The organism is Coprococcus sp. TF11-13 (assembly GCF_003481085.1).
Taxonomy (GTDB): Bacteria; Bacillota; Clostridia; order Lachnospirales; family Lachnospiraceae; genus Coprococcus; species Coprococcus aceti.
The window spans coordinates 1-57,671 of record NZ_QUKK01000005.1 but is presented as its reverse complement, the minus strand read 5'-3'; the positions used below and the strand labels follow the sequence as shown (position 1 = coordinate 57,671).

The following is a 57,671-nucleotide window of genomic DNA, read 5'->3' as shown; positions in this document are numbered from 1 at the left end:
CATGATGGCGCATATGACGCCAGCTCAACAATCTCTCTGACCGTGTCAACACTCACCATCTCATCTGTAAACTTTCTCACACTTCTTCTGGTCTTGATACATTCTACTGCGTTCATACAATGTCCTCCTGGTGTAAAATCTTATAATAATCCCTGGATATATAATATCCCGCTCGTGAACTTGTCACCGACGTTATTCACGTAATTCCTGTATTCCTTATAGTCTATATAATACTTCTTTCCCCATGAAGATACAACAAGATATTCTCTTCCTTTTATGGTGCACACTCCTGTAACAGTCACATAATGTGAGTGGACATTCTCCCTGATGGAGCTCTTCAGCTCACCGTCCTTGTCCACATAAAGGCTGATACCCTTCTTGCCAAATGGATTGTATCTGTTAGGTCCTATGGCCAGTATGACCGGCTTATTCTTTCTTATGAGATGTCTTATATCTCTCAGCATCGATTCATCGGACTGCATCATCTTCCACTTTGCCTTGAGCCCTATGTCGTTCAGCATGAAATATCTGTTCATCGTATGCTTGAGTGCTATTCCCAGCATACCCTTGTGCATGAGAAGTATCACGTAGTGCACATAGAAAAATCTCACATACTCAAGATAGTCATGCTTGTTGTATAAGCCTTTTGGCTTGTTGATCTTTCGGATGGCATCGGTCATCATATTCGGATTCTGCTCAGCAAGATACATCGTGAGGTCTGCCATGGCTATAACACCACATCCGACCTTCTGCATCTTCTTTGACTTTGACCAGTTCTGATTGCCACCGTAGCTCACCAGATTCAGATTCTTTATCTTCACATAATCTCTATTAGTTAAATATACATCTTCCATTGTTAGTCCTTTCCAGCGCTGTGTGCGCCATATGCCTGAAGTCATATATTAGTCTGCTCGTCTTTGCTATAGATTATATCATGAATCGCAATCCACATCAAGCATTCTTAACTGTGTTAAGTAGTTTTAAAAACTACATTCGTTGTTTTTTGATTATTTTCACTTTACTTTTTGCCGGTGATTTGTTATAAGATTATATGAGTTGGATAAGTGATCGCGGCTGCATTTTTGCAGGTGAGGAAAGTCCGGGCTTCACAGGGCAGGATGCCGGATAACGTCCGGTGGAGGCGACTCCCAGGCCAGTGCAACAGAAATATACCGCCATATTCGTATGGTAAGGGTGGAAAGGCGAGGTAAGAGCTCACCGCTGCCATGGTAACATGACAGGCTCTGTAAACCCCATCCGAAGCAAGACCAAATATAGCTTCTGCAAAGGAGCTTGTGGAATGATACAGTTGCCCGCTGCATTCCAGGTAGGTTGCTTGAGTTTTATGGTAACATAAATCCTAGATAGATGATCACTCTCGACATAACCCGGCTTACAGTCCAACTCATTCCCTTTCATAGTATTTTTCTTATATTTTGAACAAAAAATACGGCACGGAGACATTTGATTTGCCTCTGTGCCGTATTTTTTATGCTACTGGTTATTCTTATTGGTTATTCTATATCCTTGTGTGAACCTTCATCATATCCTGAAGCATCCGCCACCTATAAATTCTCTGAGTATGGAATTGGCAGGTATGTATTCCGTGTCTATATCGTGGAACATATCTATCAGACGCAGAAGTCTCGCCGCATCCTGGTAATGCTCTGAAGTCTCATCTACCCCGAGCAGCAATGGTCTCGCCTCACGCCGTATGGCGGTATATTCGTACAACAGTCCCGAGTTAAACATCTCATCAGCCTCGCTCTCATATGGGAAGATATATTTCTCCTCTCCCCTTCTGACTGAGCTCCACATGGAAAGTGTCTTCTCCACATCGTTCCCTCTGGTCCTGCTGTCTCTGACTATTCTCCTGAGCAGTCTGCTGTCTATGGTTGAAACCTTTGCCGGCTCGCCGTCCTCACCTTCAACGTACAACTGATTAAGAGGACTTATGTATATCTTGTACTTGTCTTCATCCGCCAGGCCGTATGTCATCTTCGGGTTAAGCGAATGGATTCCTTCCATGATGATAACATCATTTTCACCTATTTTGAGAAGGTCCCCATGATATTCCCTCACTCCGGTCTTGAAGTTGAAAACCGGAAGCTCTATCTCTTCACCGTCCAACAGCCTTGTCATATCCCTATTAAGTGTTTCAAGATCCATGGCCTCCAGGCACTCGAAATCATAGTTGCCATTCTCATCCTTCGGATTGTCTTCACGGTTCACAAAATAGTTATCCGCAGCTATCGCATGTGGTCTGAGTCCCATGGCACGAAGCTGGATACTGAGTCTGTGGGAAAGTGTTGTCTTGCCCGCCGAGCTCGGCCCGGATATCAGTATTATCCTGCGCTTCTGTTCGGAGACTTTTCTGGCTATCTCATACATGCAGTTACTCTGCATAGCCTCGCATACCAGTATGAGCTCCAGTCCCTTTCCTGAATCGATCATCTCGTTCAGCCTGTCGACCGAATCGATACCGACTTTCCTCGCCCACTCCTTTGCAGTTGTCTTTAATGATGTTATACTTCTCTGCTCATCACCCATATAAATATCTACTCCATATCCTATATAAGTCTCAATGCCTCTTCCATGCATTCCTTTTCATGCGTGAGCTCACCGGCACGCCGTCTGGCATTGACCGTATCCGCATTCTTCAGTCCTTCAAGAACTTTTCCGGTCGAATCAAGCTTATCCCTCAGATACTCTCCGAGGATCTTGTCATGATTATGTATGAGGTAATATCCGTATTTATAATATACTTCATCCATGGCTGACTTATTACCAAAATCCTGTGCTGTCACATCCACGTTCAGTACAACGTAGTATTTGCCAGCATCTATCAGCATTTTTTCTTCTGTGATCTTCCAGCCATTCTCTGCGATGTACCTTCTCAAATGCTCTGTCTCCGACTGGGGCTGCAGCACGAGCTGACCGGCTGACTGTACCACATCCATGCCGGCTTCAAGTATATCCGTTATGAGGATTCCTCCCATGCCGGCTATTATGATGGAATCCACCTCACCCGGAGATATGGTTGCAAGTCCGTTTCCGAGTCTCAGATCAATACGGTCTGTCATATTCCACCTGGCTATATTATCCCTGGCTATAGCACACGGACCGGTTCTAACATCTGATGCTATGACCCGGTCCGATATGCCATTTGCCACAAGGTATATGGACACAAATGCATGGTCGCATCCAATATCACACACTCTGCCGCCGGGCTTTACCATGTCGGCAACAGTCTTCATACGAAGTGACAATTCTATATCTTTCATAATTATTATCCTCGCACCATCCATGCCAGATCGCGCGGTCCTCTCTGCTAGTTATACAGGAAATCCTTGAGCTTTCTGCTTCTGTTAGGATGTCTCAGCTTTCTGAGCGCCTTTGCCTCGATCTGTCTGATACGCTCTCTTGTGACATTGAACTCCTTGCCGACTTCCTCAAGGGTTCTTGGTCTTCCGTCATCCCATCCAAATCTGAGCTTTATAACTCTCTGCTCTCTCTCTGTAAGTGTGCTGACTACCTCGTCGAGCTGCTCGTGCAGCAGTGTCTGGTTTGTCGCCTCAACAGGTGTAGGGATACTCTCATCCTGTATGAAATCTCCAAGATGGCTGTCCTCCTCCTCACCGATAGGAGTCTCCAGTGATACAGGCTCCTGTGCGATCTTCATGATCTCCTGAACTCTCTCCTTTGGAAGTCCCATAACCTCTCCGACTTCCTCTGGAAGCGGCTCTCTGCCGAGCTTCTGAAGCAGATCTCTGCTCACTCTGGTAACCTTGTTGATGGTCTCAACCATATGAACCGGGATTCTTATGGTTCTCGCCTGATCTGCGATGGCCCTTGTGATGGCCTGTCTGATCCACCATGTCGCATATGTTGAGAACTTGTAACCCTTTCTGTAATCAAACTTCTCCACGGCCTTGAGCAGACCGAGGTTACCCTCCTGTATTAGATCGAGGAATAACATTCCACGTCCAACATATCTCTTGGCTATACTTACAACAAGTCTGAGGTTGGACTCAGCAAGCTTCTTCTTTGCCATCTCATCGCCTGCCTCCATTCTCTTGGCAAGCTCTATCTCCTCCTCCGCGCTGAGCAGAGGCACCTTTCCTATATCCTTCAGGTACATCTTGACAGGATCCTGTGTTGTGCTTGATATATCACCTGTATCTGTGAAATCTATCTTCTCAACATCCTCGCCCTCAGCGATCACGTCCTCGTCAAGTGTTGGCTCCTCCTCATCGTCATCTGTTATCTGAAGTATGTCCACACCGTTCTTTTCAAGGAAATTGAAGATCTTCTGCATGGTATCCAGATCAAGGGCAACCTCCTTGAGATCGTTAAAATGCTTGATGAGCTCTGTGTCCTCTATAACGTTCTTCTTGCTGTGAGCTATGTCAAGCAATTCCTGAAGCTTTGTGTTGAACTTTGCGTTGATCGCATCGTCCTCACTCACCTTGATCATATACTTGTCTTCATTTGAATTGATCGCATCCATTGTACTCATATCTTTCCTCCACATAATGTATTGTTTATTTCTTATAAAATAACTTTAAACTTTTCTATCTTTTTCCTGTCCTTGATGAGCTGCTGAACCTTCATCATGTCATTCTCGCTCTCAAGCTGCTTTTTTATGCTGGCAAGCTTTATCTTTTTCACGACCTCGGTTATGGCATTGCCAACCTCCTCCTCGGTCATGTCTATCGCCAGATCTGTCTGGAGCATGCCTGCCACCAGTCTCTGTTCCTCCACATCCTGGAATGTGTTCACCACCACAGCGGGCTCAACCTTGTGCTTCTCCCTGTACTGTGAGTACAGCTTGTCCGCTACGGTCCGGTATATTCCCGGCTCAAAGTCCGCCTCACTCACCACGCCGTCAAGTCTGGCAAACAGCTCCGGCCGGTTCACAAGCCATGTGAGCAGCAGCTTGGCGGTCTTATTATCCTTTGTCTCAGGTCTTCCCGGAGCTCCCGCGCTCTGGTCTCCCGGGAACTCTTCATAGCCCTGCTGTTCCTGGAGTCTGCGGGTCTCCCGCTCCACTATCTCCGGCTTTGCCGTGCCCGCAACACCGTAGGCATGTACCTTCGCGGCAAGGGCATCCTTGTCGATCACATATTTCCTCGCTATGGCATCGACATAATTATTTCTCTCCAGGTCGTCCTCAATATATGCCAGTTCCCTCGCTATCTGGTTCTGGAACTTGGTCAGCTCACCCGGATCGCTCTGGTCATATTCCTCAGAATATATCCTTGCAAGGAACATCATTCCGCTCTCAGCTTTCTTTATCCTCTCCTCAAATGCCTCGCTTCCAAGGTTCTGTATGAACTCATCGGGATCCTTGTACGGTCTCATATTGATGACCCTTGCGCCGACTCCGACCTCCCGGAGAATTGCTATGACCTTCTTCGTCGCCTCCACGCCTGCGCCGTCACTGTCGTACGCCAGATAAACCTCATCGGCATATCTCTTTATTATCCCAGCATGTCCAAATGTAAATGCCGTTCCAAGGGATGCCACGGCATTGTCAAATCCTGCCTGATGCATGGAGATGACATCCATATATCCCTCACAGCATATAAATCCTTTTCTCCTGCTCCGCCTTGCTATGTTCATGGCAAACAGCGTATGGCTCTTGTCGAACACCGCAGTATCACTGGTATTTATATATTTCGGTTTTCCATCGCCCATGACTCGTCCGCCAAATGCGATGACCTTGCCGTTTATATCCAGTATCGGGATCATGGCTCTGTTCCAGAACTTGTCCACACCGCCTTCCTTCTCGCTGATCTCAACAAGTCCCGAGCCCTTCATCTGATCATCTGTATATCCCTTGCTCTTCAGATACCTGTACAGATCATCCCTGTATATATCTGAATATCCAAGCGCAAATTTATTTATCGTCTCATCAGAGAGACCTCTTGTCTCGTGAAAATACTCATAAGCCTTCTCACCATGCTGGCTGTGCTTCAATATATAATGAAAATATGCAGCCGCAGTCTTGTTCATCTCCCTGAGCGTTATCTTATACTGCTCCCTCGACCTCTCCTGGGCATTCATGGACTTCTCAGGGAGCTGTACTCCAGCCCTCTCCGCAAGTCTCTCCACAGCCTCCGGGAAATTGAGGTTCTCATATTCCATGACAAATGTAAACACGTTGCCACCGACTCCGCAGCCGAAGCAGTGATACATCTGTTTTTCCCTGTTGACCTTAAATGACGGAGTCTTCTCATGATGGAACGGACAGCATGCCTCGTAATTCGCGCCCTTCTTCTTAAGGCTTGCGTAGCTTCCGATAACATCCACTATATCATTTCTTGACAAGACTTCATTTATCACGTCATCCGAATAATACAATTCGATTCCTCCTGTTTGTCAGGTATGCTCAGACCTTCCAGGACTTCGGTATATATATACTCTTAAATGTCTCTATCGCATAATTGTCTGTCATACCAGCTATGTAGTCGCACACGACTGTCTTGGGATCCTCTCCCATATATATCATCTCAACACATTCATTTGTCAGCCTGCTGGCGTCCTCAATGAAGTATTCATACAATATCCTCAGCATCTTGTCGGCCTTGAGCTCCTCGCTCTTGGCTATCGGGTTAGTGTAGAGATATCTGAACATGTATGTTCTCAGCTTCCCCAGAGCATCCCCGATCTCCGCCGACATACCGACATAATCCTTGTCCTGACTCGTATTTATCACATCATGTATGAGACAGTTCAGTCTGGTGCGGGTATTCTTCCCGAGAATGTCGGTGATATTGGTCGGAAGATCCTCCTCCTTCAATATGTTACCCCTTATCGCATCATCTATATCATGATTGACGTACGCTATCTTGTCCGCCAGTCTCACACACTGTCCCTCCAGCGTATGCGGAGTGCATGATGTCTTATGGTTTAGCATTCCGTCCCGGACCTCCCAGGTGAGATTAAGTCCCTCACCACGGTTCTCAAGACGTTCCACAACCCTTACGCTCTGAACATTGTGGCTGAAATTATTGCCCGCGCAGGCCGCAAGTGTCCGCTCACCGACATGTCCAAATGGCGTATGTCCCAGGTCATGTCCCAGCGCTATCGCCTCCGTCAGATCCTCGTTAAGCCTGAGTGATCTGGCTATCGTCCTTGCTATCTGCGACACCTCCAGAGTATGGGTCAGTCTGGTCCTGTAGTGATCATCACCCGGCGACAGAAATACCTGAGTCTTATGCTTAAGTCTCCTGAACGCCTTGCAGTGGAGTATCCTGTCCCTGTCTCTCTGGTAGACCGTTCTGAGGTCGCACTGCTCCTCCGGTCTGTCACGTCCTGTGGACTGATCACTGAACGCCGCATATCTGCTGAGCACTTCGTGCTCCCTTTTTTCCTGCTGTTCCCGTATCGTCATAGAATCTCTCCTATCACATGATCAATATTTCTTACCACACATTTTTATTATTCTCCGTTTTTTCTCAAAATCCTTTTTTATTTTTCAAATTTTCTGATGAAAGAATGACATGATAGTAAGTATAGTGATATACTTATCTAAGATTTTTGAGGTGAATGACATGTTTGATTTTGAAGAAGAACTTAAGAAGCTCCCCCATGTCCCAGGAGTATATCTCATGCACGATTCGGGGGATCATATTATATATGTAGGAAAAGCCATAGATCTGTACAACAGAGTACATCAGTATTTCCAGACCGGCTACAAGAAATCCCCGAAGATTCAGAAGATGGTATCCCATATTGCATGGTTTGAATATATTGTCTGCGGTTCAGAGATCGAGGCTCTCGTTCTAGAGTGCAACCTTATAAAGGAGCACAGACCGCATTACAACACCATGCTCACGGATGACAAGGGTTATCCCTATATCCGCATTACTGTAGAGGAGGATTACCCGCGCATACTGTACAGCCATCAGATGAAACGGGATCACTCCAAATATTTCGGCCCATACACCAATTCCAAAGCGGTGAAGGATATCATAGAGCTGCTGAAAAAGCTGTATCACATCAGGAGCTGCAACAAGGTTCTGCCAAGGGATATGGGCCTTGAAAGGCCCTGCCTGTATCACCAGATAAAGCAGTGCATGGCGCCCTGTCAGGGATATATCTCCAAGGAGGATTACAACAAAAATGTCCAGGATGCCATAAGCTTTCTGAACGGCAACCACGGTCATGTGATCAGGGATCTCGAAAAGCAGATGAAGGAGCTGTCCGAGGATATGGAATTTGAACAGGCCGCCGAGATCAGGGATCTGATAAAGAGCATCCATCACATTGAGTCCACCCAGAGAGTCGGTGACACAAGCGCAGACGACAGGGATGTGATCGCCATGGCCACCGATCTTGGAAATGAGTGTGTCATATCCATATTCTTCATAAGATCAGGCAAGATGATCGGCAGGGAACACTACCACATGAGCGGCGTAAATGCTGAGGCTTACAGCACGATCATGGAGTCTTTTCTCAAGCAATACTACGCTTCCACTCCATATCTGCCAAAGGAGATCATTATCGAGCAGCAGATCGAGGACTACAAGGTCATCGAGGAATATCTGAGCGCCCGCCGGGGAAGTCAGGTACACATCATTGTTCCCCAGAAGGGAGACAAGCAGAAGCTTCTCAAGCTGGCAAAGGACAATGCTTTTCTGGTCATGAACCAGGATGCCGACAAGCTCAAGCGTGAAAAGGAGCGCACTGAGGGTGCGGCAAATGAGCTGGCACAGCTTATCGGAGTTTCATCCGCAAGACGCCTTGAAGCATTTGATATATCGCATATAAGCGGCTATCACTCCGTGGCATCCATGGTGGTATTTGAAAACGGACGCGCCAAGAAGAATGACTACAGAAAGTTCAAGCTCAGGACCATAGACGGGCCGGATGACTACGCAAGCATGAGGGAGGTACTCACAAGAAGGTTCACAGACGAGCGGTTTAATATCTACCCTGATGTACTCATGATGGATGGCGGCCGGGGTCAGGTCAACATAGCTCTGGAGGTTCTTGACGAGCTTGGTCTCAACATCCCGGTATGCGGAATGGTAAAGGATGACCACCACAGAACCAGAGGACTCTATTACAACAACAAGGAGATAGATTTTCCTGCAAATACACAGGCCTTCAACATGATAACAAGACTTCAGGATGAGGCCCACAGATTTGCAATCGAGTACCACAGAAGTCTCAGAAGCAAATCCCAGATCCACTCAGTTCTGGACGATATTGAGGGCATCGGTCCGGCAAGGAGAAAGGCTCTTCTGGCATACTTCAAGGACATAGACAAGATCCGTGCCGCCAGCATTGCTGATCTCGAGATCCCGCAGGGAATGAACAAGACTGCAGCCACTGCGGTATATAACTTTTTCCACAACGATAAACAGAAGTAACGAGGATTTTATGATGGAATACAACTTTTTTGCACTTATATCACGAATGAAATATATTGACAGATGGGCACTCATGAGGAACAACCGCGAGGAGAATCTGTGTGAGCACTGCCTGGAGGTGAGCATGATAGCCCACGCACTGGCAACCATCGGCAATGTACGCTACGGCAAGACTCTGAACGCCGAGAGAGCTGCACTCATAGGTCTCTATCACGATGCATCGGAGATCATCACCGGCGACATGCCGACCCCAGTGAAATACTACAACGATGATATCAAGACAGCCTTCAAGGATGTGGAAGATATCGCATGCCACACACTGCTTGACAAGCTGCCGGACGATCTCAGACCAGCCTATGAACCGATATTCTTTAAGGATGCCGACGACGAGAATGATGTATATCTTTGGAAGCTCGTCAAAGCGGCTGACAAGCTGTCCGCCCTGATCAAATGCATGGAGGAGACAGGATCGGGAAATACCGAGTTCTCCAGTGCCATGGGTACGATCATGAATTCCGTGTCACAGATGGCTGAGACTTATCCTGAGGTAAACGACTTCGTGTGTGAGTTTTTACCGGCATACGGCAAGACCCTGGACGATCTTCAGCAGATATAATCTAAAGCAGATATAGAAAAAAGAGAAGCCGGAGCTTTTTGCCAGCCCCGGCTTCTCTTTTTTTGATCTTATTATTGTTTTAATTTTATTCCTGTTCAACATTTTGTTCAGCATTTTCAACTCTGTTGAATATCTCCATGAACTCCTGGCCTGTTATCGACTCCTTCTCTATCAGATACTGTGCGATGGCATCCAACGCATTCATGTGCTCTGAGAGAAGCTTCTTGGCCTCATCATATGCCTTCTTGAGCTGATTCCTAATCTCCTCATCGACCTTTGCAGCAGTCTTGTCTGAACACTGGAGCACTGCATTTCTGTCGAGATATTTTCCCTGAACAGTCTCAAGCTGCATGAGTCCGAACTTGTCTGACATTCCGTACATGGTTATCATCGCTCTCACTGTCTTGGTCGCCTGCTCTATATCATTTGCCGCGCCGGTGGTCACTGACTCGAATTTCAATTCCTCTGCAGCTCTTCCGCCGAGGGTCGTCACAATGTTCGCCTCAAGCTCAGCCTTGGTCTCCATATACTTCTCTTCCTCAGGCACCTGCCATACATATCCCAGAGAACCCATCGTTCTAGGAACTATTGTTATCCTCTGAACAGGCTCAGTGTGCTTCTGGAGAGCTACCAGAAGAGCATGTCCAACTTCATGATATGCAACGACCTTCTTCTCCTGGTCGCCGAGCAGCTTGCCCTTCTTCTCTTTTCCTGCAAATACAAGCTCCACCGCACCAATCAGATCAGCCTGTGAAACCATGCTCCTTCCGGATCTGACCGCAGTGAGCGCCGCCTCATTTATTATGTTGGCGAGATCTGCTCCAACCGCACCTGCTGTGGCAAGCGCAAGCTCACGGAGATCCACAGTCTCATCCATCTTGACATTTCTGGAGTGTACCTTCAGCGTGTCTATTCTACCCTGAAGATCCGGCTTCTCAACTATTACTCTTCTGTCAAATCTTCCCGGTCTCAGGAGTGCCTTGTCAAGTGTCTCCGGCCTATTGGTTGCAGCCAGTATCACTATTCCCTTGGATGTGTCAAATCCATCCATCTCGGCAAGAAGCTGGTTCAGTGTCTGTTCTCTCTCCGAATCACCGCCCCTCACGCTGTCTCTGCTCTGGCCTATGGCATCTATCTCGTCTATGAATATTATACAAGGAGCCATCTCAGATGCCTGTTTGAACAGGTCTCTGACTCTCGATGCTCCGACTCCCACGTACATCTCCACGAAGCTTGATCCCGACATGGAGAAAAATGGCACGTTTGCCTCTCCGGCAACAGCCTTTGCCAGAAGTGTCTTTCCGGTTCCCGGAGGGCCGACCAGCAGTGCTCCCTTTGGAAGCTTTGCACCTATAGCCATATACTTCTTAGGGTTGTGAAGGAAGTCGACCATCTCAGTCAGGGATTCCTTTGCCTCATCCTCTCCTGCAACATCTGCAAATGTGACTCCGGTCTTCTTCTCCATATATACCTTTGCGTTAGATTTGCCAAAGCCCATCATTCCGCTCCGCCTTGTCACGAGCGAAAGAAACAGATAGAATGCAGCTATCATTACCACATATGAAAGTATCGTTCCGACCATGGCTGAACCGCTCTCGTCTTTTCCCTCATATGTTGTGGCATACTTCTCATGGGCCGTCTTAAGTCGGTCTGCCAGCTTATCGTCGCTTATCCTCACAGTCACATAGGTGTTCTTGTCCAGAGTTCCATCAGACTCCTTTGAGGTAAATTTGATCTTCTTGGCATATATCTCTGCATTGTCCACCTCTCCCGAATCCAGCATCTCCACAAATCCGCTGTACGGGATCTCTTTTTTCGTTCCATTTGTGATCTTGTCGTATGCTCTCCAGCACAGCAGTGTCAATATCACCGAGATGACAAGCAGAACCATGACATTCCTGTTTTTGCCTTTGTTGCCATTATTCTTGTTGTCGTCATTCTTGTCGTTTTGTTCTTTGTTGTAATCGTTATTCAACACGTTTCTCCTTTTACTCTGATATGGATATCCCATTTATCCATCTATGACTTTACCGCCTAACAAATTATAAGTCAAGTAAACTGTTTGTATGAAATTGTCTTTATTGACATTACGGGGGCTCCGGGGGTACACTTTTTTACAAATTGACAAATATATTCTATATGGGAGGGCTGCAATGCCGGGATACATAATACACCTGTGCGAGGGCAGATACATCGCAGATAAACTTCATATTTCAAAGGAATCCCAGCCGGAGCTGCTGAATGATTTCCTGCTGGGCTGCGTTCTTCCAGATGCGGTTACGGACAAAGCCCTGACACATTTCAGACCGGAATGGCAGAACGATCTCATAACAAAATATCCGGACATCGATCACATATTGTCAGAATATCCAGTGGAAGCTATGACACCTGCCGACCTTGGCATACTTGCCCATCTCATGATGGACGCCGCCTATGTGGAGGAATTCTGGCCGCAATATTTTCAGTTTGAGGCAGGCGATAACACTCCCACCTGTGTGACACGCGACATAGACCATGTCCGAATGCACGAGCTCAGCATGCAGCCGGAGGGAAGGTGCATCCCATTCCGGGATTTCTTCTCAGAACAGTTTTTCTACGGTGATTACAATGTGACAAATCCATTGTTTATCAGGGATTTCTCACCGATCATACCGAAGGTTTCATCACCTGATATGACCATAAAAAAATGTCTATGTTTCTCACAGAGCAGACTGCGGAGTGATCTCGACTCATTCACCTCCATAGGCACCGATGTAGGCAATAATACAACGAATGTATTTCCATATAAAGCACTTAAGGACTTTATCATCTCTCAGGCGGACAGATTCCTCCGCCTCATAGATAACAAAAAAGCATCCACCAGATAAGCCTGTTTCCAGGCTCACCCGGTTGGATGCTTTTTATAGTTTTATTTCCGGCTTTCCCTTATCTAACTGTCAGTCACTATTTGACAACGATCTTCTTTACTGTTGAGTATGAACTCTTATATGTTGTCTTACCTGACTTGTTAAATGCACGCACCTTGAAGTAATATGTCTTGCCTTTCTTCAGGCCTTTCTTGGTGTATGAAGTAGTTCCTGCCTTTCTTATGGTTGCAACAGCCTTATACGTGCCACGCTTTGATGTTGACATGTATACGATGTAACCTGTTGCTCCCTTGGCTCTCTTCCATGCAATTTTCGCCTGCTTGACTCCGGCCTTCGCTGATACAACAGGTGTTGCAGGAAGTGTAAATCCTGATACATATGTTCCGGCATTCTCTACGATCGCCTTTCCATCCTTCTTGTATGCCACAACTCTGTACTTATACGTTGTTCCGGCACTGAGCTTTGAGCTTACAAATACGACCTTTGACTTGCTTGTGATGGTCTTGATCTTGACTGCTCTGTTGCCGCGGTATCTGTAAACTATGTATCCATCAGCGTTGTTTACCTTGCTCCATTTCATCGTTATTGATGCATTGCTTCTGGCACTGATCTTAAGATTCTTGACTGCCGATGGCGTTGTCATGATCCTTGCTGTAGCATCCTCACCAACGAGCTCCTTGCTGCCAACCTTCTTGTATGCAACTACCTTGAATGTGTAAGCTGTACTTCCAGTCAGACCGTTTACATTATAAGCTGTCTTTGATGTCGAACCAAGATATTTGTAATTGTCCTTTGCTACAAGTCTGTATACCTTGTAGCCTGTAGCTCCCTTAACTGTATTCCACTTGAGCGCTATCGACTTCTCTGCCCTGCTGCTGAATGAAATACCTGAAACCTTAGCTGGCTTTGTTGCTGCATTTATGACTGTCTTCTCGCTATACAGTGTCTTGCCTGACGACTTCACATATGCTGATACCGCAAACTTGTAATCAGTTCCCGCTGCCAGACCTGTGATATTTCTGCTTGTGCCCGTCACTGTTGCAACCTTCACATATGTCTTCTTACCTGTATCATATCTGTACACCTCATATCCCTGGGCATATGCACTGCTGCTCCATGATAGCTTCAGTGATGTTGTTGTCTCACCGCTTGCCGCAAGGTTCTTCACCTTTGCAGGAAGGATGTTGAATGTAACCTTCTTTGTTCCGTAGAAGTTGTTAAGTCCTGTGATCGTAACACTTGCAACACCCGGCTTCACGTTGTTGCTGTACTCAACCGTGTACTCCTTTGGATTTATCACTGTACTGCCGATCTTAACTGTAACCGCCGGCTTGATCGCTGATCCTGTGTAGGTCTTGTCTGCTATCGCTGATACGGTTGCCTTTGATATGTCAAATGCCTTGATCCTGAACTGCTTTGTAACGCTTCCCTTGTAGTCGCCCACGAACTTCACAGTGACTGAAGCCTTACTTGTTCTCGTCATGGTGATTCCGCTGTTGTTCTGGTATGTGATCGTGTAATCTCTGCCTTCCTTCAGCACATTTGTTCCCCATGTTATCGTGACATTATCAAACTTAAATGCTGTGCCCTTGTATATAACCTCGGACTCAATTCCGTTTATAACAGCCGTGTTGCTTATATCTGCCTTGCTTATCACAAAGCTCTTCTTTACAGAATCTGTGTAGTTGCCTGCACCTGTTATTGTTATGACTGCTGTTCCTACATGAACATTGTTCTCGTACTTCACAGTATAGTCCGTTCCCTGGCTGAGCTTCTGTCCATCCAGTTCAACTTCAATATCCTGTGTTATTGCATTACCTGTGAATACCTTTCCTGTAATACCCTTGATCTCAGCTCCAGCGATACTCTTCTTTGTAATTGCAAAGTATCTTGTCACTGAATCCTTGTAGTTGCCCTTACCGGTCACAACCACCTTTGCGCGTCCTGTCACATCTGTGTTCATATCGAAGCTGAGTATGTAGTCAACTCCCTCTGTCAGCTCCACATCACCATTCTTTACCTTTACAACAGGTATGAGCTGGTTTCCTGTGTACTCGATCGATGTGCTGCACTCAACTGTACAGTTCTTGATACTTCTTGCTGTTATCTCAAATGTACCTGTTGTCTCTCCGGTGTAGTTGCCCTTTCCTGTTATGCTTACCTCTGCGGTTCCGACCTCAGTGTTGTTACTGTAAGCCACTGTGTAATCCGCTGCTGATAACACAACACCGTTGACTGTCACTGTAACGGCTGGAGTTACCGGCTTTCCTGTGTATTCCGTATCCTCTGCCACAACTACTGCATTATCGATTGATGCCGCTGTTATGGCAAATGTTGCTGTCACACTTCCTGTGTAGTTAGACCGGCTTCCTGCTGTAGCTGTAACCGTTGCTGTTCCAACGTTTACATTTGAAGCATATCTCACTATGAAGCCCGCGATATCTTCATCGTCAAGCACAAATGCTCCGTCACTGCTGTTAATAGCTGTAACTGATGGAGTGAGTGTCTTTCCGGTGTATGTCATGCTGCTCTTTGAAAGCTCTGCTACATAACCTGTTACGTCTCTCTTGACGATCTCGAAAGTTGCCGTCTTAGAACTTACGTAGTCTCCATATCCTGTGATCGTCACTGTGGCAGTTCCAACATTATAGTTATTGATGTATGAAACCTTGTAATCAGTTCCCTGTACAAGCGTCTTGCCACCGTATGTAACATTTACCGCAGGTGTGATATTCTTCTTTGCAAACTCCTGATCAGGTATTGCACTGATCTTGGCTCCGCTTATATTTACAGGATCCTTTGTAATGGTAAATTCTCTCTCCACAGTTCCTGTGTAGCTTCTCTTACCTGTTACTATTGCCTTTGCCGGCTGTCCGCCTGCTGTAGGCTCAATATTATTGCTGTACTCGATCTCGTAGTCAACACCCTCTACAAGCACCAGATCTCCATATGTAATTGTGAGCTCCGGCTCTATCTTCTTGCCTGTGTAAATCTGACCCTCGATCTCGCTCACATGACAGTCTGCAAGATTTCTTCTTGTTATAGCAAAGTATCTGTTAACACTTCCTGTGTAGTTGCCAATACCTGTGATGGTAACACTTGCCTTGTCCGTCACGTTCTTATTTCCACTGTATGATACAGTGTAGTCTCTTCCTGCCACAAGTACATCGTCGCCGTATGTTACCTTAAGTCCGGCAAATGTTATTGCCTTTCCTGTGTAGGTTACGCTGTCTTTTATACCTGTTATATCTGCATCTGCAATATCAGCACCGCCAATAGCAAACAGCTTGCTGGCAGCTCCTGAATAATTGCCCTTTCCTGTTATCACCGCAACTGCTGCCGTTGTCACCTCGACATTGTTCTTGTAGCTTACGGTGTAATCCCTGCCTGCCACAAGCTCTCTCTGTCCGTCAACAACCGTGAGCTTTGGTGTAACCGCATTACCGGTATAATTCTGTCTGTCGATGTCCTTTATCTCTGCAAGAGATATGTCTCTGGCCGCGATATCGAATTTCTCAACCGCCGTTCCAGTGTAGTTGCCTATACCTGTGATGGTAACGCCTGCCTTATCTGTGTCTGTTGTGACATTCACATTGTCACTGTATGAAACTGTAAAGTCTCTGTCCTCCACAAGAGCTGTTCCGCCAAGTGAAACTGTAACTGCAGGTGTAAGTGGATCTCCTGTGTATCTTGCCGATGCCACCGTAATGTCTGCATCTGCAAGATTTCTGGCACTTATCTTAAATCTTGCTGTGGTGCTTCCATTGTAGTTACCCATACCTGTGATGGTGAGCACTGCACTGTCTGTCACGTTCACATTGTTGCTGTAGTCTGCTCTGTAGTCGCGTCCCTCAACAAGTGTCCTGCCTCCGAGTGTAACTGTGTGATCCGGAGTTACAGCTTCACCCGTATAAACTCCGTTTACAACCTTTACTGAAGCATTGTCGACTGAAGCACCTACTATTGCAAATGTCTTGCTGACACTTCCTGTGAAGCCTTCACCCTCAAGTGCCTTTATAGTAACCTTACCTGTTCCAACATTTGTATTTGACGAGTAGCTGATCTCAAGGTTGTCAAAATCAGTAACTGTCACTGTCTTTCCAGCTCTCTTCACTGTAAATGAATTGATCACCGGTTTTACTGCTGTTCCTGTATACATATACTCGGATGCATCAAGAGCTATCTGTCCATCACTTATATCGACGGGATTGATGTTAAACTTAGCCGATAAAGATCCGGTATTTGAATTGATACCTCTAACTGTTACGGTTGCCACACCCTCATCGATGTTGTCCACATATACGAGTGCGTAATCCTCGCCGTATACAAGTGTCTTTCCACCAAATGTAACTGTCACATCCGGTGTGAGCGGCTGGCCGAAGTTGTAAAGCTGATCACTGATCTTGCTTATCACAGCCTTGGATATATCCACAAGATTCTTAGATATCGTGAAGTTCACTGTTATGCTTCCTGTGTAGTTACCAGATCCTGTGATCTTGATCTCAGCCTTCGAGCTGGCCGTTGTCTCATTTATGTTGTTGCTGTACTCTGTCTTGTAATCTGTTCCAGACACGAGAGCCTGTGCTCCGTCTCTCACTGTGACCTCAGGTGTTACAGCCTTTCCTGTGTATACCTGTCCGCCAATCGCATCGACGCTACACTTGCTTATGTCCTTAGCTGTGATCTTGAATGTTCTGCTCAGCTCTCCGCTGTAATTGCCGATACCTGTTATCACAACCTCCGCACTGTCTGTCACGTTTACATTGTTCTTATACTCTACTGTGTAATCCTCATCCTCGGACAGTTTCTTTCCGCCCAGTGTCACAACGATCTCGCCAAATGTTATGGCCTTTCCTGTGTATTCTGTGCCGGCTGGTATACCTGATACCTCTGCATCCTCAAGAGTGAGACTCTTTATACTGAAGTTCTTCTCTACAGTTCCCTTGTAATTGCCCTTACCGGTTACGATAAGCTTGGCTGAATCTGAAACCTCTATGTTGTTCTCATATGTCACAGTGTAGTCCGTTCCCGCAACAAGCTGTACTCCATCGAGTGTCACCTTTGCATCCGGTCTGATCTCACTGCCGCTGTACATCTGATCCAGTATATCATTGATCTTCGCCTCATCGATCGCCTTTGGCTCAATGTCGAATGTTGCAGTCACAGTGCCCTGATAGTTTCCTGTTCCCTTGACGGTCACAGTCGCCTTTGACTTTGCTGTCGTAGCGTTTACATTGTTGCTGTAAGAAACAACATAATCAATGTCTGCATTTAATATCTCATCATCGAGAGTTACTGTCACAGCCGGTGTAAGTGGCTTTCCAGTGTAAACTGATGACTGGACATTCACATCTGCCTTGCTCAGATCCTTTGCAGTTATCGCAAAGTATGCGACAACTGTTCCCTTGTAGTTTCCTGTACCGGTCACTGTGAGGATGGCTGCTGTTCCAACATTTACATTGTTGCTGAACACCACATTAAAATCTGTTCCCGCAGTGAGTTTCTTGCCATCAAGTGTCACTGTGTATGCAGGCTTTACTGCACTTCCTGTGTACACATGGTCTTCCACATCAACTACAGCCTGTGCGATATCCACCTCTGTGATCTCAAACTTCTTTGTCACAGATCCTGTAAATCCGCTTCCCTTTGCTGCCTTTATAACCGCACCAGCAGTTCCGACATTTGTATTGTCCGTGTATGTCACATCAAATGCTGTCATAGATGTCACTGCCGTCGCCTTGCCATCCCTGCTTACTGTTATCATCTTAACTGCAGGTCTGATCTCTGATCCCGTGTACTCAAATGAGTCATTCTCAAGTACAACCTCAGCAGTTGTTATATCTACTGGCTTTATGGCAAATGTTGTGCTCACCGAGCCTGTGTTCTTGTTGATACCATTTGCCTGTATCGTCGCCGTACCTTCATTGATATTGTCGATGTATACAAGCTCGTAGTCCACATCCTGTGTCAATGTCTTGCCGCCATATGTAAGTGTAACCTCTGGTCTTATGGCATTTCCAAAGTTGTAATACTGGTCATCGACCTTGCTCATTACAGCCTTTGATATATCCACAACCTCCTGTGCGATGGTGAATACCGCACTGTTGCTGCCTCTGTAGTTGCCCTTACCTGTTATGGTGACCTCAGCACTGTCTGTCACATCTGTGTTGTTGCTGTAAGTAATGTCATAATCCTTTCCGGCCTCCAGTATCCTTGCGCCATCTCTGACTGTGATCTCAGGCTCAACCGCCTTACCTGTGTATATCTGTCCGCCAATCGGATCAATGCTGCATCTGCCGATATTCTTAGCTGTTATGGCAAATGCTGTTCTAACCTGTCCGCCGTAGTTTCCTGTGCCCTTTATGATCACATATGCAGGATTCTTCTCATCTGTAACGTTCAGGTTGTTCTCGTAGCTTACTGTGTAGTCCGTATCGTTCACAAGTGTCCTGCCGTTTACTACAACTGCTATATCTGCAAATTCAATGGCATCTCCTGTAAATACTACCGCATCCTGGATTCCACTTATCTCTGCATTATCTATGCTGTATGCCTTTATAGCAAATGTTCTGGTCACTGATCCCTTATAGCTTCCTCTACCTGAGATAATAGCGCTGGCCTTGTCTGTAACCGAATCGTTGTTCTCGTATGCCACTGTGTAATCAGTGCCCTCTGAGAGGACATTGTTGCCATTTACAATTCTCAGTTCAGGTTTTACTGCCTGACCGCCGTATGTCTGATCTGGTATCTCCGGTATGTCTAGCTTTGATATATCCATAGGAGTTATAGAGAACTCTCCCTGGACTGTTCCTGTGTAGTTGCCTGTTCCTGTCACTGTCACAACAGCCTTTGCTGTGTCAGATGTGACATTCACATTGTCGCTGTAGCTGAGCTTATAGTCAGTTCCCTGAACAAGAGTCTTTCCATCAAGGACTACACTGATTGTTGTCGTAACTGCGCTTCCTGTGTATTCAGCATCATCGGCCTTTACCTCAGCCTGTGATATCCTCTTAGGAGTTATGCTGAACTTCTGTGAGAGCTTTCCGGTGTAATTTCCGGTTCCCTCTATAGTAACCAGTGCATTGTCAGTAACATTCACATTGCCTGAAACTGTTACCTTGTAGTCAACGCCCTCTGCAAGAGTCTTTCCTCCGAGAACTACTCTGCATACAGGAGTGATTGCGCTTCCCGTATATACTGCACTGTCAACGCTGACCTCTGCCTGCTCTATTGAAGCTGCAACGATCCTGAAGGATGTGCTTGTGCTTCCTGTATAGCTCTGGCCTTCGCCTGCGGCGATCTTAACTGTAGCCGTACCGACATTTACATTGTCTGTACATGTGATATCAAATCCTGCGAGATCTGTGAGTACCTTCTTAACTCCATTTCTTATGACTGTTATCGATTCTACATCTGCTGTTACCGCATCTCCTGTGAAACCATATGAATCCTTCACAAGTGCGATCTCTGCAGTTGTTATATCTATAGGAAGGATCTTGAATGTCTTACTTACCTCGCCCTTATTCTGGTCGATTCCCTTCACTGTAGCTGTAGCCGTACCGGCCTCAATGTTATCAGTGTAGGTTACGCTGTAATCAACATTCTCTGTAAGCTTTCTTCCTCCAAGATTTACACTGAGTGCAGGTGTGAGCTCCTCACCGAAGTTGTAATACTGATCTGCGATATCACTTATCACCGCATTTGAAATGTCGAGCACTTCCTTTGCGATGGTGAACTCTGCTGTAAGCTGTCCGGTGTAGTTGCCCTTACCTTCTATAACTGCCTTGGCATTCTTGCCCACCTCGATATTGTCACTGTAAGATACCGTGTAGTCTCTTCCATTTTCGAGTACCTTTGATCCATCTCTTACTGTAACCTCAGGGGTGATCTCCCTGCCTGTATATGTCTGTCCTCCGATGGCATCGACCTTGCACTTCTCAAGACTTCTTGGGGTTATGCTGAAGGCTGTTCTTATCTGTCCACCGTAGTTGTCGTTACCCTTTATGATAACGTATGCCATGCTGTCCTCAGTGGTTGCATTGACATTGTTCTCATAACTTACTGTGTAATCTGTTCCATATACAAGTGTCTTTCCATTCATCACAACTGTTATGTCCTTAAAGGTTATGCTGTCACCTGTATATTCTGCGCTCTCAGGTATTCCTGTCACAACCGCCGGTGCTATGCTTGCTCCGCATATCTCAAACAGCTTTGTAACGGTTCCCTGATAGTTACCCTTACCTTTGACTACTGCTCTCGCCTCTGTAGTCTTGTCTGTATTGTTGCTGTATGTTACATCGTAATCTCTTCCCGCAACAAGAACTGTGTCTCCGTTTCTTACGACCACCACTGGCTCTATCGCCTTGCCGGTGTATTCCTGAGCATCAATGCTGTCAACATCGGCTGCTGTAAGAGTCTTTGCCGTGATGTCAAAGTAAACTGTGAGCTTTCCTGTGTAGTTGCCCATGGCCTTGATGATCGCTGATGCCTTCTTCTCAGCCGTTGTGACATCTATGTTGTCTGCGTATGTAACTGTGTAGTCCTCACCCTTGGTCAGAGTCTTGCCTCCAACCTCAAGAACTACATCAGGTGTCAGCGCAGATCCTATATATACCTGAGCCGGTATGCTGCACTTTCCGCCGTCTATGCTCTTTGCACTGATCTCAAATGTCTGGCTCAGTACGCCCTCATAGTTACCGCATCCGGTGATCTTTAACAGAGCGTCCTCTCCTGCCTCTACATTGTTTTCAGCCGATACCGTGTAATCCACGCCTGCTGTCAGCACCTTATCTCCCAGAGTTACCTTTACATCCGGTATAACCTCTGATCCGGTGTACTCAGCATCTGCCACGCTCACGACCGCACCGCTTATGCTCTTTCTTGTGATAGTAAATGTGGTTGATGCAGTTCCGGTGTAGTTCGTATCCTTTCCTGCACTTACAGTAACCTTTGCCGTCCCGGCATCTGTGTTGTCACTGTATTCCACAGCGAATGAAGAGAGATCTGTGATACTCTCTGTCACACCACCATTAGGAACGCTAAGTCTTGTCACTGCAGGTGTAATCGCCTCACCTGTGTAGGTGAATGATGTTCCCCTGAGAACTACTGACGCCTTTGATATATCTGCCGGCTTTATGACAAATGTCTTTGTAACTGACTTGTTGTAATCACCTGTACCTATGATCTTTACAGTTGCAGTTCCCGCATCAATATTATCGGTATAAGTCACTGTATAGTCGGTGTTAAGTGTGAGTGCCTTTCCTCCAAAGCTTACCTTGACTTCAGGGGTTATGGCCTGTCCGAACGTATATGTCTGATCCGGAATAGCCTCTATCTCAGCCTTTGATATATCTGTAAATACTCTTCCTATAACGAATTCCTTCGTTACCTTTCCTGTGTAGTTGCCCTTTCCTGTGATTATAGCCTTAGCCTTTGTTGTCTCTGTAGTCTCTTTTATATTCGACTCATATGTGACATCATAGTCAACGCCGCTCACAAGAAGAACATTACCATTTCTTATCGTTACTTCCGGCTCTATGGCCTTTCCTGTGTATATCTGGCTTTCAATCTCCTCGACATCACATTCCCTGAGATCCTTTGCCGTAATCACAAAGTGTACATCCTTGCTTCCGGTGTAATTGCCTGTACCTGTTACTGTAAAGTATGTACCATCCTCTGTTGTGACTGCCTTGTTGCCTGTGTATGTGATCCTGTAATCAGTTCCCTCTGTGAGGATCTCGCTTCCATCGGCAACTATAATACCTGCAAATGTCACATCAGCACCTGTGTAAGCCACAGACTCACTGTATCCGCTGATGGCGACTCCTGTAAGTGACTTAGGTACTATCGCAAATGTTGTTCTGAGGGTTCCTACATAGTTGCCCTTTCCTGTGATAACCACCTGTGCAGGTGCATCCTTTGTCGTAACATCTGTGTTTCCTGTGTATTCAGCCTCATAGTCAACACCGGCTTTCAGTGTTGTTCCATCAGCCATGCTTACTGTCACTGCCGGGGTGATAGGACTTCCGGTATATGTCTGATCACTGATCTTATACGCAACTGCACTTGAAATGTCTGCTGCAGCTATTCTAAAGGTCTTTGTGATAGTGTCTTTATAATTGCCGGTTCCCTTTACTATAACGTTTGCCGTGCCGACATTGACATTCTTCTCATAGGTAACTGTGTAATCCACACCATTTGTCAGAAGCTTGTCTCCAAGTGTTACTTCCACATCAGGAGTGAGCTCCTTACCTGTGTAGATCTGATCTGCGACTTCCACATCGGCATCAGTGATCGTTCTCTCTGTTATAGCAAACTCTGCACTGACGGTTCCCTTATAATTGCCACTTCCTGTAATCTTTACAGTACCCTTTCCTACGTTTGTGTTACTGCTGTAGCTCAGAATGTAATCCCTGCCCTCTGTCAGAACCACTGTACCAAGTGTTACCCTGACAGCTGGGGTAAGAGGTGTTCCCTGATATACCGCATCGTCTACCTCAACTGCTGCGCCTGACAGATCTGCCTCTGTTATGGCAAACTCACCTGTCACGCTGCCCTTGTAGTTGGTGTTGCTCTTTGCTGATACGCTGATGGACGCTGTTCCTACATTGACATTGCTGCCAAAGCTTATGTCGAAGCTGTCCATATCAGTTATCATCACATCTCCAAACTCTATGCCTGTAACCTCAGGCTTCTGGCTCTTTCCTGTGTACACAAAGCTTCCCTGATCTATAACCACACGGCCTGCTGATATGTCCGCAGGGTTGATGGCGAAGCTTACTCTCTTTGTCTTGGAGTAATACTTTGTTCCGGTTATGATCACATATGCTGTTCCAGCATTTATATTGTTCTCATATGTTAAGGTGTAATCTGTATTCTCTTTCAGTGTAATTCCGTTATACATAACAGTGACTGAAGGAGTTACAGCCTTGCCAAATGCATATGTCTGCGCCGGTATAGCCGACACTGTAGCGCCGTTTATATCCACAACGCTTCTTGTTATCGAGAAGTAGACTACAGCAGTTCCTGTATAGTTGCCAATACCGGTGATCTCTGCCTTCGCCTCATCCGTCTCGTCTATATTGTTGCTGTATGTAACTTCATAGTCTGTTCCGGCCTTCAGGGTGACGCTGCCATTCTTTATGGTGAGCACCGGCTCTATGGCCTTACCTGTCCATGTCTGTCCCTGGATCGGGCTGATTTCGCAGTTTGCTATATCTGCCTTTGTTATCTTGAAGGCTGCAGTCTTCTCACCGCTGTAATTGCCTGCTCCGATGAATCTGACAGTCGCTGTTCCGATCTCCTTATTATCAGTGTACTCAACAACGTAATCCTGATTCTCTACAAGTTTTGTATCTCCAAGTGTGAGCTCATATCCTGTGAGGACTATGCTCTCACCGGTATACTCTACACTCTCAGGTATTCCTGTTATGACTGCATCTGCAAAGTCTGCCTTTGTTATCTCAAACTCAGCCACACACTGACCTGTGTAATTTCCACGGCCTGTGATAGTTGCCTTTGCCTTTCTTGAGTCTGTTGTAACACTTACATTGTCGCTGTATGTGACGTCATAATCACTGCCCTCTGTCAGAACTATCTCTCCGTTCTTGACTGTAACCTTTGGACTGTGGGCTGTTCCATCGTATACAACAGACGCTATAGGTGAGACCACGCACTTGCTTATATCCATTGCGGATATAGTGAATGTCTCTGATGCTGTTCCTGTGTAATTGTGCTTACCTGTTATCGTCACTGTGGCTGTACCCTTATCGGTATTTCCACTGTAGTCAACATCATACTCGGTGTCTGCGATCTGCTTTCCACCTAATGTAACTGTTATCTCCGGTGTAAGCGGAGCTCCAGTATACACCTGATCTGCAACAGTTATCTTTGCTGCACTTATGGATCTTGCTGCGATCTTGAAGGTCGTCTTAACTGTTCCGGCATAGTTGCCCATACCCTTCACAGTAACCGTTGCTGTTCCGGCATCGGTATTGTCAGCATATCCCACTGTGTAATCTGTTCCCTCTATAAGCTTTGTCTGTCCCAGATATACTGTCACTGTCGGCTTGAGTGCAGCACCTGTGTATGTCTGATCGGCAACCGTGAGCTGGGCATCTGTGATGTCTGCCGCAGTGATCGCAAACTTGCCTGTAACTGTTCCCTTATAGTTTGAACTGCTTCTGGCTGTGAGAGCTATCTCTCCACTGCCTACATTTATATTGTTGCTGTATGTCACGTCAAAATCTGTGCCAGGCTCTATGCTGCCGCCAGCCAGAGTGATTCCTGTCACTACAGGCTTGATCTCGCTTCCGGTATATCCGTAAGCATCCTTCTCAAGCTCAAGTACTCCTCCTGTCACATCGAGCTGTTCGATAGTAAATGATGTCTCTACGACTCCATGATACTCTCCGGCTCCTGTCACGATTATGTATGCCTTTCCGGCATTCACATTGCTCTGATAGCTTACTGTATACGCATTCTCTGGAAGCACCTCTCCATCCAGTGTAACTGATATAGCCGGTGTGATCTGCTTGCCATAGTTATATACAAATGGTCCCTTGTCTGTTATCGAGATGACCGCAGGTGTTATATCTATAACTCTCTCTGCTATCATAAATGTCTTCTGTACAGATCCGGTGTAGTTGCCCTTTCCTGTGACAACCGCCTTTGCCGGCTTGTCTGCTGTTGACACCTCAATATTGTCGCTGTATACGACATCATAATCCGTGCCCTTCACAAGAGTTCTGCTGCCATCCTTGACTGTTATGTCAGGTGTAAGTGCCTTTCCTGTGTAGGTCTGTCCCGGAATATCACTGACTGTACAATCCTCTATGCTCTTTGCTGTGATAGTGAATGTCCAGCTTGCTTTTCCTGTATAATTACCCTTTCCACTGAAGATGATATTCGCCTTGCTGCTGGCAGTAGATACATTCAGATTGTTGACATATTCAGTCTCGTAGTCCACACCATTTACAAGCTTAACACCGTCCACAGTGAGCACAGCCTGATCAAATGTAATAGCCTTTCCTGTGTATACGACTGAACTATCCACGCCGTCTATCTCTGCATCTGTTATATCCTTCTGTCCAATTGTAAATTCTACACGTCTTGTTGTACTGCTGTCATAGTTACCCTTACCTCTGACTGTAACTGCAGCCTTTGAATCTGTGGTCGATGCATTGACATTATTCTCATAGTCGATAGTGTAATCTGTTCCCTCTGTGAGAACCGCATCTCCATCCTTAACTGTTATATCCTGTGTTATCTCAGATCCGGTGTATGTCTTATCTGCCACACCTGCAACCGTAATGCCCTCAGCATTTATACTTCTCGCGTTTATGACAAATGTGCCGTCAAGCTCTCCGGTATAGTTGCCCTTGCCTTTGATCTTGAATTTACCGGTTCCTGCATTTGTAACTTCGCCTTCTACATACTCTACTGTATAATCCTGGCCCTCCACAAGTGTCTCGTCTCCAAGTACGACTGTGATCTTCGTGGTGAGCGGCTTACCTGTATAGCTCTGTGCCTGAGCACTTACCTTTGCTCCCGTGAGCGACTTCGCACAGATAGTAAAGAGAAGCTTTACCTCTCCTGTATAGTTACCTGTACCTGTCACCATCACGCTTGCCTTATCGGAACACTCCACATTGCTGTCGTAGCTGAGTGTATAGTCGACATCCTTCTTGAGAATGACATTTCCACTTCTGACAACCGGCTCAGGAGTTATCTCAGATCCGGTATAGCTGAACTCTGTCTGCTCAAGGCTTGCCCAGCTCTCCTCTATCTTCGCTGCAGTTATTGTCGCTGCGATATCAAAGCTTCCTGTAAAGTTACAGTCAGCCTTTGCAGTAACTGTTATTGTTCCTGTTCCAACATTTATCAGGTTTTTCTGTGTTACAGTGAAATCTGACATGTCCGTCACAGTGTACTTCTTGCCATCAACTGTGATGTCAAAGCTCTCCACTGTAAATGTCGTTCCAGCCGGTGTGTACACCGCTGAATAAGTCTTAGATGCCACTGCCTTTGCAATAGACAATGGAAGTATCTTGAATGTCTTCTCGACAGTTCCTGAATATCCCTGTACAGCGATACCTGTAACTGTCATTGTCGCAGTTCCGACATTCACATTGTTTGTATAAGTTACCATATAGCAGTCAGCGTCAAGCTTCACGCCATCCACTGTGACTGTTGCAGCCGGCTCTATCTTATCTCCCATGTGGTATGTCTGATCTGCTATATCAGCAACATCCGCATCTGTTATCTTGACGATCTTCTTGGCAATATCAAATGTTGCCTTCACAGATCCCTTATAGTTGCCTGTTCCACTTATATCAGCAACAGCCTTTGACTCGGTTGTTGTGACATTGATATTGTTGCTGTATGCAACGGTATAATCCGTTCCCTTTACAAGAGTGTTTGCACCGTCAGCGACAGTCACTTCAGGCTCAACAGCCTTTCCTGTATAGATCTGTGCGCTGATCGGCTGAACTGTGCAATCTGCTATATCCTTCTGCTCGATCACGAACTGAACTATCTTCTCACCGGTGTAATTGCCCTTACCTGTGATAAGTATCTCTGCCTTGCTGTCAGTTGTGGAAGCATTTCTGTTATTTGTATATTTCACTGTGTAGTCAGCAGCAGTGAGCTTTCTGCCCGACACTGTAACTGCCAATCCTGCAAATGTTATATCTGCGCCAGTGTATACCACACTGTCCTCAACGCCTGTTACAACTGCCTTGCTGACTGATGCAGAAACAATATTGAACTCAATCTTCTTTGTTCCGCTGTATACGCCCTTACCAGTTATGGTTATCGACGCCTTAGCTGAAGCCGTGCTGACATTCTCATTATTATCATATGAAGATACAACATAGTCCTCACCCTCAACAAGCTCGGTGCCATCGTAGCTGACTGTTATATCCGGTGTTATCGCTGAGCCTGTGTATGTCTGGTCAGCTATATCAGCCACATCGGCTCCGGCAATATCTATAGCCTTTATCTCGAAGCTTCCTGTAGCGGTTCCATCGAAATTGCCATCCTCCAGAGCTGTTACCGTGATCTTAGCTGTACCAACATTGATATTGTTGGCATACTCAACGCTATAACTTCCTGAAGGCACTGCCATTCCGTCCTTGCATGTAACTGTCACCGCAGGAGTCTGTGCCTTACCTGTGTATGTCACACTTGAAGCTGAAACTGTTGCACCTGTAATACTCTTCTTGTATATTACAAATTTCTGTGTGAGCTCTCCTGTATAGCTGCTGTCCGCCTTTGGAGTGATGGTCACACTTCCATTTCCAACATTTGTATTCTCACCGTATGTGACATTGAAATCATCAAATGATGTTATTCTATTGACGGTTCCAACCTTCACAGCCACAAGTGATGGCTTGATAGCAGTACCGCTATATTCAAATGTGTCGCCTGATATGATCAGTGTATCACCTGATATGTCATACTTGGCAATCTTGAACGTGTATTCCTTTGTTCCCTTGTACTTGCCCACACCTGTTATGACAAGTGTTGCGGTACCGACCTCATAGTTGTCCTTGAAGGTATATGTATAATCACCGTTTGATCCGGCTGTCATCTCCTCGCCGTCATAGCTCAGAGTAAAGCTTGGTCTGACCGCCATGCCAAAGTTGTATGACTGATCCTCAAGTCCCGTCAAAGTGATCTTGTCACTTGTGCTTATGTCTATAAATTCCTTAGTAATATTGAAGTATTTGATAATCTGACCTGTGTAATGATCACCACAGCCTGTTATGGTCACTGACGCTTTTCCGGCATCCGTGTTGTCTGCATACTCTACTGTGTAATCCTCATTCTCAACAAGCTTGATCTCACCGTTGTATATATTGATCTCAGGTGTTATAGCTGAGCCTGTCCACAACTGATCCGCTATAGCATCCATCTGACAGTTATACACAGCTCTCTTCTCTATCTCGAAACGTATAACCTTCTGTCCTGTGTAATTTCCTATACCGGTTACAGTGATCGAAGCCTTCTCTCCTGAACCTGTTACCTCTATATTATTCGCATACTCAACAGTATAGTCCTTGTCTCTCTCCAGCTTGATAATTTCACCATTAACGTATCTGGTTACATTTATCACCGGTTCGATGGCCATACCTGTGTACATCTGTGACTGGTCGGCCTGGGTTATTCCCATTCCGCTTGAAGATGAAATGATTGAAACAGGTGTTATCTTGAAATACTTGACGATCTCGCCTGTATAATTATCATTTGCAGCCTTTATTACGACCTTGGCCTCATCTGTCACATCCGTGTTATTGCTGTACTCTACCGTATAGTCTACATCCTGCTCCAGCTCAACACTGCCATTCTTGATGGTGACTGCCGGCTCTAATGCCTCTCCTGTGTACTGGCTGTCGGATATATCTTTGACATCGCAGTCCTCAAGAGGCTTAGGTAAAATGTTGAACTCAAGAACCTTAGTTCCGCTGTATGAGCCCATTCCTTCTATAGTAATAGTAGAAGTTCCTACCTTGTCATTGTTCTTTCTGTCGGTGACTGTGAAGTCTGTTCCCTCCTTCAGAACATAACTGCCATTCTTAATGGTAAGCTCCGGCTTCACCTCGCCGCCGTTATAATACTGGTCAGGTATATCCTCATATGTGAGTTTGCCCATATCACCTGACGGAGCAACTATAGTGATCTGGAATGACTTTGAACCGGAATAATATACCGATGCTGACATGGCAATGACTGTCCATGTTCCGGTCTCCTTGTAGCTGAACGGGAAGGTGTAGTTAACTCCCTCAACCAATGTCATTCCGTTGTATGTAATTGTTATATCCGGCTTTATGTTCTCTCCGGTATATTCATAACTGGACTTATTCACAGTCAGCTTTACATCGGCACCTGAGAATGACTTTGCAAGTATGTTAAATGATTTGTACACAGTACCCGCATAGTCTCCCATACCTGTAAATGTAACCTTACCATTGTTGGTTCCCGGCACGATATTCTCGCCGTAAGCAACAGAGTAATCGGTTCCCTCCACAAGTGTCTTGCCGTCGTATGTCAATGTCACATCCGGCTTCAACTGTGCTCCGGTATATGTCATCGATGATATCGTGGAAAATTCCACATCATTCATGCTGATCTTAGATGTCTTTATCGCAAATGTACCTACACATGTTCCCTGGAAATTGCCGAGACCCTTGATCATGACTCTGGCTGAATTTCCGATCTCCACGTTGTTCTCATAACCTGATATCTCGTAGTCAACGCCCTCCACAAGATCCGTATTGCTGAATGTGACCTTTGACAGGGTTGTGGTCACCTCAGAACCTGTGTACTCGGCGTCATCGGCAGTTATTACAGCTTTGGATATATCCGCTGCAACAATCTGGAACTCACATGGAACAGTTCCAGTGTAATTTCCAATACCTACTATATTAAACTTATGTGTTCCTACATTGTAATCCTTGGCATTCCAATACTCACTGAAGTCATATGAGAAATCCTGGGATAACTTAAGTGTAGTTCCAAGTTCCCTATCCTTGACAGAAATATTCTGTGGAGAAACCTGTATCGTTATGTTGTTTGCGGTGTTGAACACTGCATCATCAAATGTTACAGAGAGATTTTCCGTGCTCCTAGGCTTGATGGTGAAGTTCACCGTCTTTGAACCCACATATGAACCAAGTCCTGATATAGTCAGTGATGGCTTAGATGTGGATGTGGATGCATTTGTATTGTTGGTGTAGTATGACACCTTATAATCCTTGCCCTCGACAAGTGTCGTGCCCTTATACTTAACCACCGGACTTGGAGTCTTGGCAGTTCCGTCATATACAAGGTCGTCATCCACCGTAACGTCAGCGTCTGCTATGCTGTATACCTCAGTTCCCTGATCCACGATCTGGAAAGTCTTGGTGACAGTTCCCTTGAATCTGGTAGGTGCTCCTGTTATTGTGACAGTCGCCGTTCCAACATCTGTATTGTTGGTATACTCAACCTTGTACTCATAGTCATTTGCACCCCACTCGTCTATGCTGTGCAGATACTTGTTGTTGGTCTTGTCCAGTATCTTAACAGCCGGCTTTATAGGTTTTCCTGTATATACAAATGTATCACCCTCCAGTGATATCTCCTGATCACTGAGGTTTGCAGCGCTGATTCCGTAGTATATGTAATACTCACCGTCGCTACCGATCTTATAATTGCTGTTCTTTGCAGCGGACACTACAACTCTAGGGCCGTCCCCAAGAGGATCCTCCACTACCTCTGACTCCTCGTCGTTGTTATAATAATCGACAACATAGTCAGTTCCTTCTGTAAGGAAATGTCCTGATGATGTATTCGCTGTCTTTACATATATCTGCGGCCATACACCACCAGCCTGATATGTGTAAATTTTATTTTTGCAATTTTTATGCTGGTTCGCTTTCTCTTTTCCATCTATATAGAAAAGTGCAGTCGAGGTTATGCTCTTTGCCTTTATAGTAAAGGTACATGTAAGAGTTCCGCTGCAGTTTTTATCAGCATTACCCCTGACCGTAACAGTTGCTGTACCCACATTAACATTATTACTGTACTCTACAGTATAATAATCTGACGACAGCTTCGTGTCGTTGGTCGTATCTCCAATCTTCTTTACCACCAGCTCTGATGCCAGGAGTGTGATCGCTTTCCCTGAATACGTCTTGCCTGATGTAGCTGTCGTATAACAGTAATATCCGTCCGCATTCAGATCTATGGCATCATCCGCCGCCAGCGTGGCAACAGAATCCCCCACATCACTCTGCTTCTCCGCATCACTGGCCGTCGCCACATTCTGTGACTGTGCCGCCAGCACCTGCGCAATCCCTCCGATCGCAATATCACTCTGGAACAATACGGACAATGCCATAATGAATGCCATGAGAAATGCGATCATTCGTCTGCCATAACTTCTTCTCATAAATTACTCCCTGCCTTTCTTGATATGTACATTTGCGGAATAACCAGTATAAGTTTCTGGAAACCCCATTTATATACAATTTTACCAAAAATCAATATGTTATTCAATGTGCTTTATGAAATAATCACTTGACTTTCTAAACATAAAAAAGAACTTTTGCACATATATATGCAAAAGTTCTTTTTTTATATACACTATATATTATTTTCTTATCTTTCTCACTGATACAACCACAAGTGCCGCCGCTACGATTCCGGTAAATATGTATATTGGAAGTCTGTCTCCTGTCTGTGGTGCCTTTCCTGCCTGTGATACACCCGCAGTCTGAGGATCATCATCATCCGGTATATCTATGTCATCCTTGACAAACACTGCAAGCTGTCCATCCGATGGGAATTCTGCCAGAAGAACTCCGCTCTCTACGCTGAATGGGATCTTGGTCCATTCTCCGTCATCCGGAAGAAATCTCACCTGAACTGTCATATCACTGGTGATGGCCGCTCCTCTGATCTTTGTCGTCTCTATCTCAGAATAATCATAATCATTCACCGCTGTAACTGAGAACACTGCAAGAGTTGAATATCCATCCAATGATTTATCTCCAAGCACCTCCGATGGTGCATCTCCAAGCATGAGATTGTCAATATCCGCTATAGTTGTATCCGCCTCGGATATGAGAATGTGTGTCGAATCTGTCTCATAATCATTCTCCGGGCTGTTATTCGCAAATGCTGTTGTTCCGCAGCCTAATGTTATCGCTACCGCTGCAAGCCAGGCTGCCACTTTTCTCTTAAATGAAGCTGCCTTCCCCAATCTTGTTGTCATAACCTTCACTCCTTGTCTCCCTGATGTCCTTCTCCTGACATCATACTTTGTTCCAAAGTATACCATCATAAAAAGAGAGCGTCAATTGTGCAAAACTCCCTTTTTTATCTGGCCTCCGCTTCTATTTCCCCTGTGAGTACCGACTGCACGATCCATCTTTTTCCATCCATTCCACAACATGTAGAAAGAGTCAGCAGTCTGCTGTCAACATCTATTTTTTGGTCATTTTGCACAACCCCAGTATCAAAATTCTCGTCAAATATTCCATCTATGTACGACCGTCTGCCTTTTTTGTCAGAGAAATCATTGTATGTGAATATATGTCTGTCATTTGTCCTGTATGCAGCAAACACCGTATAACGCAGCGTACTGTTTGGTGTGTATACATACACATTCCTGTTGTTTCTGAGGAATTCCTCATCCTCATAATTGTGCAGAGTCTTGAACATAGTTCCACTGGACATGTTGTGTCCATACATGACCGTATCAAAATCCGAAAATTCTCTGGAATTTGCAGAGTCTATGAAGATTGCTCCATCAGGGCTGTACTCCCCATATGCATCATGGCTCAGATAATAGCTGTTGTCACTGCCCTGCAGTACCGCATAATCGACATCTGTTCCAGGTATGTATATCCACGCACATATATCCTGATTCTTTTTCTGAAGTTCATCAAAGTCCACCTTCACATGCGGGAATATCACATCATCAATTCCTGCATCCTGCTTGGACGAGGCATAGCTCTCCGTAGCTCCATCTGTTCCATAATCCACATACTCCCTGAGTGCCCGGTTTGCACGGTTGCTCCGGTTATGTGCAAACGCATATCTCACGATCAGGCAGATGCACACCAGCAAAACCACCGATGATACCCCCAAGACTACCTTCCATAAGAGCTTCTTACGCTCTCCTCCCGGTTCGGTCATCACTGCCTCTGTCTCAGGACTGTCGGTATTTCCATTTTCTGCGTGACTTTCCCGCTCATTGTCCTCGACAACGGATTGCGCGAGCGCCACCGCCTCTGCAATTTTTCTTTCTAATTCTTCCTGTCTATCATCGTTCTGCATACAGGCATTACTCCACTTCTCTGTAGAACATTTCGACAAGCTGCTCCTTTAACGCCGCATCGTCAACAATATATTCATCATAATAATTCTCTCTCTCATATGAACCCGGGAGCTCATACATTCCGTCATCAGTAAACTCCGCCCCGGCAAATTTCCACGCCAGATACAGCATCCCGGTTCTGGATATGTCTGTTGATATATATCCCGACATCTGTTCATACATATCCCATATCTTCAGGGGATTTCTCTTAAGCTTTTCCTTTAGCAGGCCGCACCATGCACACATGTACTGCTTCTGCCTGTCCATACGGGCGGCATTTGTTCCTATATCCTCCGAGGCACTGTTGCGCTCCGTCACATAATATACCGCCTGCTCCCCCGACAGTGTCACTGTCTCGCCCTGGCGTATATCTGCTCTGTCCAGATCCTCCATGGCTTTCACCGTCACTCCGCCGACAAGCTCGTTCATCTTGCTGATCCCATCAAAGTCAAGCGTCACATATGCATGTATCGGAAGTCCGTCAAGCAGTTCTGATACCGTATATTCCGTGAGTTCCGCACCGTCAGCCACATCACTGCCATATGAAAATGCCAGTGCTGCCTGAAGATTCTGGGTCGTGATATATTTGCCCGCAACACCAAATACCTTGACAGGTGCCAGAGTATCCCTGTTGATATTCAGGCATCTTATCGTCTTGTCCCTGACATTGAGTGTGACAAGTATCAGGGCATCCCCCTGTCCCACGGTGTCAGCCTCTCCTCTGGCATCCACACCGATACACAGTATATTAATGTTGTCTTCATCATACATGTAGCTGTGACCTTCATACAGCATTTCAGCATCCCTGGATCTTTGTCCTCTGAGGGAGCTTCTGCCCGCATGAAGATATGCCGCACATACCAGGATCACCGCCACAACTATAGCCAGAACAGCCACGGCTGCTATGAGTAATTTTTTCTTAACTTTACTGTTACTTTTCATGTTCATGTTCTCAAAAAGCGGCACGGAAACTTCCGTGCCGCCCTTGTTCTTATCTTATATGCCTGACGAACTGCAATGCATCAATATTTCTTATCGATTATGCATACAGTGGATACTTCTCTACAATGCTCTTTACAAGCTGCTCAGCCTTTGCCTTATCATTGTCAAGGACTGCTGCCTTTATGGCGTCTGCTATGATCTCCATGTCAGCCTCATTTGCACCTCTTGTGGTAACGGCTGGTGTACCAAGTCTTATTCCACTTGTTACAAATGGTGACTTAGGGTCGTTTGGAACAGTGTTCTTGTTTGCTGTGATATGAACCTCGTCAAGAAGCTTCTCAACTTCCTTACCTGTAAGTCCAAGTCTCTTGAGATCCATGAGCATCAGATGATTGTCTGTTCCGCCTGATACAATATCAAAGCCTCTTGCCATGAGCGCCTTTGCAAGTGCTGCCGCATTCTTGACAACCTGCTCCTGATATGCCTTGAACTCAGGTGTAAGAGCCTCCTTGAAGCATACTGCCTTACCGGCTATCACATGCATGAGAGGACCGCCCTGGATTCCAGGGAATACTGCCTTGTTGAAATTGAACTTCTCATTTATCTCGTTGCTGCACATGATCATACCACCACGAGGTCCGCGGAGAGTCTTGTGCGTTGTGGTTGTTGTCACATGGGCATATGGGATTGGGCTCATGTGAAGTCCTGCTGCCACAAGTCCGGCGATGTGAGCCATATCGACCATAAGATATGCTCCAACCTCATCAGCGATCTCTCTGAATCTCTTGAAATCAATAGCTCTGGCATATGCTGAAGCTCCTGCTACGATAAGCTTTGGCTTGCACTCCTTTGCGATCTCGAGAACTCTGTCATAATCTATAAATCCGTCATCGTTTACACCGTATGGCACGCAGTGGAAATACTTTCCAGACATGTTGACCGGTGAACCGTGGGTGAGATGTCCGCCGTGATCAAGATTCATTCCCATAAATGTATCGCCAGGATTAAGTATTGCGAAGAATACTGCCATGTTTGCCTGTGCTCCTGAGTGTGGCTGTACATTCACATACTCACAGCCAAACAGCTCCTTGGCTCTCTCTCTCGCAAGGTCCTCAACAACATCCACATACTGACATCCACCGTAATATCTCTTACCAGGATATCCCTCTGCATACTTGTTGGTGAGATGGCTGCCCATGGCTGCCATAACCGCCTTTGATACTATATTCTCGGAAGCTATGAGCTCCAGATTGTTATTCTGTCTGTTGAACTCGTCTGTCATTGCTGCCGCTACTTCTGGATCTACCTTTGTTATCTCGTCAAAACTGAACATCGAATTTACCTCCATCAAAAATTTGTTCCTATTATACTCATATATATCACTGTTTTTCAACAGTAAAATTTAACATGTCCTTGTACTGGCCATACTCGTACTCATCATAAAAATATTCCTCAGGTCTTGCGGATATTCCAAGCTCGTCATACCATTCGCCGAGAAGCTTCTCTCTGAGCTTTGTCTTTGTCGGCTCCGCCAGCGTGTTGTAGTTCCACAGGCTGAAGTGAAGAGCGTAATTTATATAGTCCTTCTCTATCTCTGTGTACAGACCGTGATCCTTCAGCATCTGTCTGAGTGCCAGCAGCATGTGATAGAAGTTATCCCACGACTTCTCTCTGGTCTTGGACAGCGAATCCCGGGTATCCACTCTTCTGTGGATGAGTATCTCACTTACTGTACATATGCGCTCCGCCAGCACCAGCGCGCTGAACACGAACAGCGCATCATTTGTGGTTCTCTGCTCCTGGAATTTCAGATCATTCTTCATCACAAATTCCCTGAGATACAGCTTATCCCACGCCCATCCCACAAATGCTCTGAATATATTTGTGGATATCTGTCTGCGGTTAAACGGCTCATACGGTGGAAGTGCCCACTCTATCATGGCCCACTTCTCATATACATACTCCTCAGTATCCATGTTGTACTGGTCTGATTTGTAAATGACTATCTCCGCCTGCTCCTCCTCGGCTCTGCGGAAAGCCTTCTCTACCATCTCAGGCTCGTAGAAATCGTCGCAGTCGAGAAACAGTATATATTTTCCTGTTGCCTCCTGCATTCCGCGGTTTCTTGCCGCACCCGCTCCGGCATTCTTCTCTCTTATAAGTACGATCCTGTCATCCTTCTGCGCATACTGTTCTATGATCTGCGCCGAATTATCGGTGGATCCATCGTCAACGCATATTATCTGTATATTTCTAAGGGTCTGTCCGGTTATCATGTCCAGACATCCCTCTATGTAACTCTCCGCATTGTATACTGTCAACACAATCGATACATCAATCACTGATACACCCCCTCCATCTCATCTGTTAGTTTCTATGCAAAAGCTTCTTTACAGCCTTCTTCAGTGTCACCGGAACAAACATCACAGCCTTGCCCACACGGAACGTGGTGGATGTCTCGTATTTGATCCGCTGGGCTTCCATATCTCTTCTGAGTCCATCTGCTTCTCTGTGACTCTCGTCCAGCTCTTCAGCGCGTCGTCCCAGTTCATTGTTAAGGTCAAATATCTTCTTACTGTAGACTGCCTTACCGAGATAATATCTCTTGAGGAATCCCGGATCCTTTGCAAGGACATAGAGTCCGGTCTTCTCCTCCTGGCTGAACAGTTCCTGGTCAAGCTCATCAAGCTCCATGCTCCTGTGGAAGTCCACAGCCATGCGCTCCGCAAACTGCCAGCCCGCATCCTCTGTCATCCAGTGAAGCATCTCATAGTAACATCTCCATCTTTGAAGCGTGTAATATCCCTTCCATTTCTCCCACACAGACCAGTCCTGCATGAGATGATCCTTTATGCGGTCGTAGGTTATATTGACCGTGTACGCCGCATCCACATCGTCTATCCACACTGTGTCTATCTCAACTCTGTCACACATGTCACAGGCTGCAAACATCGCCCTATCAGCATGTGCAAATGCCATCCACAATATATACAGATCAGGAAACAGCCCCTGCTGATGTGCCTCCACTCCGTCGCAGTATGTGTCCAGAAAGCTTCTGCTGTAAAGCCCCGCGCACACATGCCGTATCGCTATCGATATCTCAGGAGACGATGCCAGGCTCATAACCACTTCCCGCTGGACACTGTCATCCATTCTGTCATCAAACACTCCGATAAATTCCAGTTTTCCCTGCACAGCCCTTTCTGCCAAGTGCTTCACAGCCTCCTCCGAAACAGCCACACATGGTCTCGCCAGAAAAACATAATCGCCAAGATCTATCTTTTTTAAGCTGACATTCTCTGTACTCACTCCCTGCCCTCCTCATGTAAATTTCAAATAATATACCGAACATTTTTCACCAGCGCCAATTATACCATTAATTTCATTTTTTGTGAATACAGAGAAGGGCACAGGAGTATTACCCCTGTGCCCTTCTCTGTATGACCTGTATTATTTTATCTCTCATTTCCTGCCACAAGAGCCGTTCCATCATAATCGATGACTATGGCTGACTGTGTGCTTACGCTGCCCGCAAGTATCATCTTTGCAACCAGTGTCTCCACATTCTTCTGCAGATATCTCTTGAGCGGTCTTGCGCCATACACCTGATCATATCCCTGATCGATGATGTGCTGCTTTGCGCTCTCCGTAAGCTTGATCGCGATCTCTCTGTCTGCCAGTCTGCTGTTGAGATCTGCCATGAGAAGATCAACTATACCACTGATGTTGTCCTTGGACAGTGCCCTGAATGTGATGATCTCATCGATACGGTTCAGGAACTCAGGTCTGAATCTGCTCTTAAGCTGAGCCATTACGTCATTCTTCAGTTCATCTGTGATCTCTCCGCCGGCAGCTGCGATATCCGCACCACCGATATTTGATGTCATGATAATGATCGTATTCTTGAAGTCCACAGTTCTGCCCTGAGAATCCGTGATACGTCCATCATCAAGCACCTGAAGGAGCACATTGAACACATCCGGATGTGCCTTCTCTATCTCATCAAAGAGGACAACCGAATATGGCTTTCTACGAACAGCCTCTGTCAGCTGACCGCCTTCATCATAACCTACATATCCCGGAGGCGCTCCTATAAGTCTTGACACACTGTGCTTTTCCATGTATTCACTCATATCAATACGAACCATGTTCTGCTCATTGTCAAACAATGCCGCTGCAAGACTTTTTGCAAGCTCTGTCTTACCAACACCGGTTGGTCCAAGGAAGATAAATGAACCTATCGGTTTGCTAGGATCCTTTATTCCCGCCTTTGATCTGATGATCGCATCGCTGACATAGTCAACGGCTTCATCCTGACCTACAACTCTCTTCTTAAGTTCGCTGGCAAGATTGAGGGTCTTGCTCTTCTCGCTCTCAGTAAGCTTTGCAACAGGAATTCCTGTCCACTTGGATACGATCTTCGATATCTCATCTTCTGAAACTACCTCATGGACAAGCTCCCTCTCCTTATCTGAAGCTGTGGACTCAGCCTCTGCAAGCTCTTTCTGGATCGCTGGAAGCTTACCATACTGAAGCTCTGCTGCCTTGTTCAGATCATAATTTCTCTGTGCAGCCTGAATATCAGCCTTGACCTGCTCCATCTCTTCCTTGAGGGTCCTTATCTTCTCAACTGCAGCCTTTTCGTTCTCCCACTTTGCTTTCAAGGAATTTGCCTGATCCTTGAGTTCTGCCAGTTCAGCCTGAAGGTCTGCCAGTCTCTGCTTTGACAGATTATCCTCCTCCTTCTTAAGGGCTGTCTCCTCAATCTCCAGCTGCATTATCTTACGTGTGATCTCATCCACTTCAACAGGCATTGAATCAAGCTCTGTCTTGATCATGGCACACGCCTCGTCAACAAGATCTATTGCCTTATCCGGTAGGAATCTGTCTGTTATATATCTGTTGGAGAGAACCGCTGCGCTTACAAGGGCACCATCTGATATCTTAACTCCATGGAACACCTCGTATCTCTCCTTGATTCCTCGAAGGATAGATATTGTATCTTCAACTGTTGGTTCATCCACCATAACCGGCTGGAAACGTCTCTCAAGAGCCGCATCTTTCTCTATATACTGTCTGTACTCATTCAGTGTTGTGGCACCTATACAGTGCAGCTCACCCCTTGCAAGCATAGGCTTGAGCATGTTGCCCGCATCCATGGCACCGTCCGTCTTACCGGCTCCCACAATGGTGTGGAGCTCATCAATAAACATTATGACCTCGCCCTCGGACTTCTTCACCTCATCCAGGACGTTCTTAAGTCTCTCCTCAAATTCACCTCTGTACTTGGCTCCTGCCACAAGGGCTCCCATGTCCAGCGCAAATATCTTCTTGTTCTTAAGTCCCTCTGGCACATCACCTCTGAGTATCCTCTGTGCAAGTCCCTCTACAACCGCAGTCTTACCTACACCAGGCTCACCGATAAGCACCGGATTGTTCTTTGTCTTCCTTGACAGGATCCTGATCACATTTCGTATCTCAGCGTCACGTCCTATTACCGGGTCAAGTTTCTGCTGTCTTGCCCTCTCGACCAGATCATATCCGAACTTCTCCATAGCCTCATATGAGCTCTCCGGATCATCGCTGTCCACCTTGTGGTTACCTCTGATTTCTGCCAGCTCCTTGAGGAATGCATTCCTGCTGACTCCCCAGTCTTTGAGAAACTCCTTGATATCCGAATCAGCCTTATCCACCATGCCGAGGAACAAATGCTCAACAGACACATATGTGTCACCCATCTGCTTTGCTTCCTTCTCTGCCTGGATGAGAGCCTTTGAGAAGTTATTTCCGGCATACATATTGCCTCCGCTGACCTTCGGCAACCTTGCCAGCTTATCCTCCACCGCATTCACGGCACCAGTAACATTCACGCCCATCTTCTCAAATATCTTGGCTATCAAACTGTCATCTATCTCAAGCAAGCCAGCCAAAAGGTGCATCTGCGTAAGTTCCTGATTGTCGTACTCCAGAGCTTTTTCTTTTGCTTTCTCTACAACTTCCAACGATTTACGTGTGTATTTATCCATCTCCATAGCTGTTTACCTCCTAAACTAAACTTTCAGGGAACTGATACCTTAATATCACTTCCCTGTCTGATGATAATATAACACACTTGTTAGCACTCGTCAATACTGAGTGCTAACATTTTTTTATTATTTTAAATTATTTCTCTCTACGGTAAACTACCACCCCGGCAGCCCCTAATAAACATGTCATCATGACTATGAGCATCAATGCCACATTTCCGTCATCTCCGGTATTTGGAGCACCTGACTCCTTTTTTGAGTCTGCTACAGTTGTATTCTCTGTTGCGGTCACGTTAGTTTTCTCATCGGTTGTCTGTCTCTCTGTTGTTACCTTCTCTGTCGTCTGCTCACTTGACGTTGGTTTTTCAGTTGAAGGTTCATTTGTAGTTGGTTCATTTGTAGTCGGTTCATTTGTTACTGGTACATTCCCCTTCTTTACCACTACCTTTGCAGCAGGAGATGCATAATAATTTTTGGTCTCCTTATATCTCACATAATAATTTCCATCTGCAAGTTTCTTAAGTACCGTGCTTTCACAATCCAACCATTTTTTCTTGTCAACACTATATTCCATTGACATCTTCAGATTAGATATCTGACCATCATTTTTCCCATCCACAGTTTCTGCCGTTGCGACCAAACCTGTAGGTTCCTTCTGCTTTGCCTTATCTATTATGAACTCTTCCACGATCTGTCCATGCATGGTATTCTCACCCTTGATAGTAACTGTAGCTGTTCCCGCATCAATATTATCCGCATATACACATGAGTAACTTTTTCCCTCTGTCAGAGTCTTTCCGCCATAAGAAACCGTAACCGCAGGTTTCTTTTCTTTTCCATCGTACACATACGATTTTGGAGCAATGCTGACAGCGACATCTGCATCATCCGACAAGCTGCGGTAACGGAGAATAAAATCCTTAGCCTTGGCTCCTGTCTCATCATCAATGATTGTCGTTCCTTCTACAGAAAGTCCCTCTGGTACAAACTCCTTCACACCGTCAAATCCATCTGCAATATGCCCAAAGTTGCTAAGTCCGTCACTGTTCTGTACCGTAAATACACAGTCTGTATCCATCTCAAGTTTTTCAAACCAACACTGTGAACCGTTGAGCGTCACATTTGAGCCATTATTCAGACAGATTCCATCTTTTGTCATCCAGTTGATACTATCCGTAATGAATTTGACATTTGACAAAGTCAGCATAGCATTAGTAAATCCAACACTTCCATTTGTGATACCGCAATTTAATGTTCCGTTTTTCACGTATAACGAATAATCAAAATTCATCATCTGCAAAGTGACACTTTTACCGTTGAGATCTATAATGATATGTTTATTATGTTCACCATCATTGTATCCTATAGAAGCCGAAGGATCATATATATCACTAATTATACATATTGTATAGCCATTCTGTGCGGCTGCAAATGCATCAGCCAGTGTAGCATATGATCCGATCTCATCGCCATTGTCATCCGTCACAATTGCCACATCCCCATCCGCGGCCTGCACCTTCACAGAGTTCTTTCCCGCAATAATCACTACAGCAAATATACATGCCATAATCAACCCAGTTACCAATTTCTTTAATTTCATAATTATCCCTTTCCTCCTGTCTTTAATTCCTGGCAGTTACTGCCAGATATTGCCATCAACATAACAAATAATTATAATACACTGGGGCTTTTAGTAAACTAGCCAAACGGCTAGTTTTAAAAATTAAATGACTAAATGCATAACTTTAGTACGAAAAAGAACCAGCACTTATGTGCCGGTTCTCCCTGTTCTGATATTATTCTATTATCACAGCTCCTCACCATTGGTCTCTATAACATGTTTGTACCAATAATAAGAATCCTTCTTGTATCTGTTCAGAGTTCCACTGTTCTCGTCCTCTTCTCTGTCCACATACACAAATCCGTATCTCTTCTGATATCCGTTGAGCCAGCTGAGAAGATCTGTGTAAGACCATGTGCAGTATGCCAGGACACGGCAGCCATCATCACACGCTTTCTTGAGCTCCTCTATGTGATGTTTCAGGTAATCTATCCTGTACGGATCATGGATCTCCCCATCCTCAAACTTGTCAAATGCGCCAAGGCCATTCTCAGATATGACTATAGGAAGATCATATCTCGATGTTATCTGTCTGCAGCACATGCGAAGTCCCATCGGATCGATGGTCCAATCCCAGTCTGTCGTAGGTAGGAATTCATTTGCAGGATTCTTGTAGAGTCCCGGAACGCCCTGCACCTTTGCAGTACCCTTCTTGCCTGTGGTGTTCATCTCATGTGTAGCGCCAACTCCATCTATCGGATTGTACTCTGCAACACATGTTCTGTAGTAATTTACACCCATGAAATCGATAAGAGAGGCAGCCTTCTTCAGGATCTCGTCATCTCCATCTTCTATAACCGGCATCAGATCCTTGCTCTCAAGGTACGCCCTTGCAGCTCTTGGATAACGGCCATATGCATACATATCCATCCAGTAGAAGTTCTCAAGATCATCGTAATCCATCTTCGCCATGGCATTCTCCGGCTTTCTGTCAAATGCGTATGACGGTGTGTATGCGAAGGATGATCCGACCTTAGCATCCGGACATATCTCCTTAAGTGCTATAACGCTCTTGGCATGTGCCATAAATGCATGATGGTTTACCTGATAGAACATCTTCTGGTCATCAACCTTTCCTGGTGGGTGCATCCCTGCATTCCAGCCAAGACCTGTAAATACATTCTGCTCATTCATGATTATCCAGTGTTTCACCCTGTCACTGTATCTCTCAAACAGAACCTTTGCATATCTGACGAAATCATCGACTATTCGCCTGCTCTCCCATCCGTGATACTGCTCCTCAAGTGCCTGCGGCATATCCCAGTGGTACACGGTCACCATAGGAACTATATTATTCTTTACAAGCTCGTTGATAAGATCATCATAGAACTGGAGTCCCTTCTCATTGACCTCACCGTTGCCGTCAGGTATTATTCTCGGCCAGGATATTGAGAATCTGTAAGTCTTAAGTCCCATCTCAGCCATAAGTGCCACATCTTCCTTATATCTGTGGTAGTGATCCACGGCCTTATCTCCGGTAGTTGCCTTGAATGTCTTGCCCGGAATCCTCACGAACTCATCCCAGTTGGATGGACCTTTCCCATCCTCATTCCATGCTCCCTCAACCTGATATGCGGCAGATGCACTGCCCCACAGAAAATCTTTCGGGAAACCTTTGGATTTCTCAAAATACATAAATCGCCCTCCATATCGTATTTATATCAGGCATGCCTTCTCCATGCCTTTTTATCGTTATTACAGACTGCCAAGTACATCACCGATCTTATCCGCAATAAGAAGATCGGCATTTGCATCCGACTGTGTCGGGGACATATTTATAACCACCAGTTTCCGCCCCCTGAAATATCTGATAAGTCCTGCTGCCGGATACACAACAAGCGATGTACCACCGATTATCATCGTATCCGCCTCGGATATATACTGGAGTGCCCTCGACATATTATCCTCATCAAGTGCCTCCTCATACAGCACCACATCCGGTTTTACAGTGCCTCCGCACTTTTCACACTTAGGCACACCATCCGAATTGACTATATAATCCAGGTCATAGAAAGCATGGCATTTCTCACAGTAATTTCTATGAACAGAACCATGGAGCTCTATGACATTCCTGCTACCTGCCATCTGGTGAAGTCCGTCGATATTCTGCGTTATCACCGCCTTGAGCTTTCCCTGTTTCTCAAGCTCCGCCAGCTTTATATGAGCCTTGTTCGGCTTTGCATCAGCAAATATCATCTTGTCCTTATAGAATCTGTAAAATTCCTCCGGGTTACGTCTGTAAAAGCTGTGGCTGATTATAGTTTCCGGCGGATACTTATACTTCTGATTATACAGTCCATCCACACTTCTAAAATCTGGTATACCGCTCTCCGTCGATACTCCTGCACCGCCAAAGAAAACGATATTATCCGAATCTTCTATCATCTGTCTCAGCTCATTCAACTTTTCTGTATCCATATACATACACCTCCAGACAATGACTACTGTGTCTCAGTAACCTTTACCATAACTGTACACGTATTTACCACGGTGTACTTATCTCCATCAGGGACACTGAGCGTGATCGTATTATCGCCATATGAGAGCTTGGAAGCATCTATGGACAGCTTCAGGCTCTTGGCCGATACCTTGGACACCGCACTTGAGATTCCGCTCACGGTTATCGTATTGCTATCACCCATGCTCATCTCATAGCTGTATCCACTCTGCTTGCCCCTCAGGATGATATCCCCTGTGGTCACCGTTATATTTCTTGTAACTGATTTCTCGATCGCTATCTTCACATTGATGTATGCGCTCTCCTTTGTCACGACCACACCCTCTGGAAGATACTTTGATACATCAAGTGTAGTCTCAACATCTGCTGTACATCCGCTCACATCAACATCCGTTATATCAAGGCTTGTTATATCCTTTATTATCGATGCGTCTCCACCTATATCAACGGTCTCCGGTACATATGTTATATCTGATACAAGATATCCATCCGCAGGATCTCCTGTGACATCCACATGAACAGGTATATTCTTAGTCTTGTATACCGGAACTGTGACTGCTATCGATATCTCATCGTAGGATATCGACTTGTCTGATACCTTCTCACCATCAGCGGTTACAAATACAGGCGTACAGTTTGTCGTTATATCATCCTTTGCACTGGTCACATCAACTGTCACCTCTGCACGATCTATGCTCGAAACTATACTTGCAGCACCCTTTATCGTTATGAGGTTTGGAGCTGCCACACTGTTACCAACCGTATATCCGGAAGCAACCTCGCCTGTTGTCACCACGGACACAGGAACTGACACTGACTTCTCGTCCTCAAGTTCAACTGACAGCACGTTGTCCACAACAGTTATGCTGACCTTTTTAGCTATGTTGGTGCTGTTCGCAGTTACAGTGATAGGCACCGCATTTGTTATGGATATCTTTGACATATCCGCTACAGCCTTGAAATCCGACGCATCAAGATCACTTATAAGTGATTTACGTCCTTTGACGACTATATCCACGGTATCACCTGAAGTTATCGTGTACAACTGATTCTGACTTGTTATGGCGTCAGTATTTACCAGATTGACCGGAATGTCCCTTATGGTCCTTGTCACGGCTGAATCATCGATATTCAGTACAAGAAGCCACACCAGAAATCCAAGCACAACCGACAGAAGCTTAAGACCTATATTGCTGTATATCTTATTTGCCTTTTTCTTAGGCTCTGCGCTGTTATTTTTCATTCTCATCAGCCTCCTTTCTGGAAGCTTTATTCTTATTCTCCACAACGACTCTCTTTCTCCGCTTAACCGGACGGACACCTGAAGACCTGTGGCTCTTTCTTCCGTTATACTCCTTGCACAGCGTCTGAAGATGACTTCTCACGCCCTCGCTGTCCAGATTCCTGAAGAGCTCGCCTCCCTGTGCAATGGATATTGAACCTGTCTCCTCAGATACGATAAGAGTCATACTGTCTGACACCTCACTGATACCTATACCGGCTCTGTGTCGTGTTCCAAGCTCCTTGTTGATGGAGTCATTTGCAGACAGTGGCAGATAACATGTGGCAGAAACCACCCTGTTCTTTCTTATAATCACCGCACCATCATGAAGCGGTGTGTTGTGCTCAAATATATTGAGAAGTAACTGGTTAGTCACGACCGCATCGATCGGTATTCCCGTATCAATATACTCGCCCAGTGCAACTTCATTCTCAATGACTATGAGTGCACCGGTACGGTTTGCAGACAGGACCTGGGCCGTCTTCACAAGCTCATATATCGTTTTCTCCGATATAACACCATCATCCTCGCCATCTCGTATAATGTAATTGATCAGCTTCTTTCTTCCAAGCTGTTCAAGTCCTCGTCTGAACTCCGGCTGGAACAGGATCACCACCGCAATTATTCCCACACTGAATGCATTCTTAAGCAGATATAAGATCGTATTGAACTGGAACATCGCCGCAATGGCAGTGAAGAGCACGATCATAACTATACCCTTCAGAAGAGTCCATGCTCTGCTCTGCTTGAACCACAACATGATCCTGTATATAAAGAATGACAAAATAAGTATCTCTATTATATCTACTGTGCCTGGAACTGTTATATAAAACCAATCAAAATACGTTGATATAAACGTTGATATCTTATCCATTTCATCCTCCTTTCGGTATATAAATACTCCGTATAATTAATGTGACCTGACAAAAGTCAGGTCACTCACATGTAAGCTCTTTTCAATGTATCTATCTTGTTGATCCTGTAACAGAATCTTCCTTTGCCGCAGACCGGCTTCTCTGTGCGCCTGATCCGGACGAAGTCGTCCTCTTCTGCTGTGGTCTTGGCGATGGCTGCTCTCTTCTGGCTGCCTTTCTCTGGGCACCACCCATGACCTTTGGCACAGCCTTTACATAGTAGTAGTAGTCATCGTCCTCAAACTGTGTATTCTCAACACTTGAGTAGTCCACAACTATCTTGAAGAACTGAACCACTATGGCCACCAGTATCGCCAGTATGCATCCAAGCAGAGCCCCCGCAAGGGATACCTCAACTTCCATGGACAAAGTTCCAACCAGGAACAGTATGATCTCTACCACACCGCCTGTGATGATGGCAACGTACCATGAATATGCAAATGACATTCTATATATTATGTATGTAAGAACTATAACAACTGCAAACACTATTATGGTGAGCAGAAGTGTCTTATCCTGTACCAGATGCTGGAAAATATACTTGTATCCCTCTATCAGATCACCCTCTGCTGAACTTGAGCTTAAAGCGACGTAATCAGCAGTATGCTTCAGGAAGAAGTAGAATATACAGCCAAATGCTGCAGGAACCATTCCTGTGAATCCAGCTGTCATTCCAGCCAGGATCGGCATGAAATACTGGAACTTTATAATGTAAAAGAATGGCATAAACAGAATGATCCATGATGCCTTAGGGAAAAATCTTATATATACACAATACATTATCACAAATATGACAATAAATGAGATTCCAAGCTCCAGACTTGCGCTGGCAACCTGGGCACATGCGTACAGTCCTGCAATGGCAAGTGTGAGCTGGCCTGAAAGGAACGCACACACAAAAGCTGCTGCCAGGACCACTACGATACTGCTTATCGTGCTGTTATATCCTGTGAGATGGTTTATTGACCAGAACACAACAAGTGCCAGTATAAACTTACACAGTGGTGAAACAAATTTATCATACTTACTACAAAAATTCTTTACTCCATCGCGGAAATCCAGAAGTGTTGACATTATCAGTTAGCCCTCCTCTTTTTTTTGACAGAACGGCGTGTTCCGTCCTCGTTCTCATAAAATTCTATCAGTTTCTTAAGATTCTGGTTATACTTTATGAGTTTTGGCTTTGCCTTCATATATCTGTATGTATATAAGACCCACGCGAAAAGCGCAAATGCAATACACACCACTGCATAGCCGCCCACAATGCTGCTCGCCACCTTCACATAGTCAAGCTCTGTGAGCTTCTCAACTATATCTGCAAGATTATAGTATATGTAAGCTGCGGCAAAAACTACAAACAGCACCGTAGATGAAACAATTGTCTTAAGACAGTTAAGCTTCACATAGTCACTTTGAAAATATTTACCCTTTTCGAGATCCTCACGTCCAAGCGACTCCTTGTACATGGCGATCTTCGTCATTAGAATGACCTTTTCTTCATTTACCATTGCTCGATTCTATCTCCTTATTCTGGTCACTTTTCCACAAATGACCATAACTAGCAGTATTATACCCCGCGTCTTAATATTGCGCAAGTTTTATATTTAGAATTTAATGTCTATTAATGTAGGATCACCAAGTGCGTCCGCCGTAATAATCATGTTCATTTTTGTATGTCTCGTATGCATCCATCTCCTGATTTCGTTGCTCAAGACTGTCTCCCTGGATGGCATCGAGCTGCTTTCGTATCTCCGATTCCTTATCAGAAGACTGAGGCTCCTGTGTATCCTCTTCGTTTTCATCGTCACTGCCCTGATCCTTCTGGTCATTTGGATCCTGATCACCTTTCTGATCCTGTTCCTCCGTCTGCTTCCTGAGCTGTTCCTCAAAGGCATCTATCTCATCCTTCAGAGTCTGTGCATCCTCGTAATGTCCATCATCATCATCCCTGTGGGCGCAGTCATTCTCTATGAGAATGTCCTTTGCCCCCTCAAGTATGTCTATCACCTCATCCAGATTCTCTTTGGTAACACCCTCAGGATCTATCTGCTTCACTATGGACAGCGCAAGGTTGACCCTTGTCTTACAGTCGGACTCACCACCCGGCTTCTTTTCAAGTGCCTTACGAAACTCCTGCTCGGCGCCCTCGTAATCTCCCTGACTGTAATATACATCACCAAGATTATAATGGTATATATGTAGCTGAGTAAAGCCAAGCACGGCGTTCACTGTGCTGTCCACATATTGTCCATTTTTGTATTCACTTATAAAATGCTCATTGCACAGATAATTCACCAGAAGCACCGCCATACACAGCAGGCTGACAGCTCCGGTCACTGCAGCAACGATCTTTATTATTCCTGATCTGTTTTTCATTTTATGACTTTCTTTCTCATATCAAAAAATTCATATACAACAAGTCCTGCAAATAATGCTGCAAACAGATAATATATATCCACATATCCTATGGTCTTACCCTTATCCGTTGACTCAGCGGTTCCCCGTGACTTCTCCACAACCTTATCCAGCGCAGAACCATCATTCATATTTATATAGTCGACGCCCAGATCATCGGCAATCTTTTTCAGATTATCCTCATCGATCTTCGACACCGCTGGTTTATACGGGTAGTCCGATGTGTCCTCAAGCAGCTCCTTCCGGTCATCGTAATATGATTTCACATACATGTTGCCGCCTTCCTTTGTGCCGTACCCCAACACTGCGCCTCCATCAATATATTTTTTCGCCCCGTCAAATGACTTGAGTCTGTCGTCATTGGTTATTTCACCATCGCTTATAAAGAACACGACCACATTTCCATCATTTTTCTCCTTTGCACGCTTAAGGGTATCCGTCATCACATCTATGCAGACATTCATGGACGACCCCCTGGCATATAGCGAATCCAGCGGATATATTGAATCCAGAACACTTTTTGCAAAATTTGAATCATCCGAATATGGCGATATCAGATTTGCACTATTATTGAAGGTTATGACCGCAAATTTAGCACCGTCCATCTCATCAACTATGTGCTCGCAGTCTTTCTTCACCGCCGTCAGCCTCTCTGTATCCCCAGCATAATCCTGAGCCAGCATGCTTATGGTGTCATCCACAACGAACAGCACATATGTGTCAAGCTTCCGGACACTTGTCTCCACGTTGCTGCTTGGGACCATGATCCTCAGATTGATGAGAAATATCAGTATGATGGCAGCTATCTGCCTTATATATGCGCTTCTCTTCCGCCTTTTCAGGAACGCCATGCCAACGCACAATATGAGCATAAGCCAGATTGGTATAATTGGATCTATTCTCATAATTCTCTCCTGTAACGTCTTATAATTTGAGCCAGCGGCCAAGTCCCAGCATTCCTGCAAACAGAACCAGCATCAATACAAATGGATATAACAGCTCAGGTGTCTCAACATCCACCATCCTCACCTTGACCAGATTCTTACTCAGCTTTTCTATCGATGATACTATCTCTCCAAATGATCCGGATTCCTCCTCAAGATAGAATTTACCACCGGTCTTCTCCACCGCATTCTTCATGGACTCCTTGTTTTCCGGTGTCATCTCCTTTGTTCCAACTCCATACACCGTGACATTGTTTGAAACACATATATCGGTCGCCTCATCCAGAGTTGCCACCGGTGTTCCCTGTATATCATTGTCAGTGGAGAATATTACCACCTTTGTCCTCTCCTTGTCAGCATCCGAAAAATCAATTGCCGCAGCAGCAAGGCCGTCCCCTATAAGTGAGCTTCCCCTCTGCTCATTTCCGATCAGAGTTCCAGATGATATATATGCCTGATAATATATCCAGTCGTACCCCGATGAAAATGCATCGTCCAGATTCACTTCATTTCTGCTCTTCAGACACTGTGCGATCAGATCAAGCTGATCCTTCACATACTCATAATCATCCGTGAGCGGAGTAAGCAGCACCGGACTTGTGTTAAATATCACGATTCCAAAACGTTCGCCCTGAAGCTCATCAACTGTTTTCTTCAGCTTGTCCAGCAGATTCTCGTTGAGATAATCCACGGATGTTGATATGTCGATACACAGAATGATGTCCCTACAATACTTTTCATCCTGCATACGCCTGCTCGTATATGGTTTTGCCATGAGCAGGAATGCCGATACGACAACCAGTACGCAGCATATGAGCGTGGCTGTAAGCCCGGTCTTATATAATATTTTTCTTTTCCTGAAATATGCCTCATCTTCCTGGCATATGAGCCCTGCGATCTTTTTCCCTCCGGCATATTCCTTTGTCTTTTTGTATTTCACAAACACAAATACCAGCATAAACAGCGCAATAGCCAGGCCTGCATATAGAACAATATGATATTTTATTGCCATCTCTCAATCAAACTCCTTGTCTTCTCAAGGGAAGCCCTCACATCACCATCGGACTTTCTTGCAAATTCCGGCGCATAATACTCAGCCACAAGATAGTACAGCTCCGGCATGTTTAATCTTTCTATATCATACAGAGTGTAATTCTGAACCCTTATGCCGGTTGCAGCATGAACAAATCCCCTGATACAACGGCTCATACGCTGATATGCACCTCTTACATCAAGTTTTCCCTGATCATACTGTCCCGCAATATCCGCCAGTTCTGACAGATATCTGGTCTTCACTCTACCCATATCCATAGGCGCAGGCTTCACCACCTTCGGCAGCTCCGCCGCCATTTTTCTACGTCTTCTCAGATACCAGCAGACACCAAAGAACAACAGCACTGCGGCTGTTATCACTCCGGTCAGCACGATCGGCCATACCACATACGAAAGCGGCTCCTGCAAATTCACTGAACTTTCCATATCTTATATCTTCTTCCTCTTATCTCCGGGCATCAGCCCATTTAACTACTTTCCAGAGCTCTCAGTCTTGTGCTTGTTGAGCAGCTCTACTATCTTTTCATCCATGCTGTCAGAAGACCTGACCGTCAGGTACGAAATACCAAGTTTCTTAAGCTTGTCGTCACAGGCACTTGAAAGCTCCTGCCTTTTCCTCTCTTCCTTCTTTGCCAGCTTCATGTCCCTGGTAAAAAATTCAGGAATATATGTGTCACCGGATAAGTCATATACATTCTTACCGTTCATCCCGGCATCCTCAACATTTATAAGCAGTATATCATGCAGTACCTTTAACTGCTTTACAGTTGCCTCCGACATATTCAGGATACCTCTGGTGTCCGTCACCACAAGTATGATCATTCTCCTCCTGAAATTTCTCGCAATGAAGCTCAGCGCATCACCCGTATCCGAGTCATTAGTCATGGTAACGTCCCTGTGGTAACCCGCAAGAATATTTTCGATATTTGCAAAGCCTGTCTTAAACGGATAGTGCTCCACGCCCCTGTCTGAAACATAAGTAGCACTCACATAATCTCCATTGTCACACACCATATATGCCAGGGTTCCCGCCGCCATAAGTGCAACGTCACTCTTCTCCTGAACATCATTGGCATATCCAAGCATACGTTTTCCGCCATCCATCACCAGCATTATATTATGCTTCTTCTCAGCGATATACTGTCTGACCAGAAGCTTCTGGCTCCTGGCAGATGCTTTCCAGTCCATGTCCTTGATATCATCGCCAACGACATACTCCCTGAGCTCATCAAAGTTCATACTCCTGCCCTTATAGATGGAATTGTACGAACCATCGATTATCCTCGACGTTGCCCTGGTAGTATATATGGTCTTATATCCCTTCATATTTCCCTGTATTCTGGATATATATGTCATCTTCATAATTAACTGTCTTCCCCTACGGCGTCTTAACCGAACCTATTATGGCATCTATAATCTTCTCAATCTTCACGTCTTCCGCAACAGCGGCAAATGTAAGCATGATCCTGTGTCTCAGGACTGAATATCTGAGTGCCTTTACATCATCAGGAACACAATATCTTCTCCCATTTATAAGTGCGATCGCCTTTGCTACCTCCATGAACGCAATAGCCGCTCTTGTGCTCGCACCCATGGCAACATACTGTGCAAGCTCAGGTACAAGTATCTTATCCGTCATTCTGGTTGCCTGAACTATATCAACTATATATTTCTTTATCGCCGGATCTATATAAATCCTCTTGCACAGCTTCTGAAGATACACCACATCGTCAACGCTGGCAACGGATTTCACGTCTGAAAAAACTCCTGCCTCCACTCTGTTGAGTATCTCCATCTCATCCCTTGCGCTTGGATATGTCACAGTCTCCTTGAGAAGGAATCTGTCAAGCTGTGCCTCTGACAGCACATACGTACCCTCAGATTCGATTGGATTCTGGGTCGCTATTACCACGAACACCTCCGGCAGCTTATATGTCTTTCCTCCTATACTGACCTCTCGCTCCTGCATCGCCTCCAGCATGGCACTCTGTGTCTTCGCACTGGACCTGTTTATCTCATCGAGTAGTACAAAGTTCGAATAAACCGGACCTATCTTATCCTCAAATGTATTGGTCGCCATGTTGTACATCTGGGTTCCAATTATGTCGCTCGGTATAAGATCCGGTGTACACTGGATCCTTGAAAATGATCCATTAACCGCCTCTGTCATAACCCTGGCAGCAGTGGTCTTGGCAAGTCCCGGAACGGATTCCAGAAGCACATGACCGTTTGTCATCATTGCAACCAGAAGTGAATATCCCAGATAAGGCTGTCCCACAACCTTACTGTTATAGTAACTCAGCAAATTATTGATTATCTCCGAAGCCTTCTGGACTTCTTCATTTGTTATCTCTCTGTTATCCTGCATAACTACTCTCTTTCCTTTATTTATTATGATGTCTATCTCCCCAGCATCTATGGTATATAGAATATACCTTTACATGTGATTGCACAAGTTAACAAATATAAAGTGACCATGCTATATTTTGTCCATATAAACAAAAAAGTGACCAGGGGGTACCTGGTCACCATAATGAGGGGAGAGAGGATTCAAATAAATGAAAACTCTACTCTCACATATTAACTTATGTTCCATCATAAGTCAACTATTTTTTTCGATAAATATACCTTTTATTTGCAATTTAATCTGCCTACTCCGCATCCGCTACTCTAGTATTCGCATTCACATAACTTGCAGGATTCCTGCGCTTGATGACCCTGAGTACAAATACCAGAAGGACCATCATTGCTATGAATATCGGAAGCATGATAAACCACTTAACATGTAGACGATATGTAATCGGTCCAACTATCGCATATGCCACAAATGACATTATAGCTGCTGTTATCGCATATGGGAGCTGTGTGGCCACATGGTTTACATGGTTACACTGTGCTCCCGCTGATGCCATGATAGTGGTATCTGATATAGGTGAGCAATGATCTCCACATACTGCACCGGCCATACATGCTGATATAGCTATTATCATGAGTTCATTATTCTTGCCCTCAAATACTGCGCACACAATAGGAATAAGTATTCCAAATGTTCCCCATGATGTTCCTGTTGCAAACGCCATGAGACATCCAACTATAAATATAACTGCAGGAAGGAAACTGAACAGACTTCCCGATGCAGATGTCATTGCTGTCTGTACGAAATCCTTTGCACCCATCATATCGGTTGTTCCCTTGAGCGTCCAAGCAAATGTAAGTATCAATATAGCCGGTACCATTGCCTTGAAGCCCTCAGGTATAGCCTCCATACATTTGCCAAAATCCAGGACTCCTCTTATCACATACAGAAGAATTGTAATAAGCAGTCCGAACAAGCTTCCAATTGCAAGTCCAACAGATGCATCACTGTTTGAGAATGCCTCTACAAAGCTTACACCGCTGAAGAATCCACCTGTGTAGATCATTCCTATAATGCAGCAGATAACAAGACATATGATAGGTATTATAAGATCAACTACCTTGCCGTTGCTGTTGACCACATCAGTCTCCTCTGCTGTGACAGTCTTCTTGCCATCTCCCATTGAGAGAAGATCTCCCTTCAGGGCATTGAGCTCATGCTTCTCCATGGAACCAAACTCAACCTTCATAACGATCATTGCGATCATCATCGCAAGTGTGAGGAATGAATAATAGTTATATGGTATGGCTTTTATAAACAGACCAAAGCCATCCTCACCCTTTACAAATCCACTGACGGCTGCAGCCCATGATGATACAGGGGCTATGATACATATAGGTGCCGCTGTTGCATCTATAACATATGCAAACTTCGCCCTTGATATCCTGTGTTTATCAGTTACAGGCTTCATAACACTGCCGACTGTGAGGCAGTTAAAATAGTCATCGATAAATATCAGAACTCCCAGAAGAACTGTGCAGAGCTGCGCGCCCTGTCTGGTCTTGATATGGGTAGCTGCCCAGTCACCAAATGCCTTGGATCCACCTGCCTTGTTCATAAGTGCAACTATGGTTCCAAGAATGACAAGGAATATCAGTATACCTACATTATATGAATCTGAAAGCTGTGCGATCAGTCCATCCTGCAGTACATTCGATATACTGCCCGTAAAACTGAATCCGGAGGCAAACACACTTCCTATTACAATTCCTATAAACAGTGAACTGTAAACCTCCTTCGTTATAAGTGCCAGCGTGATAGCGACAACCGATGGTACAAGTGCCCAGAATGTCGCATATGTCGATGGCGATGGAATCTTATCTACATATATAGACAGAATTCCGAGAACCGCAATAATGAGAATTACCACGGCGATTGCAATAAGATTTTTCTTGCTGCTCTTCATCTTGATCCTCCCTGATCTTTTTTCGTATGCATATTATCTGTGATAATTCATCTGTGGAATAATGTATTATCACGTCATATAAGTAAAGTTATATCACATAAGCATGCCATTTGAATAGTGCAAATGTCTGATTTATTCCTTTTCAGTCAAAAACAGTCAAAATTTATTATGAATATGTGAATATGACGGAAAACAGTCAAATGCTATTGCATAAATAACGTTTATGTCATATTATCAGCTTGTAAGCAAGAGATACAAAAACAACAGAAACATCTTCAGCTTACACTGGAATTTGACAATTTACTATTTTTTGTTTTTACTCCCTTTTTTCGTAGTCAGAAATGACTACACCCCCCAATCCCTTAATTGACGCAGCCGTCAAGCGGCTGCGTCCCTCCCTTAAAGGTGAGTAACCAAATGTTATGATATATTCAATATCAGCTCACAAAAAATCTTATATAAATAAAAAGAGCAGAAGCATGATCGCCTAATCGTGATTCTGCTCTTTTATTATTATATATCTCTTCTGTATTGCGCAACTTGTCTGTGCGCAACTTGCGCAATATCGTTGCGTTATGTTACATCAGATGATTTTTTACGATTATACATGCAAAAGTAGTCAAAAACAGTCAAAATCGCCAACAAATATGGCATTATAACCTAAATGAGCCAAATGCTATTGCAATCCTGATCCATTTATCATATTATCAACTTGTAAGCAAGAGATACAGAAAGACAACAGAAAGCGTTGACAGCTTACACTGAAATTTGACAATTTACTATTTTTTGTTATTTACTCCCTTTTTTGTAGTCAGAAATGACTACACCCCCCAATCCCTTAATTGGCGCAGCCGTCAAGCGGCTGCGCTCCTCCCTTAAAGAGAGTAAAGCTAATATATGAGTTATACTCAATCGGCTCACAAAAAACTTTATATAAAAAAAGAAGCAGAATCATAATCGCCTAATCATGATCCTGCTTCTTTTTTATTCTTCAATAAATCCCTTGAAGTTCTTCTCCACCAATTTTCTGGGCACCATGACCTGATGATCACAGCCAGTACATCTGAGTCTGAAATCCATTCCTACTCTGAGTATCTCCCAGGAATTCGTTCCACAAGGATGCGCCTTCTTCATCTTTATAACCTGTCCAACCTCAAATACCATTCTGATATCTCCTCCTTCGGAATCCTATAAATATACATACTGTACGTTTTGGAGGGCTTTGCCCGCATAAACAAATAAAAGCTGAAACTCATAAAAGTTTCAGCTTTTCATCTAGTGCCCAAAGCTGGAATCGAACCAGCGACACGAGGATTTTCAGTCCTCTGCTCTACCAACTGAGCTATCTGGGCTTACATAAAAATAGCGGGGACAGGATTTGAACCTATGACCTTCGGGTTATGAGCCCGACGAGCTTCCAGACTGCTCCACCCCGCGGCAAAAAAATAAAATGGGCGGAGATGGATTCGAACCATCGAAGCATTACGCAGCAGATTTACAGTCTGTCCCCTTTGGCCACTCGGGAATCCACCCATTTATTGCTTTTGGCAACTTCTTGCTTTAAGCAAAAAGCCGATGATCGGACTCGAACCGATAACCTGCTGATTACAAATCAGCTGCTCTGCCAATTGAGCCACATCGGCATATTTAATTGTCAAATGACCCCAACGGGATTTGAACCCGTGTTACCGCCGTGAAAGGGCGATGTCTTAACCGCTTGACCATGGGGCCAGGTTTTCAAAAGCAGCTCCCCGAGTAGGGCTCGAACCTACAACCCCTCGGTTAACAGCCGAGTGCTCTACCATTGAGCTATCGAGGAATATCACCTGGTAAACCACGGCGTCTTTGTCAATGTTAACACATTTGACTTGAAAATGCAAGTGTTTTTTATATTTTTTTAACTTGTACCTTCAGAATTTCACACAGAAAGAGGTATCTTCTAAAGCTTATCTCTTAGAAACC

Annotated in this window: 34 protein-coding genes, 6 tRNA genes and 1 other RNA gene (1 of these 41 running past the window's edge); 4 read left to right on the top strand and 37 right to left on the bottom strand. The window is 45.1% G+C overall.

Going from position 1 to position 57,671, the window contains the following annotated elements:
- Together DXD11_RS09385 and DXD11_RS09380 are read right to left on the bottom strand one after the other, a co-directional pair.
- Positions 1-116: the start of a nitroreductase family protein gene (locus DXD11_RS09385; RefSeq protein WP_015533958.1), read on the bottom strand. It extends 427 nt beyond the left edge of the window; 116 of the gene's 543 nt are visible here — the first part of the coding sequence; the start codon lies at positions 114-116; its stop codon lies beyond the left edge, outside the window.
- A gap of 24 nt (positions 117-140) precedes the next feature.
- A complete protein-coding gene (locus DXD11_RS09380; protein WP_055223258.1) occupies positions 141-854 on the bottom strand; it encodes a hypothetical protein in 714 nt (237 codons plus the stop codon).
- 198 nt (positions 855-1,052) lie between these two features.
- Between DXD11_RS09380 and rnpB the strand changes: the two genes are divergently transcribed.
- An RNA gene (gene rnpB / locus DXD11_RS09375) (RNase P RNA component class A) lies at positions 1,053-1,412 on the top strand.
- Positions 1,413-1,542: 130 nt separating this feature from the next.
- Here the strand turns inward: rnpB and DXD11_RS09370 are convergent.
- Genes DXD11_RS09370 through DXD11_RS09350 form a run of 5 tightly spaced genes read right to left on the bottom strand, consistent with a single transcriptional unit; the run spans position 1,543 to position 7,399 of the window.
- Positions 1,543-2,550, bottom strand: coding sequence for a uridine kinase family protein (locus DXD11_RS09370; protein WP_055273287.1), 1,008 nt, complete (start codon positions 2,548-2,550; stop codon positions 1,543-1,545).
- 20 nt (positions 2,551-2,570) lie between these two features.
- On the bottom strand, positions 2,571-3,284 hold the full coding sequence (locus DXD11_RS09365) for a tRNA (adenine(22)-N(1))-methyltransferase (protein WP_118758262.1): 714 nt from the start codon (positions 3,282-3,284) through the stop codon (positions 2,571-2,573).
- Between the two features lie 47 nt (positions 3,285-3,331).
- Positions 3,332-4,519 (bottom strand): RNA polymerase sigma factor RpoD, encoded by a 1,188-nt coding sequence (gene rpoD / locus DXD11_RS09360; RefSeq protein WP_022216124.1) that lies wholly within the window; start codon positions 4,517-4,519, stop codon positions 3,332-3,334.
- A 32-nt stretch (positions 4,520-4,551) separates the two neighbouring features.
- Positions 4,552-6,366, bottom strand: a complete 1,815-nt coding sequence (gene dnaG, locus DXD11_RS09355) for a DNA primase (protein WP_022216125.1) — start codon at positions 6,364-6,366, stop codon at positions 4,552-4,554.
- A gap of 28 nt (positions 6,367-6,394) precedes the next feature.
- The gene (locus tag DXD11_RS09350) at positions 6,395-7,399 is read right to left on the bottom strand and encodes a deoxyguanosinetriphosphate triphosphohydrolase (protein ID WP_022216126.1); all 1,005 of its coding nucleotides are present in this window, start codon (positions 7,397-7,399) and stop codon (positions 6,395-6,397) included.
- 160 nt (positions 7,400-7,559) lie between these two features.
- On the opposite strand from DXD11_RS09350, the gene uvrC reads away from it, so the two are divergent.
- Together uvrC and yfbR are read left to right on the top strand one after the other, a co-directional pair.
- Positions 7,560-9,383 (top strand): excinuclease ABC subunit UvrC, encoded by a 1,824-nt coding sequence (gene uvrC / locus DXD11_RS09345; protein ID WP_055273421.1) that lies wholly within the window; start codon positions 7,560-7,562, stop codon positions 9,381-9,383.
- Between the two features lie 13 nt (positions 9,384-9,396).
- Positions 9,397-9,999, top strand: coding sequence for a 5'-deoxynucleotidase (yfbR, locus tag DXD11_RS09340; RefSeq protein ID WP_117549350.1), 603 nt, complete (start codon positions 9,397-9,399; stop codon positions 9,997-9,999).
- An 85-nt stretch (positions 10,000-10,084) separates the two neighbouring features.
- Here the strand turns inward: yfbR and ftsH are convergent, their stop codons facing one another.
- Positions 10,085-11,890, bottom strand: coding sequence for an ATP-dependent zinc metalloprotease FtsH (gene ftsH / locus DXD11_RS09335; protein WP_117549473.1), 1,806 nt, complete (start codon positions 11,888-11,890; stop codon positions 10,085-10,087).
- 262 nt (positions 11,891-12,152) lie between these two features.
- Here ftsH and DXD11_RS09330 point away from each other — a divergent pair, with 262 nt between their 5' ends.
- Positions 12,153-12,866 (top strand): hypothetical protein, encoded by a 714-nt coding sequence (locus tag DXD11_RS09330; protein WP_117549352.1) that lies wholly within the window; start codon positions 12,153-12,155, stop codon positions 12,864-12,866.
- 76 nt (positions 12,867-12,942) lie between these two features.
- On the opposite strand, the gene DXD11_RS09325 is transcribed toward DXD11_RS09330, so the two are convergent.
- From DXD11_RS09325 to DXD11_RS09185, 29 genes are all read right to left on the bottom strand, one after another.
- A complete protein-coding gene (locus DXD11_RS09325; protein WP_118758261.1) occupies positions 12,943-31,800 on the bottom strand; it encodes a fibronectin type III domain-containing protein in 18,858 nt (6,285 codons plus the stop codon).
- A 201-nt stretch (positions 31,801-32,001) separates the two neighbouring features.
- Positions 32,002-32,625 carry a hypothetical protein gene (locus DXD11_RS09320; protein ID WP_117549475.1) on the bottom strand — a complete coding sequence of 208 codons (624 nt, stop codon included), beginning with the start codon at positions 32,623-32,625 and terminating at the stop codon, positions 32,002-32,004.
- A gap of 104 nt (positions 32,626-32,729) precedes the next feature.
- A complete protein-coding gene (gene srtB / locus DXD11_RS09315; protein WP_118758260.1) occupies positions 32,730-33,692 on the bottom strand; it encodes a class B sortase in 963 nt (320 codons plus the stop codon).
- 7 nt (positions 33,693-33,699) lie between these two features.
- A complete protein-coding gene (locus DXD11_RS09310; RefSeq protein WP_158547582.1) occupies positions 33,700-34,674 on the bottom strand; it encodes an LCP family protein in 975 nt (324 codons plus the stop codon).
- A gap of 97 nt (positions 34,675-34,771) precedes the next feature.
- Positions 34,772-36,007, bottom strand: a complete 1,236-nt coding sequence (gene glyA, locus DXD11_RS09305; RefSeq protein WP_015533968.1) for a serine hydroxymethyltransferase — start codon at positions 36,005-36,007, stop codon at positions 34,772-34,774.
- A gap of 46 nt (positions 36,008-36,053) precedes the next feature.
- Positions 36,054-37,016 (bottom strand): glycosyltransferase family 2 protein, encoded by a 963-nt coding sequence (locus DXD11_RS09300; protein ID WP_118758259.1) that lies wholly within the window; start codon positions 37,014-37,016, stop codon positions 36,054-36,056.
- A gap of 25 nt (positions 37,017-37,041) precedes the next feature.
- Positions 37,042-37,983 (bottom strand): hypothetical protein, encoded by a 942-nt coding sequence (locus tag DXD11_RS09295; protein WP_117549362.1) that lies wholly within the window; start codon positions 37,981-37,983, stop codon positions 37,042-37,044.
- 146 nt (positions 37,984-38,129) lie between these two features.
- Positions 38,130-40,706 (bottom strand): ATP-dependent chaperone ClpB, encoded by a 2,577-nt coding sequence (gene clpB / locus DXD11_RS09290; RefSeq protein ID WP_118758258.1) that lies wholly within the window; start codon positions 40,704-40,706, stop codon positions 38,130-38,132.
- Positions 40,707-40,836: 130 nt separating this feature from the next.
- The gene (locus DXD11_RS09285; RefSeq protein ID WP_118758257.1) at positions 40,837-42,300 is read right to left on the bottom strand and encodes an LPXTG cell wall anchor domain-containing protein; all 1,464 of its coding nucleotides are present in this window, start codon (positions 42,298-42,300) and stop codon (positions 40,837-40,839) included.
- 207 nt (positions 42,301-42,507) lie between these two features.
- Positions 42,508-43,956, bottom strand: a complete 1,449-nt coding sequence (locus DXD11_RS09280; RefSeq protein ID WP_118758256.1) for a glycoside hydrolase family 1 protein — start codon at positions 43,954-43,956, stop codon at positions 42,508-42,510.
- A 60-nt stretch (positions 43,957-44,016) separates the two neighbouring features.
- Entirely contained in the window at positions 44,017-44,739 is a 723-nt protein-coding gene (locus tag DXD11_RS09275; RefSeq protein WP_118758255.1) for an NAD-dependent protein deacylase, read from the bottom strand.
- Between the two features lie 23 nt (positions 44,740-44,762).
- A complete protein-coding gene (locus tag DXD11_RS09270) occupies positions 44,763-46,022 on the bottom strand; it encodes a CdaR family protein (protein WP_158547583.1) in 1,260 nt (419 codons plus the stop codon).
- A complete protein-coding gene (gene cdaA / locus DXD11_RS09265; protein WP_117549373.1) occupies positions 46,012-46,935 on the bottom strand; it encodes a diadenylate cyclase CdaA in 924 nt (307 codons plus the stop codon). Before cdaA ends, DXD11_RS09270 begins: the two co-directional genes overlap by 11 nt.
- Before the next feature lie 91 nt (positions 46,936-47,026).
- Entirely contained in the window at positions 47,027-48,049 is a 1,023-nt protein-coding gene (locus tag DXD11_RS09260) for a hypothetical protein (RefSeq protein WP_117549375.1), read from the bottom strand.
- A gap of 2 nt (positions 48,050-48,051) precedes the next feature.
- Positions 48,052-48,483, bottom strand: coding sequence for a hypothetical protein (locus tag DXD11_RS09255; RefSeq protein ID WP_015533974.1), 432 nt, complete (start codon positions 48,481-48,483; stop codon positions 48,052-48,054).
- A 124-nt stretch (positions 48,484-48,607) separates the two neighbouring features.
- On the bottom strand, positions 48,608-49,351 hold the full coding sequence (locus tag DXD11_RS09250; RefSeq protein WP_118758254.1) for a tetratricopeptide repeat protein: 744 nt from the start codon (positions 49,349-49,351) through the stop codon (positions 48,608-48,610).
- Positions 49,348-50,295 (bottom strand): vWA domain-containing protein, encoded by a 948-nt coding sequence (locus DXD11_RS09245; protein ID WP_015533976.1) that lies wholly within the window; start codon positions 50,293-50,295, stop codon positions 49,348-49,350. The genes DXD11_RS09250 and DXD11_RS09245 overlap by 4 nt, the downstream gene beginning before the upstream one ends.
- A gap of 19 nt (positions 50,296-50,314) precedes the next feature.
- Positions 50,315-51,346 carry a VWA domain-containing protein gene (locus tag DXD11_RS09240; RefSeq protein WP_117549379.1) on the bottom strand — a complete coding sequence of 344 codons (1,032 nt, stop codon included), beginning with the start codon at positions 51,344-51,346 and terminating at the stop codon, positions 50,315-50,317.
- Positions 51,337-51,813 carry a hypothetical protein gene (locus DXD11_RS09235; protein WP_117549381.1) on the bottom strand — a complete coding sequence of 159 codons (477 nt, stop codon included), beginning with the start codon at positions 51,811-51,813 and terminating at the stop codon, positions 51,337-51,339. Before DXD11_RS09235 ends, DXD11_RS09240 begins: the two co-directional genes overlap by 10 nt.
- Positions 51,814-51,858: 45 nt before the next feature.
- Positions 51,859-52,749, bottom strand: a complete 891-nt coding sequence (locus tag DXD11_RS09230) for a DUF58 domain-containing protein (RefSeq protein WP_118758253.1) — start codon at positions 52,747-52,749, stop codon at positions 51,859-51,861.
- Between the two features lie 16 nt (positions 52,750-52,765).
- The gene (locus tag DXD11_RS09225; protein ID WP_117549385.1) at positions 52,766-53,755 is read right to left on the bottom strand and encodes an AAA family ATPase; all 990 of its coding nucleotides are present in this window, start codon (positions 53,753-53,755) and stop codon (positions 52,766-52,768) included.
- A gap of 283 nt (positions 53,756-54,038) precedes the next feature.
- Positions 54,039-55,709 carry a Na+/H+ antiporter NhaC family protein gene (locus DXD11_RS09220; protein WP_117549387.1) on the bottom strand — a complete coding sequence of 557 codons (1,671 nt, stop codon included), beginning with the start codon at positions 55,707-55,709 and terminating at the stop codon, positions 54,039-54,041.
- Positions 55,710-56,693: 984 nt separating this feature from the next.
- Positions 56,694-56,873: a DUF951 domain-containing protein gene (locus DXD11_RS09215; protein ID WP_015533982.1), complete on the bottom strand. Its 180-nt coding sequence runs from the start codon at positions 56,871-56,873 to the stop codon at positions 56,694-56,696.
- Between the two features lie 115 nt (positions 56,874-56,988).
- Positions 56,989-57,061: transfer RNA gene (locus DXD11_RS09210), tRNA-Phe, on the bottom strand.
- 11 nt (positions 57,062-57,072) lie between these two features.
- A tRNA-Met gene (locus DXD11_RS09205) sits at positions 57,073-57,146 on the bottom strand.
- Between the two features lie 14 nt (positions 57,147-57,160).
- Positions 57,161-57,242: transfer RNA gene (locus DXD11_RS09200), tRNA-Tyr, on the bottom strand.
- 37 nt (positions 57,243-57,279) lie between these two features.
- Positions 57,280-57,352: transfer RNA gene (locus DXD11_RS09195), tRNA-Thr, on the bottom strand.
- A 16-nt stretch (positions 57,353-57,368) separates the two neighbouring features.
- Positions 57,369-57,440, bottom strand: a tRNA-Glu gene (locus tag DXD11_RS09190).
- A 16-nt stretch (positions 57,441-57,456) separates the two neighbouring features.
- Positions 57,457-57,528, bottom strand: a tRNA-Asn gene (locus DXD11_RS09185).
- Between the last annotated feature and the right edge of the window lie 143 nt (positions 57,529-57,671).

Coding starts and splice junctions, on each gene's coding strand:
- DXD11_RS09380 (WP_055223258.1), bottom strand. CDS start 854: ATGGAAGATGTATATTTAACTAATAGAGATTATGTGAAGATAAAGAAT.
- glyA (WP_015533968.1), bottom strand. CDS start 36,007: ATGTTCAGTTTTGACGAGATAACAAAGGTAGATCCAGAAGTAGCGGCA.
- DXD11_RS09220 (WP_117549387.1), bottom strand. CDS start 55,709: ATGAAGAGCAGCAAGAAAAATCTTATTGCAATCGCCGTGGTAATTCTC.
- DXD11_RS09255 (WP_015533974.1), bottom strand. CDS start 48,483: ATGGTAAATGAAGAAAAGGTCATTCTAATGACGAAGATCGCCATGTAC.
- rpoD (WP_022216124.1), bottom strand. CDS start 4,519: ATGAGTACAATGGATGCGATCAATTCAAATGAAGACAAGTATATGATC.
- yfbR (WP_117549350.1), top strand. CDS start 9,397: ATGGAATACAACTTTTTTGCACTTATATCACGAATGAAATATATTGAC.
- DXD11_RS09320 (WP_117549475.1), bottom strand. CDS start 32,625: ATGACAACAAGATTGGGGAAGGCAGCTTCATTTAAGAGAAAAGTGGCA.
- DXD11_RS09275 (WP_118758255.1), bottom strand. CDS start 44,739: ATGGATACAGAAAAGTTGAATGAGCTGAGACAGATGATAGAAGATTCG.
- DXD11_RS09230 (WP_118758253.1), bottom strand. CDS start 52,749: ATGAAGATGACATATATATCCAGAATACAGGGAAATATGAAGGGATAT.
- DXD11_RS09270 (WP_158547583.1), bottom strand. CDS start 46,022: ATGAAAAATAACAGCGCAGAGCCTAAGAAAAAGGCAAATAAGATATAC.
- DXD11_RS09280 (WP_118758256.1), bottom strand. CDS start 43,956: ATGTATTTTGAGAAATCCAAAGGTTTCCCGAAAGATTTTCTGTGGGGC.
- DXD11_RS09245 (WP_015533976.1), bottom strand. CDS start 50,295: ATGAGAATAGATCCAATTATACCAATCTGGCTTATGCTCATATTGTGC.
- DXD11_RS09370 (WP_055273287.1), bottom strand. CDS start 2,550: ATGGGTGATGAGCAGAGAAGTATAACATCATTAAAGACAACTGCAAAG.
- DXD11_RS09365 (WP_118758262.1), bottom strand. CDS start 3,284: ATGAAAGATATAGAATTGTCACTTCGTATGAAGACTGTTGCCGACATG.
- DXD11_RS09215 (WP_015533982.1), bottom strand. CDS start 56,873: ATGGTATTTGAGGTTGGACAGGTTATAAAGATGAAGAAGGCGCATCCT.
- DXD11_RS09260 (WP_117549375.1), bottom strand. CDS start 48,049: ATGTCAACACTTCTGGATTTCCGCGATGGAGTAAAGAATTTTTGTAGT.
- cdaA (WP_117549373.1), bottom strand. CDS start 46,935: ATGGATAAGATATCAACGTTTATATCAACGTATTTTGATTGGTTTTAT.
- DXD11_RS09240 (WP_117549379.1), bottom strand. CDS start 51,346: ATGGCAATAAAATATCATATTGTTCTATATGCAGGCCTGGCTATTGCG.
- DXD11_RS09325 (WP_118758261.1), bottom strand. CDS start 31,800: ATGAGAAGAAGTTATGGCAGACGAATGATCGCATTTCTCATGGCATTC.
- srtB (WP_118758260.1), bottom strand. CDS start 33,692: ATGCAGAACGATGATAGACAGGAAGAATTAGAAAGAAAAATTGCAGAG.
- DXD11_RS09330 (WP_117549352.1), top strand. CDS start 12,153: ATGCCGGGATACATAATACACCTGTGCGAGGGCAGATACATCGCAGAT.
- DXD11_RS09250 (WP_118758254.1), bottom strand. CDS start 49,351: ATGAAAAACAGATCAGGAATAATAAAGATCGTTGCTGCAGTGACCGGA.
- DXD11_RS09235 (WP_117549381.1), bottom strand. CDS start 51,813: ATGGAAAGTTCAGTGAATTTGCAGGAGCCGCTTTCGTATGTGGTATGG.
- DXD11_RS09350 (WP_022216126.1), bottom strand. CDS start 7,399: ATGACGATACGGGAACAGCAGGAAAAAAGGGAGCACGAAGTGCTCAGC.
- DXD11_RS09310 (WP_158547582.1), bottom strand. CDS start 34,674: ATGAAAAGTAACAGTAAAGTTAAGAAAAAATTACTCATAGCAGCCGTG.
- DXD11_RS09285 (WP_118758257.1), bottom strand. CDS start 42,300: ATGAAATTAAAGAAATTGGTAACTGGGTTGATTATGGCATGTATATTT.
- uvrC (WP_055273421.1), top strand. CDS start 7,560: ATGTTTGATTTTGAAGAAGAACTTAAGAAGCTCCCCCATGTCCCAGGA.
- DXD11_RS09225 (WP_117549385.1), bottom strand. CDS start 53,755: ATGCAGGATAACAGAGAGATAACAAATGAAGAAGTCCAGAAGGCTTCG.
- ftsH (WP_117549473.1), bottom strand. CDS start 11,890: ATGGTTCTGCTTGTCATCTCGGTGATATTGACACTGCTGTGCTGGAGA.
- clpB (WP_118758258.1), bottom strand. CDS start 40,706: ATGGAGATGGATAAATACACACGTAAATCGTTGGAAGTTGTAGAGAAA.